The 53,578-nt window shown below is 65.4% G+C and carries 69 protein-coding genes and 1 tRNA gene (1 of these 70 cut by a window edge); 9 read left to right on the top strand and 61 right to left on the bottom strand.

Translation table 11 applies throughout. The features are described 5' to 3' along the window. The 4 genes in view from O9320_18900 to O9320_18885 are tightly spaced (each overlapping or abutting the next) and all read left to right on the top strand, a layout consistent with a single transcriptional unit that may run on beyond the window. A protein-coding gene (locus tag O9320_18900) for a pentapeptide repeat-containing protein (GenBank protein ID MCZ8312921.1) crosses the window boundary here: on the top strand, positions 1-1,129 show its 3' portion. Its footprint begins 131 nt before the window's first position; 1,129 of the gene's 1,260 nt are visible here — the last part of the coding sequence; the start codon falls outside the window, past its left edge; the stop codon is at positions 1,127-1,129. Further along, positions 1,129-2,799: an acyl-CoA synthetase gene (locus O9320_18895; protein ID MCZ8312920.1), complete on the top strand. Its 1,671-nt coding sequence runs from the start codon at positions 1,129-1,131 to the stop codon at positions 2,797-2,799. The genes O9320_18900 and O9320_18895 overlap by 1 nt, the downstream gene beginning before the upstream one ends. Then, a complete protein-coding gene (locus O9320_18890) occupies positions 2,796-3,395 on the top strand; it encodes a 2-hydroxychromene-2-carboxylate isomerase (protein ID MCZ8312919.1) in 600 nt (199 codons plus the stop codon). The genes O9320_18895 and O9320_18890 overlap by 4 nt, the downstream gene beginning before the upstream one ends. Beyond that, positions 3,392-5,728 (top strand): tetratricopeptide repeat protein, encoded by a 2,337-nt coding sequence (locus O9320_18885; GenBank protein MCZ8312918.1) that lies wholly within the window; start codon positions 3,392-3,394, stop codon positions 5,726-5,728. The genes O9320_18890 and O9320_18885 overlap by 4 nt, the downstream gene beginning before the upstream one ends. On the opposite strand, the gene O9320_18880 is transcribed toward O9320_18885, so the two are convergent. From O9320_18880 to O9320_18815, 14 genes are read right to left on the bottom strand one after another with little or no spacing between them, the layout of a single operon-like run. Then, positions 5,725-6,165, bottom strand: coding sequence for a DUF1489 domain-containing protein (locus O9320_18880; protein MCZ8312917.1), 441 nt, complete (start codon positions 6,163-6,165; stop codon positions 5,725-5,727). The genes O9320_18885 and O9320_18880 overlap by 4 nt on opposite strands. Then, positions 6,165-6,653, bottom strand: coding sequence for a hypothetical protein (locus O9320_18875; protein ID MCZ8312916.1), 489 nt, complete (start codon positions 6,651-6,653; stop codon positions 6,165-6,167). Before O9320_18875 ends, O9320_18880 begins: the two co-directional genes overlap by 1 nt. A gap of 30 nt (positions 6,654-6,683) precedes the next feature. Then, the gene (locus tag O9320_18870; GenBank protein MCZ8312915.1) at positions 6,684-7,172 is read right to left on the bottom strand and encodes a response regulator; all 489 of its coding nucleotides are present in this window, start codon (positions 7,170-7,172) and stop codon (positions 6,684-6,686) included. A gap of 44 nt (positions 7,173-7,216) precedes the next feature. Continuing rightward, positions 7,217-8,125, bottom strand: coding sequence for a hydroxymethylglutaryl-CoA lyase (locus tag O9320_18865; protein MCZ8312914.1), 909 nt, complete (start codon positions 8,123-8,125; stop codon positions 7,217-7,219). Between the two features lie 10 nt (positions 8,126-8,135). After that, on the bottom strand, positions 8,136-10,112 hold the full coding sequence (locus O9320_18860) for an acetyl/propionyl/methylcrotonyl-CoA carboxylase subunit alpha (protein ID MCZ8312913.1): 1,977 nt from the start codon (positions 10,110-10,112) through the stop codon (positions 8,136-8,138). Further along, positions 10,109-11,080 carry an ion channel gene (locus O9320_18855; protein MCZ8312912.1) on the bottom strand — a complete coding sequence of 324 codons (972 nt, stop codon included), beginning with the start codon at positions 11,078-11,080 and terminating at the stop codon, positions 10,109-10,111. The genes O9320_18860 and O9320_18855 overlap by 4 nt, the downstream gene beginning before the upstream one ends. Continuing rightward, complete coding sequence (locus O9320_18850; protein ID MCZ8312911.1) at positions 11,077-11,877, bottom strand: enoyl-CoA hydratase/isomerase family protein; 801 nt, start codon at positions 11,875-11,877, stop codon at positions 11,077-11,079. The genes O9320_18855 and O9320_18850 overlap by 4 nt, the downstream gene beginning before the upstream one ends. Positions 11,878-11,885: 8 nt before the next feature. Next, positions 11,886-13,493, bottom strand: coding sequence for a methylcrotonoyl-CoA carboxylase (locus tag O9320_18845; GenBank protein ID MCZ8312910.1), 1,608 nt, complete (start codon positions 13,491-13,493; stop codon positions 11,886-11,888). Between the two features lies 1 nt (position 13,494). Continuing rightward, a complete protein-coding gene (locus O9320_18840) occupies positions 13,495-14,097 on the bottom strand; it encodes a 2-hydroxychromene-2-carboxylate isomerase (protein ID MCZ8312909.1) in 603 nt (200 codons plus the stop codon). A gap of 2 nt (positions 14,098-14,099) precedes the next feature. Then, entirely contained in the window at positions 14,100-15,239 is a 1,140-nt protein-coding gene (locus tag O9320_18835; protein MCZ8312908.1) for an acyl-CoA dehydrogenase family protein, read from the bottom strand. Between the two features lie 11 nt (positions 15,240-15,250). After that, a complete protein-coding gene (locus O9320_18830; protein ID MCZ8312907.1) occupies positions 15,251-15,925 on the bottom strand; it encodes an SDR family oxidoreductase in 675 nt (224 codons plus the stop codon). A gap of 1 nt (position 15,926) precedes the next feature. Beyond that, positions 15,927-16,316 (bottom strand): RidA family protein, encoded by a 390-nt coding sequence (locus tag O9320_18825; GenBank protein ID MCZ8312906.1) that lies wholly within the window; start codon positions 16,314-16,316, stop codon positions 15,927-15,929. Between the two features lie 42 nt (positions 16,317-16,358). Then, complete coding sequence (locus tag O9320_18820; protein MCZ8312905.1) at positions 16,359-17,531, bottom strand: isovaleryl-CoA dehydrogenase; 1,173 nt, start codon at positions 17,529-17,531, stop codon at positions 16,359-16,361. Positions 17,532-17,545: 14 nt separating this feature from the next. Further along, the gene (locus O9320_18815) at positions 17,546-18,001 is read right to left on the bottom strand and encodes a PaaI family thioesterase (protein MCZ8312904.1); all 456 of its coding nucleotides are present in this window, start codon (positions 17,999-18,001) and stop codon (positions 17,546-17,548) included. Positions 18,002-18,046: 45 nt separating this feature from the next. Here O9320_18815 and O9320_18810 point away from each other — a divergent pair, with 45 nt between their 5' ends. After that, positions 18,047-18,628 carry a TetR/AcrR family transcriptional regulator gene (locus O9320_18810; protein ID MCZ8312903.1) on the top strand — a complete coding sequence of 194 codons (582 nt, stop codon included), beginning with the start codon at positions 18,047-18,049 and terminating at the stop codon, positions 18,626-18,628. Here the strand turns inward: O9320_18810 and O9320_18805 are convergent. Further along, on the bottom strand, positions 18,625-19,536 hold the full coding sequence (locus O9320_18805; protein ID MCZ8312902.1) for a DMT family transporter: 912 nt from the start codon (positions 19,534-19,536) through the stop codon (positions 18,625-18,627). The two genes, O9320_18810 and O9320_18805, sit on opposite strands and share 4 nt — an antisense overlap. On the opposite strand from O9320_18805, the gene O9320_18800 reads away from it, so the two are divergent. Then, complete coding sequence (locus O9320_18800; protein MCZ8312901.1) at positions 19,529-19,903, top strand: DUF3303 family protein; 375 nt, start codon at positions 19,529-19,531, stop codon at positions 19,901-19,903. The genes O9320_18805 and O9320_18800 overlap by 8 nt on opposite strands. Before the next feature lie 4 nt (positions 19,904-19,907). Here O9320_18800 and O9320_18795 read toward each other — a convergent pair whose 3' ends face one another. The 4 genes from O9320_18795 to O9320_18780 form a co-directional block, all read right to left on the bottom strand. Then, positions 19,908-20,330, bottom strand: a complete 423-nt coding sequence (locus O9320_18795; GenBank protein MCZ8312900.1) for a hypothetical protein — start codon at positions 20,328-20,330, stop codon at positions 19,908-19,910. After that, the gene (locus O9320_18790) at positions 20,327-20,851 is read right to left on the bottom strand and encodes a hypothetical protein (protein MCZ8312899.1); all 525 of its coding nucleotides are present in this window, start codon (positions 20,849-20,851) and stop codon (positions 20,327-20,329) included. Before O9320_18790 ends, O9320_18795 begins: the two co-directional genes overlap by 4 nt. A 123-nt stretch (positions 20,852-20,974) precedes the next feature. Then, a complete protein-coding gene (locus O9320_18785; GenBank protein ID MCZ8312898.1) occupies positions 20,975-23,254 on the bottom strand; it encodes an NADP-dependent malic enzyme in 2,280 nt (759 codons plus the stop codon). A 36-nt stretch (positions 23,255-23,290) separates the two neighbouring features. Next, positions 23,291-23,376, bottom strand: a tRNA-Leu gene (locus O9320_18780). Positions 23,377-23,484: 108 nt separating this feature from the next. On the opposite strand from O9320_18780, the gene lipB reads away from it, so the two are divergent. Beyond that, complete coding sequence (gene lipB / locus O9320_18775) at positions 23,485-24,159, top strand: lipoyl(octanoyl) transferase LipB (protein MCZ8312897.1); 675 nt, start codon at positions 23,485-23,487, stop codon at positions 24,157-24,159. Here lipB and O9320_18770 read toward each other — a convergent pair. From O9320_18770 to O9320_18715, 12 genes are all read right to left on the bottom strand, one after another. Continuing rightward, positions 24,156-24,452 (bottom strand): acylphosphatase, encoded by a 297-nt coding sequence (locus O9320_18770; GenBank protein MCZ8312896.1) that lies wholly within the window; start codon positions 24,450-24,452, stop codon positions 24,156-24,158. The two genes, lipB and O9320_18770, sit on opposite strands and share 4 nt — an antisense overlap. Before the next feature lie 9 nt (positions 24,453-24,461). Beyond that, complete coding sequence (locus O9320_18765) at positions 24,462-24,809, bottom strand: hypothetical protein (protein MCZ8312895.1); 348 nt, start codon at positions 24,807-24,809, stop codon at positions 24,462-24,464. 5 nt (positions 24,810-24,814) lie between these two features. Next, a complete protein-coding gene (locus O9320_18760; protein ID MCZ8312894.1) occupies positions 24,815-26,842 on the bottom strand; it encodes an acetyl/propionyl/methylcrotonyl-CoA carboxylase subunit alpha in 2,028 nt (675 codons plus the stop codon). Positions 26,843-26,844: 2 nt separating this feature from the next. Further along, positions 26,845-27,027, bottom strand: a complete 183-nt coding sequence (locus O9320_18755; protein MCZ8312893.1) for a 2TM domain-containing protein — start codon at positions 27,025-27,027, stop codon at positions 26,845-26,847. Continuing rightward, positions 27,027-27,227: a 2TM domain-containing protein gene (locus tag O9320_18750; protein ID MCZ8312892.1), complete on the bottom strand. Its 201-nt coding sequence runs from the start codon at positions 27,225-27,227 to the stop codon at positions 27,027-27,029. Before O9320_18750 ends, O9320_18755 begins: the two co-directional genes overlap by 1 nt. Next, positions 27,224-28,756, bottom strand: a complete 1,533-nt coding sequence (locus O9320_18745; GenBank protein MCZ8312891.1) for an acyl-CoA carboxylase subunit beta — start codon at positions 28,754-28,756, stop codon at positions 27,224-27,226. The genes O9320_18750 and O9320_18745 overlap by 4 nt, the downstream gene beginning before the upstream one ends. A gap of 61 nt (positions 28,757-28,817) precedes the next feature. Next, on the bottom strand, positions 28,818-29,543 hold the full coding sequence (locus O9320_18740; protein ID MCZ8312890.1) for a chaperone, ATP12: 726 nt from the start codon (positions 29,541-29,543) through the stop codon (positions 28,818-28,820). Then, positions 29,540-31,927: an AsmA family protein gene (locus O9320_18735; GenBank protein MCZ8312889.1), complete on the bottom strand. Its 2,388-nt coding sequence runs from the start codon at positions 31,925-31,927 to the stop codon at positions 29,540-29,542. Before O9320_18735 ends, O9320_18740 begins: the two co-directional genes overlap by 4 nt. Continuing rightward, the gene (locus tag O9320_18730; GenBank protein MCZ8312888.1) at positions 31,915-32,610 is read right to left on the bottom strand and encodes an HAD-IA family hydrolase; all 696 of its coding nucleotides are present in this window, start codon (positions 32,608-32,610) and stop codon (positions 31,915-31,917) included. The genes O9320_18735 and O9320_18730 overlap by 13 nt, the downstream gene beginning before the upstream one ends. A 54-nt stretch (positions 32,611-32,664) precedes the next feature. After that, positions 32,665-33,672: an RluA family pseudouridine synthase gene (locus tag O9320_18725; GenBank protein ID MCZ8312887.1), complete on the bottom strand. Its 1,008-nt coding sequence runs from the start codon at positions 33,670-33,672 to the stop codon at positions 32,665-32,667. Then, on the bottom strand, positions 33,669-34,985 hold the full coding sequence (locus O9320_18720; GenBank protein ID MCZ8312886.1) for a replication-associated recombination protein A: 1,317 nt from the start codon (positions 34,983-34,985) through the stop codon (positions 33,669-33,671). The genes O9320_18725 and O9320_18720 overlap by 4 nt, the downstream gene beginning before the upstream one ends. Continuing rightward, positions 34,982-36,367 (bottom strand): DegQ family serine endoprotease, encoded by a 1,386-nt coding sequence (locus tag O9320_18715; GenBank protein ID MCZ8312885.1) that lies wholly within the window; start codon positions 36,365-36,367, stop codon positions 34,982-34,984. Before O9320_18715 ends, O9320_18720 begins: the two co-directional genes overlap by 4 nt. 107 nt (positions 36,368-36,474) lie before the next feature. Here O9320_18715 and O9320_18710 point away from each other — a divergent pair, with 107 nt between their 5' ends. Together O9320_18710 and O9320_18705 are read left to right on the top strand one after the other, a co-directional pair. Further along, entirely contained in the window at positions 36,475-37,125 is a 651-nt protein-coding gene (locus tag O9320_18710; protein ID MCZ8312884.1) for a cytochrome P460 family protein, read from the top strand. Between the two features lie 86 nt (positions 37,126-37,211). Further along, entirely contained in the window at positions 37,212-37,529 is a 318-nt protein-coding gene (locus tag O9320_18705; protein MCZ8312883.1) for a hypothetical protein, read from the top strand. Positions 37,530-37,545: 16 nt separating this feature from the next. Here the strand turns inward: O9320_18705 and O9320_18700 are convergent, their stop codons facing one another. From O9320_18700 to tuf, 30 genes are all read right to left on the bottom strand, one after another. Continuing rightward, positions 37,546-38,040, bottom strand: a complete 495-nt coding sequence (locus O9320_18700) for a hypothetical protein (GenBank protein MCZ8312882.1) — start codon at positions 38,038-38,040, stop codon at positions 37,546-37,548. 279 nt (positions 38,041-38,319) lie between these two features. Further along, the gene (locus tag O9320_18695; protein MCZ8312881.1) at positions 38,320-38,835 is read right to left on the bottom strand and encodes a hypothetical protein; all 516 of its coding nucleotides are present in this window, start codon (positions 38,833-38,835) and stop codon (positions 38,320-38,322) included. 134 nt (positions 38,836-38,969) lie between these two features. Continuing rightward, positions 38,970-39,410: a 50S ribosomal protein L17 gene (gene rplQ / locus O9320_18690; protein ID MCZ8312880.1), complete on the bottom strand. Its 441-nt coding sequence runs from the start codon at positions 39,408-39,410 to the stop codon at positions 38,970-38,972. Positions 39,411-39,439: 29 nt separating this feature from the next. Beyond that, positions 39,440-40,456: a DNA-directed RNA polymerase subunit alpha gene (locus tag O9320_18685; protein ID MCZ8312879.1), complete on the bottom strand. Its 1,017-nt coding sequence runs from the start codon at positions 40,454-40,456 to the stop codon at positions 39,440-39,442. A 140-nt stretch (positions 40,457-40,596) separates the two neighbouring features. Next, positions 40,597-41,001 (bottom strand): 30S ribosomal protein S11, encoded by a 405-nt coding sequence (gene rpsK, locus O9320_18680; protein ID MCZ8312878.1) that lies wholly within the window; start codon positions 40,999-41,001, stop codon positions 40,597-40,599. A gap of 52 nt (positions 41,002-41,053) precedes the next feature. Next, complete coding sequence (gene rpsM / locus O9320_18675; protein ID MCZ8312877.1) at positions 41,054-41,434, bottom strand: 30S ribosomal protein S13; 381 nt, start codon at positions 41,432-41,434, stop codon at positions 41,054-41,056. 298 nt (positions 41,435-41,732) lie between these two features. After that, entirely contained in the window at positions 41,733-42,395 is a 663-nt protein-coding gene (locus O9320_18670) for an adenylate kinase (protein MCZ8312876.1), read from the bottom strand. 25 nt (positions 42,396-42,420) lie between these two features. Continuing rightward, on the bottom strand, positions 42,421-43,764 hold the full coding sequence (gene secY, locus O9320_18665; protein ID MCZ8312875.1) for a preprotein translocase subunit SecY: 1,344 nt from the start codon (positions 43,762-43,764) through the stop codon (positions 42,421-42,423). 80 nt (positions 43,765-43,844) lie between these two features. After that, complete coding sequence (rplO, locus tag O9320_18660; GenBank protein ID MCZ8312874.1) at positions 43,845-44,408, bottom strand: 50S ribosomal protein L15; 564 nt, start codon at positions 44,406-44,408, stop codon at positions 43,845-43,847. Between the two features lie 54 nt (positions 44,409-44,462). Further along, positions 44,463-44,648 (bottom strand): 50S ribosomal protein L30, encoded by a 186-nt coding sequence (rpmD, locus tag O9320_18655; protein MCZ8312873.1) that lies wholly within the window; start codon positions 44,646-44,648, stop codon positions 44,463-44,465. Between the two features lie 20 nt (positions 44,649-44,668). Beyond that, positions 44,669-45,262 (bottom strand): 30S ribosomal protein S5, encoded by a 594-nt coding sequence (gene rpsE, locus O9320_18650; GenBank protein ID MCZ8312872.1) that lies wholly within the window; start codon positions 45,260-45,262, stop codon positions 44,669-44,671. A 24-nt stretch (positions 45,263-45,286) separates the two neighbouring features. Beyond that, positions 45,287-45,649: a 50S ribosomal protein L18 gene (gene rplR / locus O9320_18645; GenBank protein ID MCZ8312871.1), complete on the bottom strand. Its 363-nt coding sequence runs from the start codon at positions 45,647-45,649 to the stop codon at positions 45,287-45,289. A gap of 12 nt (positions 45,650-45,661) precedes the next feature. Further along, complete coding sequence (gene rplF, locus O9320_18640) at positions 45,662-46,198, bottom strand: 50S ribosomal protein L6 (GenBank protein MCZ8312870.1); 537 nt, start codon at positions 46,196-46,198, stop codon at positions 45,662-45,664. Positions 46,199-46,217: 19 nt separating this feature from the next. Next, complete coding sequence (gene rpsH, locus O9320_18635) at positions 46,218-46,616, bottom strand: 30S ribosomal protein S8 (GenBank protein MCZ8312869.1); 399 nt, start codon at positions 46,614-46,616, stop codon at positions 46,218-46,220. A gap of 22 nt (positions 46,617-46,638) precedes the next feature. Next, positions 46,639-46,944 carry a 30S ribosomal protein S14 gene (gene rpsN / locus O9320_18630; GenBank protein MCZ8312868.1) on the bottom strand — a complete coding sequence of 102 codons (306 nt, stop codon included), beginning with the start codon at positions 46,942-46,944 and terminating at the stop codon, positions 46,639-46,641. A gap of 17 nt (positions 46,945-46,961) precedes the next feature. Next, positions 46,962-47,504 carry a 50S ribosomal protein L5 gene (gene rplE, locus O9320_18625; GenBank protein ID MCZ8312867.1) on the bottom strand — a complete coding sequence of 181 codons (543 nt, stop codon included), beginning with the start codon at positions 47,502-47,504 and terminating at the stop codon, positions 46,962-46,964. A gap of 5 nt (positions 47,505-47,509) precedes the next feature. Beyond that, positions 47,510-47,830, bottom strand: a complete 321-nt coding sequence (gene rplX / locus O9320_18620) for a 50S ribosomal protein L24 (protein ID MCZ8312866.1) — start codon at positions 47,828-47,830, stop codon at positions 47,510-47,512. Continuing rightward, positions 47,830-48,198 (bottom strand): 50S ribosomal protein L14, encoded by a 369-nt coding sequence (gene rplN, locus O9320_18615; GenBank protein MCZ8312865.1) that lies wholly within the window; start codon positions 48,196-48,198, stop codon positions 47,830-47,832. Before rplN ends, rplX begins: the two co-directional genes overlap by 1 nt. Positions 48,199-48,221: 23 nt before the next feature. Continuing rightward, entirely contained in the window at positions 48,222-48,464 is a 243-nt protein-coding gene (gene rpsQ, locus O9320_18610; GenBank protein ID MCZ8312864.1) for a 30S ribosomal protein S17, read from the bottom strand. Positions 48,465-48,484: 20 nt separating this feature from the next. Further along, positions 48,485-48,697 (bottom strand): 50S ribosomal protein L29, encoded by a 213-nt coding sequence (rpmC, locus tag O9320_18605; protein MCZ8312863.1) that lies wholly within the window; start codon positions 48,695-48,697, stop codon positions 48,485-48,487. Between the two features lie 5 nt (positions 48,698-48,702). Then, the gene (gene rplP, locus O9320_18600; protein MCZ8312862.1) at positions 48,703-49,122 is read right to left on the bottom strand and encodes a 50S ribosomal protein L16; all 420 of its coding nucleotides are present in this window, start codon (positions 49,120-49,122) and stop codon (positions 48,703-48,705) included. Between the two features lie 24 nt (positions 49,123-49,146). Next, the gene (gene rpsC, locus O9320_18595; protein ID MCZ8312861.1) at positions 49,147-49,824 is read right to left on the bottom strand and encodes a 30S ribosomal protein S3; all 678 of its coding nucleotides are present in this window, start codon (positions 49,822-49,824) and stop codon (positions 49,147-49,149) included. 10 nt (positions 49,825-49,834) lie between these two features. Then, complete coding sequence (gene rplV / locus O9320_18590; protein ID MCZ8312860.1) at positions 49,835-50,254, bottom strand: 50S ribosomal protein L22; 420 nt, start codon at positions 50,252-50,254, stop codon at positions 49,835-49,837. A 1-nt stretch (position 50,255) separates the two neighbouring features. Further along, entirely contained in the window at positions 50,256-50,546 is a 291-nt protein-coding gene (gene rpsS / locus O9320_18585; GenBank protein MCZ8312859.1) for a 30S ribosomal protein S19, read from the bottom strand. An 11-nt stretch (positions 50,547-50,557) separates the two neighbouring features. Then, positions 50,558-51,385, bottom strand: coding sequence for a 50S ribosomal protein L2 (gene rplB, locus O9320_18580; protein ID MCZ8312858.1), 828 nt, complete (start codon positions 51,383-51,385; stop codon positions 50,558-50,560). A gap of 13 nt (positions 51,386-51,398) precedes the next feature. Then, positions 51,399-51,716 carry a 50S ribosomal protein L23 gene (locus tag O9320_18575; protein ID MCZ8312857.1) on the bottom strand — a complete coding sequence of 106 codons (318 nt, stop codon included), beginning with the start codon at positions 51,714-51,716 and terminating at the stop codon, positions 51,399-51,401. Then, complete coding sequence (rplD, locus tag O9320_18570) at positions 51,713-52,333, bottom strand: 50S ribosomal protein L4 (protein MCZ8312856.1); 621 nt, start codon at positions 52,331-52,333, stop codon at positions 51,713-51,715. Before rplD ends, O9320_18575 begins: the two co-directional genes overlap by 4 nt. 18 nt (positions 52,334-52,351) lie before the next feature. Then, positions 52,352-53,044 (bottom strand): 50S ribosomal protein L3, encoded by a 693-nt coding sequence (gene rplC, locus O9320_18565; protein ID MCZ8312855.1) that lies wholly within the window; start codon positions 53,042-53,044, stop codon positions 52,352-52,354. A gap of 16 nt (positions 53,045-53,060) precedes the next feature. Then, positions 53,061-53,369 (bottom strand): 30S ribosomal protein S10, encoded by a 309-nt coding sequence (gene rpsJ, locus O9320_18560; GenBank protein MCZ8312854.1) that lies wholly within the window; start codon positions 53,367-53,369, stop codon positions 53,061-53,063. 70 nt (positions 53,370-53,439) lie between these two features. After that, positions 53,440-53,578 (bottom strand): elongation factor Tu (gene tuf, locus O9320_18555; GenBank protein MCZ8312853.1); only part of this gene is annotated, 139 nt, incomplete at its 5' end.

Here is a 53,578-nt window from a genome sequence, read left to right as displayed (position 1 = left end):
TTTCCGCGGCTCGAACATCGAAGGCGCCACTCTCGCGTCCGGCATCTTCACGGGCAGCATCTTCGCCGAGAGCCGGCTTGCCGACTGCGATTTCTCGATGTGCGATCTTTTCGGTGCGGATTTTTCCGGCTGCGACCTCACGCGCGCGAATTTCTCCAAGGCCGATCTGCGCGCGGCAAGCTTCATCCACGCCAAAATGCGCGGCTGCAATCTGTCCAACGCCGATCTGCGCCCGGGCCAGATCGTCGAATGGGCGACCCTCAATCCCGACGCCAAAGAGGTCGCCGCGAGCTTCGAATCGGCCGATCTCGAAAACGCGCGCCTGACCGACAGCAACCTCTCCTTCGCCTCCTTCGAAAACGCGTCGCTGAAGGGGGCTTCGCTGGGCGGGGCGACGATGTTCTCGGCCAATCTGCGCGGCGCCGATCTAGCGGGGGCCAAATTCGACAACGCCAAGCTCAAGGGTGCCCAGCTTGCGGGCGCGCGCCTGTTCGGCGCTTCGTTCAAGAACGCCGATCTGTCGGGCGTCGATCTGCGCGGCGTCGAGATGAACAACGTGCAGATGGCCGGCGCCAAACTCGACGGCACCATCTACGCCGATCCGCCGCCGGGCCAGAATCTGCCCGCCGAAATCAAAGGCGCTGTGGCCGCGCACAAAATCTGGGCCGAATCCGGCGGGCGCGAGGGCGTGCGCGCCGATTTCGGCGGCCGCGACCTGACCGGCGTGGATTTCGGCGGCTGCGAGCTTTCGGGCGCCCGCTTCGACGGCGCGATCTTGAGCCGCGCGCGTTTCGTGGCCGCGACCTTGCGGCTGGCAAGCCTTGTTTCGGTGCGCGGCGAGCGCTGCGACTTTTCGGACGCCGATTTGTCGGGGGCGCTGTTCACGGGCGCCCGCCTCGAGGGCGCCTTGCTCGTCGGCGTCGTCGCCCGGCCGATGGATATGCGCCGGGCCGACGGCACGCCCGCCGGCAAGCGCACGGCCACGAGCTTTGCCAAAGCCTCGCTCGTGGGCGCCGACCTGCGCGCGGCCGACCTGCGCGGGGCGAGCTTCGCCGGGGCCGATCTGCGCGGCTCCAACACCGCAGGTGCTTTCCTCGCGAACGCCGATCTCGCCGCCGCCCGCCGCTGATGCTGCCGCGCACTGCCAGCGACGGGGCAGCAAGCTACGACGATCTCGTGCGGCGGTTTGCGTGGCGAATTCCGCCGCGTTTCAATATCGGCGTCGACGTGTGCGACCGCCATGCGGCGGCAACGCCCAACGCCCCGGCCCTGATCTTCGAAGACGAAAACGGCCGGATCGAAACGCTCGATTTTGCCGCCTTGCGCGCGGCCAGCAACCGGCTTGCCAATGCGCTCATTGGCCTTGGGCTCGAACGCGGCGACCGCGTCGGCATCCTGATGGCGCAGTCGCCCGAAACGGCGACGGCGCACATCGCCTGCTACAAGGCGGGTTTCATCGCCGTACCCCTGTTCTCGCTGTTCGGCGAAGACGCGCTCGCCTATCGGCTCGGCGATTGCGGGGCGGCGTGCGTGATCGCGGATGGGGCCCAGATCGGAAAACTGCTGGCGATCCGCGACCGCCTGCCCGCCTTGCGCCACATCGTTGCGGCGGGCGATGCACCCGCCGGCACGCAAGCCTACGCAAACCTCGTGGCGCGCGCGGCGGACGCATTCACGCCGGTTGATACGCAAGCCGACGATCCGGCCGTGATCATCTACACCTCGGGCACCACCGGCAGCCCCAAGGGTGCCTTGCATGCGCATCGCGTGCTGCTCGGGCACCTACCGGGCGTGGAGATGCCGCAGGACATGTTCCCGCAAGAAGGCGACCTGTTCTGGACGCCCGCCGACTGGGCCTGGATCGGCGGCCTGTTCGACGTGCTGCTGCCGTCGCTGCATCATGGTGTGCCGGTGCTCGCCCACCGCATGCGCAAATTCGAGCCCGACAAGGCGCTCGATCTGATGGCGCGCCACAAGGTGCGCAACGTGTTTTTCCCGCCGACCGCGCTCAAGCTCATGCGCCAGAGCGGCATCAAGCGGCACGAGGGTGTCGCGCTGCGCTCGATCGGCTCGGGCGGTGAATCGCTCGGCGACGAATTGCTCGCCTGGGGCCGCGATGTATTCGGCGTCACGATCAACGAATTCTATGGCCAGACCGAGTGCAATCTCGTGGTGTCGAACTGCGCTTCGCTGTTTGCACCCAAGCAAGGCACCATGGGCCGGGCCGTGCCCGGCCATCGCGTAGCCATCATCGACGATGCGGGCCAGGAACTGCCGCCGGGCGAAGTCGGCGAAATCGCGGTGGCCCGACCCGACCCGGTCATGTTCCTGGGCTATTGGAACAACCCTGCGGCCACGGCCGAAAAATTCGTCGGCGACTGGCTCAAGACCGGCGACCGCGGCGCCCAAGATGCCGAGGGCTATTTCAGCTACGTGGGACGCGGCGACGACGTGATCACGTCGGCCGGCTACCGGATTGGGCCGGTCGGCATCGAGGAATGCCTCTTGCGCCATCCTTCCGTGGCGATGGCGGCCGCCATCGGCGTGCCGGACCCGATCCGCACCGAAAGCATCAAGGCGTTTGTGGTGCTGAAACCCGGCCATACGGGCGACGCGGCGTTGGCGAAGGCGCTGCAGAACCAAGTGCGCGACCGCTTGGCAGCGCACGAATATCCGCGCGCGATCGAGTTCGTCGCCGAACTGCCGCTGACCGCGACCGGCAAAATCATGCGCCGCGAATTGCGCCAGCGCGAAATCGAAAAACAACAAGCACCCAAACACCGGGAGACGCCGCCATGACAAAAACCATCGACTATTACTTTTCGCCAAACAGCCCGTGGGCCTATTTGGGCCACGAGCGCTTGGTCGCGATCGCCAAACGCGCGGGCGCGCATATCAACGTCAAACCCGCCGACTTCGCGCGCATCTTCGCGGCTTCCGGCGGCTTGCCGGTGGCGCAGCGGCCCAAGCAACGCCTCGCCTATCGCATGATGGAACTCAAGCGTTGGCGGGAATTTCTCGGCATCCCGCTGAACCTCACGCCCAAATTCTCGGGCGTGCCGACGCAAGCTGCCGCCCGCCTCATCATTGCGGCCGACCTCAAGGAGCTCAACGCCATGGCGCTCGCAGGCTTCATCGGCAAAGCCGTGTGGGAGGAAGAGCGCGACATTTCCGACGCCACCACCTTGCAGGCGATCGCCGCCGAGCATGGCCGCAATGCCAAGCTGCTGTGGGACACCGCACAGACCGACGCGACCAAGGCCGCGTACGATACCTACACCGACGAAGCGATCGCGGCGGGCGTGTTCGGGGCCCCCACCTATGTCTACAAGGACGAGCTGTTCTGGGGCCAAGACCGGCTCGACTTCCTCGAGCGCGCATTGGCGGCCCCGTGAGCGAATTGCGCGCAGCCCTCGCTGCCCGCGATTTTGCGACGGCCGAAAAACTTGCGCGCGAAGGCCTCGCGCGCGATCCGGCCGACAATGCCACGCGCCGCCTGCTGGCGGCATTGCTGCTTGAGCACGGGCGGGCGGGCGAAGCGCTCGCCGCCCTCGATACGAGCAGCGACGATGCCGAGCTTGCCTTCCTGCGCGGCCACGCGCACGCCGCCCTCGGCAATACGAATGAAGCCGCTGCAGCGTTTGCCGCAGCGGCGGCATCGCGGCCCGGCTGGGCGCAAGCTTGGGCGGCCGAAGGGCTGATGCGCCACCGCCTGGGCGATTTGGCGAACGCGCAAGCCAGCTACGCGAAAGCCTTGGCGCTGCAGCCCGCAGATGCCGACACGCGCGAGAAGCTCGCCGCTGTTCTCGACGATGCGGGCGATGCGGCCGCCGCCCAAGCATTGCTCGAGGACGGCCTCGCGCGCATGCCCGATGCAACGCGGCTGTGGCTGGGGCTCGGCCTGTCGCTGCTGCGCAAAGGCCGCAATCCAGCGCTGGCGGCCCAAAAATTCGCCGCCGCGCGCAAGCTTGCCCCCGAGAACGCCGAACTTGCCTACAACCACGCACTCGCCCTTGCCAAAAGCGGCGATTTTGCAGGGGCGGAAACCGCCTATCGCGACGCAATTGCGCGCGCCCCCGCCTTCGCGCCCGCCTTGCTCAATCTCGGCAATCTGCTGGCCGACGCGCGGCGCTTGGCCGAGGCGAGCGCGTTTCTTGCCCGTGCCGTTGCCGTGGCGGCCCCATCGCTCGGCGCTTGGCAAAGCCATGCGAGTGTGCGGCTGCGCCTCACGGATCCTGCAGGCGCTGCCGCCGCCGCTCGCAGCGGCCTCGCTCTTTATCCGAACGATCCCGATCTGCGCCTCACCCTCGGTGCAGCACTTTGGGAGATCGGCGAACTTGGCAGTGCTCAACGCCTGTTCGAAAGCCTCTTGGACGTCGAGCGCCTGCGCCCGTCCGCACGCCAGGGCCTGTCGAACATTCTCTACGAACGCGCAGAGTCGGAAGCCGCGATGCGCGAACTCGAAGCCGCGTTGGCCGAGCGGCCGGGCGATGCCAATCTCGCCCAGAGCCTCGCCTTCGTGTCGCAATACAGCGCCAAAGCCGATGCCAAAGAACGGCTGCGCTGTGCTTCCATCGCTGCCGCCGCGATCGAAAAACGCGCGCCCGTGCCGCATCCATTGCCGCCCCAGCGCGGCAAGACGCTGCGCTTGGGTGTGGTGTCCGGCGATCTGCACGGCCATCCGGTCGGGCATTATCTGCTGCCCGTGATCGAAGCGTTCGACCCGCAGCGCGTGGCGGCGTTCTGCTACGCAAACGGTTCGCGCGACGATGCGATCTCGGCCCGCTTGCGCGCCGCATCGACCGGCTGGCGGCGCGTGGAAACGCTCGACGATGCGGCCCTCGTGCGGCACATCCGCGACGACGGCATCGACATTCTGCTCGATCTTGCGGGCTACACGCCCAACAACCGGCTTGGCGTGTTCGCGGCACGCGCCGCCCCGTTGCAGGGAAGCTGGCTCGGCTATCCCGCCACGACGGCGTTGCGCGAGATCGATTTTGTGATCGCCGACGAACATCTGACGCCGCCCGAGATCGCACCCGGCTTCACCGAACGCGTCGTGCGCATGGCAGGCAGCTGCATGCCGTTCGCGCACCCGTTCGACGATCTGCCCGTGCCGAGGCGCCCGTCGCCCGCGGGCCGCGCGATCCGCTTCGGCAGCTACAGCAATGCCGCCAAACTCTCCCCCGTCACGCTCGAAGCGTGGGCGGCGATCCTGCACCAAACGCCGGGATCGACCTTGCGCCTGTGCGGACGCCAATACGGTTTCCCGGAGGTGGCCGCCGAACTCGAACGGCGCTTCGCCGCCCTCGGCATTGCGGCCGAACGACTGCTCCTCGCCCCCGCTTTGCCCCGCCGCGCCCTCGTCGAATCCTACGGCGAGATCGACATCGCCCTCGACCCGTTCCCGTGGTCGGGCGGTGTGACGAGTTTCGAAGCCTTGTGGATGGGCGTTCCGGTCGTGACCCTCGCGGCCGACCGCGCCATCGGCCGCGTGGGCGTGAGCATCCTCGCCGCGATCGACCGCATGGATCTCGTCGCGGCCACGCAAGACGCCTATGTGGCGACGGCCGTTGCCCTCGCGCGCGATCCGCAGCGCCTCGAAGATCTATGGCAAGGTTTGCGCCCCGCCCTTGCGGCTTCGAGCTGCTTCGACATGCAAGCCTACGTAGGATCGTTCCTCGCCGCACTCGACGCGGTGTGGGCGGCGAAATTCGGGTCGGCTTAAAGCAGGCCCAGGCTGCGCAATTCGTCGGCCATCGCCGACGGCAATTTGGCCTGTGCTTCGGCCGTCTTGGCGTCGAGATCGGCAGGCGCGCTCGACGCTTCGAAATAGCGCCAGCCCTGGAAGGCGCGCATGGGCTTGGGCGCCGTGCGCACGAGCTTGGAATCGAGCAGGATTTCGCAGGCCGGTTTGCCTTCGCGGTCCTTGCGGCTCGCGAATCCCACGATCTTCTGGCGGCAGCGGACCGTGCCCTTGATAACCCAATAGAGCGAGCCTTCGCCCGCGATCTCGGGCCCACGCTTGGGCGTGTTGCGCGTGACGTGTTTGAGCTGGGGCTTCAGGCCGCGCGCCTTCTGGTCCTTCAGGCGCTTCTTCTGCCACGCCGCCAAATCCTCGACGGATTCGACGCCGACGCACAGCTTCACGATATGCAGCGCCATTATTCGCCTTTGACCTGCGCCAGCACTTTGTCGAGCATGGCCACGAGCGCGCGGCCCGTGTCGCCGCCGTCGCCCGCGACTTTGGAATTGATCACGACCGCGATCGCGTCGGCGGTCGCCTTCACGATGACGAGGCTCTTGGCGTCGAGGCCCGCGGCCGCATCGAGATAGCGGCACAATTGGTCGCCGAAGCGCGTGACCAGCGGATAGCCGTAGGAGCCGCCCTGCCCGCGCAGCTCGTGCGCAATCTTGTAGACCTCGTCGCGCTTGGCAAGGTCGTTGGGCTGGGCCATCAAGGCCGCCGCCGCCGCCACGAGCTTGACGACTTCGACCTTGGCGATTTCCTCGAACTCGCCGCGCAAACCCTCGATGACCTTGGCCGCTTTGTCGACCGCGCCCAGCGCAAAACCGCCCGAGCCGACTTTCGATTTGAGCAGATTGGGCGGATTGATGACCTGGAATTTCCGGCCGGCGGCTGGGTCGCTCATACGCGTTTCCGTCTTCTTCTTTGTGGGGCGTCAGACCGGCTGGCGCCGTTCGGTGCCGATAAAGATGCCCCCGCGCTTGCGCCGTCGGCAAGGGCCGAAATAAGACGTGGTGCGAATATAGGGCCGCGGCCGATCGACCAATTCCTCGATGCGCTGGGAAAGCGACTGGGCGCTGATCGGTTTCGCCAAGAATTCGGTGATCCCGAGATCGCGCGCCTTCGTCACGCGCTCGCGCTCGGTATGGCCCGTGACCATAATGATGGGCAGAAACTGGTTCGGCGAATCGCGCTCGGTGCGGATTTTGCGAACGAATTCGAGGCCCGAGACCGGGTAGATCTCCCAATCGACAACCGCAAAATCGACCGGCGTTTGCTTGATCTTGATGTAGGCCTGGGCCGCGTCGGCCATGTCCAATACTTCGCCACAGCCGACGGCCAACAGCATGCTGCGCAGCAATTTGCGCATATGTCCGTTGTCCTCAAGCACCAGGACGCGCACTTTGGAGAGCTCGTACGGCATTGCGGGCGAGACAGTAAGCCCGCACCCCCGGCCCGGGCAAGCCCCTAGGGGGCCCTTTTGGCCGCCAGGGCCTGGGCGGTGCGGCCCGCCGGTGCCCGGCCCAGGGCTGCACAGGCAAAGCGCCCGGCCGCCGCGAGTTTTTCGAGATCCACGCCCGTTTCGATGCCGAGCCCGGCCAGCATGTAGCACACGTCTTCGGTGGCGACGTTGCCGGTGGCCCCCTTGGCATAGGGGCAGCCGCCGAGGCCGGCGACCGAGCTGTCCACGGTCGCAATGCCGCGCTCGAGGCTCGCATATATATTCGCCAAGGCCTGGCCATACGTGTCGTGGAAATGCACGGCCAAGGCTTGGCGCGGCACGTGATCGGAAACGATCTCGATCAGTGCTTGGGCCCGCCCCGGCGTGCCGGTGCCGATCGTGTCGCCAAGCGAAATTTCGTAGCAGCCGAGCTTGTGCAAACCCCGCGCGACCGCCGCCACCGAACCGGCTGCGACCGGCCCTTCGTAGGGGCAGTCGAGCACGCAGCTCACATAGCCGCGCACGCGAATGCCCGCCGCTTTGGCAGCTTCCGCGACCGGGGCAAAACGCACGAGGCTTTCGGCGATCGAGCAATTGATGTTGCGCTGGGAAAAGCTTTCGGACGCAGCCGCGAAGATCGCAATTTCGTCGACCTTGGCGGCGACGGCCGCTTCAAAGCCTTTCATGTTCGGCACAAGCACGGGGTACGAAACGCCGGGGGCACGCTTGATGGCTGCCATCACCTTGTCGGTGTCGGCCATTTGCGGCACCCATTTGGGCGACACGAAGCTGCCCGCCTCGACTGCGCGCAAACCCGCCTCGGCCAAGCGCTCGATGAGTTCGACCTTCGTCGCGACGGCGATAGTCGCGGCTTCGTTCTGCAGCCCGTCGCGCGGGCCGACTTCGACGATGCGCACGGCGGCGGGTAACTTCATGGCGTCGGGCTCATGATTTCGTCTCCGGCGGTTCTTCGAAGGCGACCAACTCGTCGCCTTCGGCCGCCTGTTCGCCGGCCGCAAAGCGCACGCGCGAAACGATCCCGTCGGCGGGGGCGAGGATCGTGTGTTCCATTTTCATGGCTTCGAGCACCACGAGCTTTTGGCCGCGCAGCACGGCTTGGCCCGCCGCCACATGCACGGCGACAATGCGGCCCGGCATGGGGGCGATCAAGCGGCCGAGCCCTTCGCCCGAGCGGTCGGCCGCCGCAAGCCGGTCCACGACGACGAGCGTGCGCGCAACCGCGCCTTGGAACACTGTGAGTTCAGCGCCATGGCGCACGATGTCGGCATGGCGGCGATAGCCGTCGATGGTGGCGGCTAAGGCGCCGTCGGGCCCGAGCGTGGCGCTGGCATCGACCGGGCCGCCCGGCAGGATCAGCCGGTAGCCGCCCGCCACGAAATGGGCGACGAGCGTCACTTGCCGGTCGCCGTCGGCGAACACGAGCGTGTCGTGCGCCGAGCCGTTGAGCTGCCAGCCTTCAAGCCGTGTCCACGGCGAAGTCGCATTCGGCTCGGCACGCGCGCGCAGCACGCCAAGTGCTGCAAGGGCGAGCGTCGTATCGTCGACGGGTGCTGCGGGCGGGACCAACGCATCGCGATGGCGCGCGATGAAGCCCGTATCGATCTCGCCGGCTGCAAACGCCTTGTGGCGCGCCACAGCCGCGAGGAACGAAACATTGTTGGCGACACCGGCGATGCGCACGCGCTCGAGCGCCGTCGCAAGTTTGGCGAGGGCCGCCGCGCGCGAAGCCCCATGCACGATCAGCTTGGCGATCATCGGATCGTAGTGGATCGTGACGCTGTCGCCCTGGCGCACGCCCGTGTCGATGCGCGCGTCTGTCGGAAACACAAGCGTATCCAGCCTGCCCGTCGCCGGCAGGAAATCGCGCGCGGGGTCTTCGGCATAAAGGCGCGCTTCGAATGCGTGCCCGTCGATGGCAAGCTCGTGCTGCAGCTTGGGGAGGCGCTCGCCCGACGCCACGCGCAATTGCCATTCGACGAGATCTTGGCCCGTGATCGCCTCAGTCACCGGGTGTTCGACCTGCAGGCGCGTGTTCATTTCCATGAAATAGAACGTGCCGTCGCGGTCGGCGATGAACTCGACCGTGCCCGCCCCCACATAGCCCACGGCCTTGGCTGCGCGCACGGCGGCAGCCCCCATCGCGGCGCGGCGGGCTTCGTCCATGCCGGGGGCAGGCGCTTCTTCGATCACTTTCTGGTGACGGCGCTGCAGCGAACAGTCGCGCTCGAACAGATAGACGCCGTTGCCGTGCGCATCGCAGAACACCTGCACTTCGATGTGGCGCGGTCGGTCGAGATATTTTTCGATCAGCACGAGCGGATTGCCGAAGGCTGCCTGCGCTTCGCGCTTGGCGCCCTGCACGGCTTCTTCGAGCGCCTCGGCGTTCGCAACGATGCGCATGCCCTTGCCGCCGCCGCCGGCCGAAGCCTTGATCAGCACGGGATAGCCGATCGTTTCAGCAGCCCCCGCCAGCGTGGCGATATCTTGTGCCTCGCCGTGATAGCCAGGCACCACGGGCACGCCCGCTTCGACCATCAAGGCCTTGGCCGCACTCTTGCCGCCCATCGCACGGATCGCCGAGGGCGGCGGGCCCACGAAGACGAGGCCCGCATCGGCGCAGGCTTGCGCGAAGTCCGCGTTTTCCGACAGGAACCCGTAGCCCGGATGCACGGCATCGGCCCCGCTGGCCTTGGCCGCCGCCAGGATCGCATCGATGCGCAGATAGCTGTCCTTGGGCGCATCGCCGCCGACCGGCAGCGCTTCGTCGCACGAGGCCACATGCAGCGCGTCGACATCAGCAGTCGAATACACCGCGACGGTGCGAATGCCCAGGGCCCGCGCCGTGCGCGCGACGCGCACCGCGATTTCGCCGCGATTGGCGATGAGCAGCTTCTCGATCATTTTCCGTCTTCCTTGTCGCGCCCATCGGTGCGCCCATCGGTGCGCCCGTCGGTTCGGCGCCGCGCCTGCACTTCGCGCGAATAGCTCATGATCTCCGAGAGGCCGACGAGCAGCAAGGTGACGCCAAACCCGACTTCGACGACCGCGATGAGCCGCACGGCCTGGCTCACCGGCAGAATATCGCCGTAGCCGACGGTGGAGAGGGTCACGACCGAAAAATAGAACGCGTCGGCGAAACTCACCGCGCGGTCTTCGCCGAGCATGCGGAAATGCGGCCCCGGCACGGCCGTATCGACAATTTTGTAGATCGCGGCGAAGGCGACCACGATCAACGAATAGAATGTAAGGAACGCATAGACCGGCAGCACCAGCCGCTCGATGCGCTGGAAAAACTCTTCGAACAATTGGCCTGCATCGAGCAGGAAGATCGCGACCTGCTGGGCGGTCGCGAGCACGAGGACGGCAACCGCCGCCATTGCGCCCACAAACGCGATGTCGATGGCGACGGCCGAGGGCGCGAAAGCGGGTACCCCGAACGTGACGGCCGCAACGCCGATCACAGGCAGCAGCCACATCGCGGCCGTACCCATGTCGCCGGGTGTGGCCGGGCGGCGTTCGGTCACGATTTCGCGGATCGCCTCGCGGCGCAGGTAAGCGCCGAGCATGAAGCCCGCAAGCGGCAGCAACAGCCCGGCATGCTGGGCGCCCGCCGACACGCCCGCGAAATTCGATTCCGTAAGGAACAGAAAGATCGACATGTAGACCGCGATCGAATTGGCGAGTGCGAGCGAGAAAAACAGCGAGCCCGGAAACATCAGATTGAAAAACGCGACCGCCGCGACGGCCGAGCCCAGCATCGTGGCGGCAAGCGACAGGCCGACGTCGCTTGCAGTCGCCGCCGCAATCAGCAGCAGGAGCCCGCCAGTCGCCCCGATGCCGACGGCGAAATTGCGGCGCGGTAGTTTCATGTGCCGCCCCCGCTCGCCGACCAATCGGGTTTGCGCTTGTCAAGGAACGCCGCAATGCCGGCCCGCCCCTCGGGCGACACGCGGATGCGCGCGATGCGCGCCGCCGTGTCGGCCACCATCGCATCGTCGATCGGCATGTCGGAAACGGCGGCGATCAGCGTCTTGCATTCGGCTTGGGCGGCAGGGCCGGCGGCGAGCAGCAGCAGCAACATGGCTTCGATGCCCGCATCGAGCGTGTCGGCCGCGACTACGCGGTGCACGAGGCCGAGGCCGAGCGCTTCGGCGGCCGTGAAAGTCTCGGCCGTCAGGAAATAGCGGCGGGCCGCACGCGCCGTCATCGCGCGCACCACATAAGGCGAGATCACCGCCGGGATCAGCCCGAGCCGCGCCTCGGAAAGACAGAACTGCGCACCGTGGGCGGCGATCGCGATGTCGCAGCACGCCACAAGCCCGACGCCGCCGCCGAAGGCAGCGCCATGCACGCGCGCGAGGGTGGGCTTGGGACAGCGGTCGAGCGTGCGCATGAGGTCGGCCAACGCGGTTGCGTCGGCGCGGTTCTGCGCCTCGCCGTATTCGGCCATACGCTTCATCCAGTTGAGATCGGCGCCGGCCGAAAAACTTTTGCCGCGCCCGCCGAGCACGATCGCGCGCACCGACGGCAACGCTCCGAGCCGCACGATCTCGGCCGTGAGTGCCGCGATCAGCGCATCGTCGAACGCGTTGTGCAATTCAGGGCGGGCGAGCCACAAAAAGGCCACGCCGCGCGCGTCGATCTCGGTTTCGAATCCGGCTGACATCTTGGCGCCTACATCCGGAACACGCCGAAGCGCGTTTCGGCAATCGGCGCGTTGGCGGCGGCGGCAAGACCCAAGCCCAGCACGTTGCGCGTCTGGGCGGGATCGATCACGCCGTCGTCCCACAGCCGCGCCGAGGCGTAGAACGGATGGCCTTGGGTCTCGTACTGGCTGCGGATCGGCGCCTTGAAGGCTTCTTCCTGTTCGGCCGTCCAGCTTTGGCCGGCCGCATCGAGATTGTCGCGCTTGACGGTCGCCAGCACCGAGGCCGCCTGCTCGCCGCCCATCACCGAGATGCGCGCATTGGGCCACATCCACAAAAAGCGCGGTCCAAAGGCGCGCCCGCACATACCGTAATTGCCGGCCCCGAACGAGCCGCCGACGACGACCGTGAATTTCGGCACGGCCGCGCACGCAACCGCCGTGACGAGCTTCGCACCGTCGCGCGCAATACCGCCCGCCTCGTATTTGCGCCCCACCATGAAGCCCGCGATGTTCTGCAAGAACACGAGCGGAATCCCGCGCTGGCAGCACAGCTCGACGAAGTGCGCGCCTTTCAGCGCGCTTTCGGAGAACAGAATGCCGTTGTTGGCGACAATGCCAACCGGATAGCCCCAGATATGCGCAAAGCCGCACACGAGCGTGGTGCCGTAGAGCGCCTTGAACTCGTCGAATTCGGAGCCGTCCACGATGCGCGCGATCGCCTCGCGTACGTCGTAGGGCTGGCGCAGATCGCTCGGCACGGCGCCGTAAAGTTCGGCTGGGTCGTAGAGCGGATCGACAGGCGGCACGAGCCCGCGCCATGTCGATTTCGCGGCCCCCAAATTGCCGACGATGCGGCGTGCCAAGCCCAGGGCATGCGCGTCGTTCTGCGCCGCATGGTCGACCACGCCCGAGATGCGCGCATGCACCTCTGCCCCGCCGAGATCTTCGGCCGACACGATCTCGCCGGTCGCGGCCTTCACGAGCGGCGGACCGCCCAGAAAGATGGTGCCCTGGTTGCGCACGATGATCGACTCGTCGGACATTGCGGGCACGTAAGCGCCACCGGCTGTGCAACTGCCCATCACCACGGCGATCTGCGCAATGCCCATCGCCGACATGGTCGCCTGGTTGTAGAAGATGCGCCCGAAATGCTCGCGGTCGGGAAACACCTCGTCTTGGTTGGGCAGATTGGCGCCGCCTGAGTCGACCAAATAGATGCAGGGCAAGCGGTTCTCGCGCGCGATTTCCTGCGCACGCAGATGCTTTTTCACCGTGATCGGAAAATAGGTGCCGCCTTTGACCGTGGCGTCGTTGCACACGACCACGCATTCGCGGCCCGACACGCGGCCGATGCCGGTGACAATTCCGCCGGCCGCAACGTCGCCGCCATACATGCCGTGGGCGGCGAGCTGCGAGAGTTCGAGGAACGGCGAACCGGGATCGAGCAGCGTGCGGATGCGCTCGCGCGGCAGCAATTTGCCGCGCGCCGTGTGTTTGGCGCGTGCGGCAGGGCCGCCACCGTCGCGCACCGCGTCGCATGCCGCGCGCAGCTCGTCCACGTTTGCGCGCATTGCCGCTTCGTTGGCTTTGTAGCCGTCGGAACGGCGGTCGATGTTGGTCGAAAGGATCGCCATGCTACCAGCCGCCCGTCACAAGCCATTCTTCGATCTGCGCCAGACGGTCGGCTCCCCAGAAGGGTTCGCCGTCCACGACGATGTAGGGTGCGCCGAACACCCCCTTGACGACGGCCGCATCGACCTCGGCGCGCAACTTGTCCTTGAGCTCGGCCGAGCCGAGGGCGGCCTTGAGCTCGTCGCGCGCAACACCCATGCCGCTGGCGAGATCGCACACAAAGTCGACGTCGCTCACGTCCGCGCCAGCGCCGTAGATCTGGCGGAAGATCGCCTTGGCGAAGCGCTTGGCGAGCGCGCTGTCCTGCGCATCGAGCCAATAGAAGGCGCGCGAGGCGGCGACGGCCGCGAACGGAAACTTCTCGGGCAGGCGGAAGCGCAGATCGAGCAGACGCGCAAAGCGCGCGATGTCGCGGCGCGCATATTCGCTCTTGAGCGGGATTTCGAGCAGCGGCTGCATGCCGGAAACCTTGAAGGCAACCCCCAAGAGGATCGGCTTCCAGCGCACGACGCGGCCGTAATGGCCGGCGAGATCGTCGAGCCTTACGGACGCGAAATAGCTGTAGGGGCTCGAGAAGTCGAAATAGAACTCGATCGGCTGGGCCATCGTCAGTTCCCCGCCTTCAAAGCGCGCGCGATCACGAGGCGCTGGATGTCGCTCGTGCCTTCGTAGATCTGGCACACGCGCACGTCGCGCCAGATGCGCTCGACCGGAAAATCGGCGAGATAGCCGTAGCCGCCGAAGGTCTGGAGTGCTGCCGAGCACACACGCTCGGCCATTTCGGACGCAAAGAGTTTGGCCATCGCCGCCTCTTTGAGGCACGGCTGGCCGCGGTCGCGCAATTCGGCGGCCGAAAGCGTGAGCAGGCGGGCCGCTTCGATCTCGGTCGCCATGTCGGCCAGGCGAAACTGCACGGCCTGATGCTCGAAAATCTTCTGCCCGAAGCTTTCGCGCTCCATCGCATAGGCCAAAGCCGCCGCATAGGCCGAGCGCGCCATGCCGACGGACTGTGCCGCGATGCCGATGCGCCCGCCTTCGAGGTTGGCGAGTGCAATGCGATAGCCCGCCCCCTCTTCGCCCAGCATCAGATCGGGCGTCAGGCGCGCGTTTTCGAGCACGATCTGGGCCGTGTCCGAACATTTCTGGCCGAGCTTTTCCTCGAGCCGTGCAACCTTCCAGCCCGGATTGTCGGTCGGCACCAGAAAGGCACTGAGGCCCTTTTTTCCTGCCGCTGGATCGGTGACCGCGAACACGATCGCGACGTCGGCGGTCGCACCCGACGTGATGAATTGCTTGGCGCCGTCGAGCACCCAATGATTGCCGTCGCGTCGCGCGCGCGTTTTGATGGCCGATGCGTCCGAGCCCGCCTGCGGCTCCGTCAGCGCGAAGGCCGCAAGCATCTTGCCCGCCGCCAAAGGCTTCAGGAACGTTTCTTTCTGCCACGCCGTGCCGAATTTGAGGATCGGCATGCAGCCGACCGAATTGTGCACGCTCATCACGGTCGACACGGCCCCGTCGCCCGCCGCGATTTCTTCAAGCGCCAGCGCATAGGCGACATGGTCGGCCTCGGCCCCGCCGTATTCGTCGGGCACCAGCATGCCCATGAAGCCGAGATCGCCCATCTCGCGCACGAGATCTTTAGGAAAGAGTTTTTCCTTCTCGCGCGCGGCTGCGGTCGGCCACAGCCGCTCTTGCGCGAAGCTGCGTGCGGCGTCCCGCACCATGGTTTGGGTTTCGCTGAGCTGCATGGGCCGCCTCCCTACCAGGCGATCTCGCTGCCGTCGTAATTGAAGAATTTGCCCGTATCGCCGGGGCCGATACCCGTCAGCACCTTCTTGAGGCCCGCAGCCGACTCCTCGACCGAGATCGCCGCCGAGGGCCCACCCATGTCGGTGCGCACCCAGCCCGGATGCAGCGACACGACGTTGATGCCGCGCGGGGCCAGCATGATCGCAAGATTCTTGCCGAGCGCGTTCAAGGCCGCTTTCGACGTGCGGTAGATCACGTTGTTGCCGCCCGCATCGGCGATCGAGCCCATGCGCGAAGACATCAACGCGATCGTGCGCATGTTCGAGCGCGCCACCGGCTCGACCAGCGCTTCGATGGCGCGCAAGGGGGCGAACAAATTCGTCTGCATCACTTCGGCCCACGCCGCATAGTCGGTATTGCCGAGATTCCAGTCGCGCGGCCCGTAGATGCCGGCATTGCAAACGAGAATGTCGAGCGATTCCTTGGCGAGCCCCTTGCCCAAGCGGGCCACCGACGCCGCATCCGTGACGTCGCACAGATAGACTTCGCCGCCGGCCGCCGAAATCGCCGAGCCTTTGGCCATCTCGCGCGACGTGCCGATGGCGCGCCAACCGCCGGCCGCAAACTGCCGGATCAATTCAAGCCCGATCCCGCGCGAGGCCCCCGCGATTGCGATCGTCGGCATGCTACTTCCCCTGTTTTTTCGCGGTGACTTCGATTTCGATCTTCATGCGCGGATCCACGAAGCCCGTCACGAGCGTCGTGTTGGCAGGCCGCACCTTCGCAAAATGCCGGCCGACGATGGGGGCCACCGCTTTGAAGTCGGCGGCCGAGGCCAGATAGATACGCACGCGCACGACCGAGGCGAGCGTGGTGCCCGCTTGCGCCAGGGCGGCTTTGATGTTCGCGAAACATTGTTCGGTCTGCGCCACGATGCCGGGGGCGATCGCCATTTTGGCGTAGTCGAAACCCGTGGTGCCCGAGACGAACACCCATTTTCCGTCCACGACGGCGCGCGAATAACCTGCGAGCTTTTCGAAGCTCGAGCCCGACGAAATCAGTTTGCGTTTGGCCATCGTTTTTCAGCGCCTCCTGGTTCAGCCGACTTTACCCCAATTTCAGGCGTTTTCGGCAAACAGCTCGCGGCCGATCAGCCAGCGCCTTATTTCCGACGTACCCGCACCGATTTCGTAGAGCTTGGCATCGCGCAGCAGGCGGCCCGTGGGATAGTCATTGATGTAGCCGTTGCCGCCCAAAAGCTGGATTGCGTCGAGGGCCACTTGCGTGGCCTTCTCGGCCGCATAGAGGATCGCCCCTGCCGCATCCTTGCGCGTTGTGCGGCCGCGGTCGCAAGCTTTGGCCACCATGTAGACATAGCTCTTGCACGCATTCGTCGTCGTGTACATGTCGGCAAGCTTGCCCTGCACGAGCTGGAACTCGCCGATCGCCTGGCCGAACTGCTTGCGCGCATGCACATAGGGCAGCACCACGTCGAGGGCGGCCTGCATGATGCCGCAGGGGCCGGCGGCCAGCACGGCGCGCTCGTAATCGAGCCCGCTCATCAAAACATTCACGCCTTTGCCGACCGCACCCAGCAGGTTTTCTTCCGGCACTTCGCAATCCTGGAACACAAGCTCGCACGTGTTCGAGCCGCGCATGCCGAGCTTGTCGAGCTTCTGAGCGGTCGAAAAACCCTTCATGCCCTTTTCGATCAAGAAGGCCGAAATGCCGCGCGGGCCTGCCGCCATATCGGTCTTTGCGTAGACCACAAGCGTGTCGGCATCCGGCCCGTTTGTGATCCACATTTTGTTGCCGTTCAGCACAAACCGGTCGCCCTTTTTGTCGGCGCGCAGTTTCATGCCGACCACGTCCGAGCCCGCCCCCGGCTCCGACATCGCCAAAGCACCCACATGCTCGCCCGAAATGAGCTTGGGCAGATACTTGGCCTTCTGGGCCGCATTGCCGTTGCGCGCGATCTGGTTCACGCAAAGATTGGAATGCGCCCCGTAGGACAGGCCGACCGACGCCGAAGCGCGGCTCAATTCCTCGACCGCCACGCAATGGGCGAGATAGCCCATGCCGGCCCCGCCATATTCTTCGCCGACCGTAATACCGAGCAGGCCCAGATCGCCGAATTTGCGCCACAGATCCATCGGGAATTCGTTGGTCGCGTCGATCGCGGCCGCGCGGGGCGCGATCTCGTCGGCGGCAAAACGCGCCACTTGCTCGCGCAGCGCGTCGATATCGGGACCCAGATCGAAATCGAACGGAGCGGGCGCGTTTCCAGCCATCGTTTCTCTCCCCTTCAAACCTGTAAATCGTCGCTCTTGCCGGCGACCGTGAGCAGCGTTTGCGTCATCAGGGCGCAATGGCGCTCGCGCCCTTCTTTGATCGAAAAGACGTCGACCTGGCAGACCACGAGCGTGCGCCCGGGCTTGACCACGCGCCCGCGCGCCACGATACGCGCGCCGTCGGCCGGATTCATCAGATTCATTTTGTATTCGACCGTGAGCACGGTGGCCCCGGCCGGCATCATCGAAAACCCGGCATAGCCGCCGGCCGAATCCGCGATCATGCCGACCACGCCGCCATGCACATAGCCGTGCTGCTGCTGCACGGCGGGCGTGCGGTCGATCTCGATGTCCACTTCGCCGGGGGCAACGTGCGAAAGGCGTGCGCCGATCGTCGCCATGGCCCCCTGGCGCGCGAAACTGTTTCTGACCTTTGCTTCCCAATTCGGGTCGGCAGGTGCGTGTTCCATCGAAGGCCTCTTGCTGGCGAGGATCACCATACGCTAGCGTATGGTATGGCATCTCCCCTGTCAACGCGCGCCCCGGCCGGCGCCAAGCGTCTCGATTCCGCCGCTTGGGTCGCCGCCGCCTTCGAAGCGCTGGCGGCCGAAGGTATTGGGGGCGTGCGCGTCGAACGGTTGGCCGCCACGCTCGGCGTGACCAAGGGCAGTTTCTACTGGCATTTCAAAGATCGCGAAGCTTTGGTCGTAGCCTTGCTGGAGCGCTGGGCAGCGGGCCGCATCGCTGCCATCGCGGAACAGACGCGCGACTACGGCAGCGAAGGTGCTGCACGCAAAGCCTTGCTGGCCCTGCTCGACATCTATGCGCGCACGCCCAATCGCAAGGGGCTTGCCGTCGAGCTTGCAATCCGTGGCCTTGCACCGGGCCACGCTGCCGCAAAGCGCGCGGTCGCCCGCGTGGATGCCGCAAGGCTTGCGAAGGTCGGCGCGTTGTTCGCAAAGCTCGGCAAAACGCCAGCCGAGGCCGATGCGCGCGCGCTGCTGTTCTACGCGTTCCTGTTCGGCCAAAGCCTGATGGGCGGGGGCAAACGCCTGGCCGCCGCAAAGCGGGCCGCCGCCAAAATCGTCGCCGACTAGCGCTGCTGCGGGCGGGCCGTGCCGAGCCACAGGCCCGGCAGCATCAGCCCGAGCCCGACGAGGTGAAAGTCGGCCAGCTGTTCGCCGAGCAGCGCCCAGGCGAGGCCCGCCCCGTAGAGCGGGATCAAATACATGACGAGGCTCGCGCGCGACGGGCCGAGCCTTGCGATGATGACCGAATAGCACAGATACGAGCCAATACCAGGCACGAGAGCCACGAACATAAACGTCGCCAAGGTTTTTGCATCGAACGTCGGGGCGGCCACGTAAAACGTTTCGGCCACATAGAAAGGCAGGTTGACGGCAACACCGCCCGCGACGATCGCGGCCAAGCGCGCGGTTGCGTCGAACCCGGTCGGCGTGTGTTTAAGCGCCACCGAATAGACCGACCAGGCCAGCATCGCGAGCACGATCAGAAGATCGCCCGCGACGAATTGCAGGCGCACGAAATTGCCGAGATCGCCGCGCGCAACGATCCACAATGTGCCGCACAGGCATACGGCAATGCCCGCCGCCTGGCGCCACGACACGGCATCGCCATGCCGGCCCCAGGCGAGCAGCACGATCACGACCGGCGAGGCTGCGTAGATGAGGCCGATATTGGTGGCCGTGGTCGTGACACCTGCGAGATACACAGGTGCGCCGCACACGCCCATGCCGAGGAAACCCAGCCACAGATAGCTCGGCCATTGGCGTTTGATTTCGTCGCGGCCGCGCCACAGGGCGGTCGCCGCGAACGGCAGCAGCAGCGCAAACGTGAAACTCCAGCGCCAGAAAGCAAGCGCCACCGGCGGAATGGCGCCCGCATTCCAGCGCGCAACCAGCATGTTCGAGGCAAAAAAGGCGGGGACCAGAAAGAACAGCGCCCACGCAAAACGCCGACTTGCGAAAATTCCGGAAATGGCCATGCTGGCGGCGTCGATACAGGCCCTGCCCGCTTTTGTCACGCGCCAGATAAGGAGCCCTGCCATGCTGTTCATGGTCGTCGAACGCTTCAAAGACCAGGATCCGCTCCCGGTCTATGCCCGGGTCGAAGCGGCAGGCCGGCGCCTGCCGCCGGGGCTCACCTACCATTCAAGCTGGGTCGAGCCGAATTTCGACCGCTGCTTCCAGCTGATGGAATGCGACGACGCCACGCTGCTTCAGCAATGGGTGCTGTCGTGGCGCGGCTCGGGCGTATCGTTCGAGATCGTGCCCGTGGTGCCGAGCATCGCCACGCGCCAAACGGTCGCCCCGTTCCTCGCCGACGCAAAGAAGAAGCGCAAAAAGCGCTGACGCTTCAGGTGCCATGCTGGAGCGACGCCGCGACGGCATCGAGGGCCGCGCGCAGATCGGCGCGTGCGGGCCCGCGCGCCAGCCACAGCAAATGCGCTTCGCAGCGTGGTGCGTCGCCGCCCTCGACAGCGCGCAACGCCGCCAGCAGCGAGGCTTCGTGCGCGGTGGGTGCCGCCGCATCGTCGCCGCCCAATTGCAGGCGACGACGTGCCGCAATCCGCAGCACCGACAGAAGACGCGCAAGCGCCGAGACGATCTCGAACGAGCCCGCCTCGCCGTGCATGTGCTGCCAGAAGGCCTGCACGTCCCAGTCGCCGCCGGGGTCGCCGTCGAGGCGGCGCAGCGACCACAGGAGCCACGCCGCACAAGCGGCACCCGGCACCGACGGGCGGTGCAGGTCGGCGAAGACCGGCTCGACGGCGCTCAATTGAGACCGCCTGCGAGCGAAAGGCGCGTCCAGCCATAGGCGGCTTGCGTGGGATTGCGCCAGCCGAGATTCGCCGCAGCAAGGGCGCTTCCTGCCGCCGCCGCGAAATGTGCGGCGATGCGCGACGCTGCCGGCGGCAGGAACTCGGCGGTATGGCGTCGTGCGGCCGCAGCACCGAAATGCATCCCGTCGGCGCAGGCTTCGAGCAGAACGGCTTCGTCGGCCGACAGATTCGGGCAGGCAGGGCAGCGCACGTCGAGCGGGCGCAAGGCGGCAGCACCCAGAACCACAACCAGCGCATCGAGTGCGCGCGCCGCCGTCAACACGCGGTTGGCGGCGAACGCGTCGAAGAAACGGTTGTCGGCGGGTACTTGCGCTTGCAGCAACGCTGCACAATAGCGCAGGCCCCACAGCGCCAGCCAAGCGCCCGGCGCCAATTCGGCCGTGTCGATGCCCGGATCGGTTTGCGCCGACAACGCTGCCAGATCCTCGAACGCTCCCAAATGCGCGGCTTTCGCCATTGCACTGCCCCCTTGCTTGAATGCGACGAAGGCACTTTAGCGCGGTTAGCTTATAAATGCGAATCATTCTCATTCGCAGGACATAGAAAGAGCTAAGGCTCTGGCGGACCTATAAATTTTCATTCAGCGCTGGTGTCTTGCCTGGGCGTCGACGACGCAGAAGGCGGCCAAATTGACGATGCCGCGCACCGTGGCCGAGTTGTCGAGCACGTGGGCGGCGTGTGCGATGCCGAGCAGGATCGGCCCCACCTTCTGCGCCCCGCCCAATTCCTTCATCAGCGAAAAGGCGATGTTGGCGGCATCGAGCGTGGGCATGACCAGGAGATTGGCCGCCCCCTCGAGGCGCGTTTCCATCACGCTCTGGCTCCGGATCTGCGGACTCAAGGCCGCCTCGGCGGTCATTTCGCCATCGACCTCGAGATAGGGCGCCGACGCCTGGATGCGCTCGAGGGCGAGGCGCATTTTGCGCGCACTCTTGGAGCCGCTCGAGCCGAAATTGGAATGCGAGAGCAACGCCGCCTTGGGCTTGATGCCGAACAGCTTGACGACATCGGCCGCGCGCACGGTCATGTCGGCAATCTGGTTGGGCGTGGGATCGTTCGTCACGTGCGTGTCGCACATGAAGACCGTGCCGCGCGGATGCACAAGGGCCGACAGCGCGGCCGGCACTTCCGTGCCCGCTTCGAGACCGAGGATATCGACGATGTCCTGGAGTGCGCGCGTGTAGCGGCCAATCAGACCGCAGATCATGCCGTCGGCGTCGCCCTGGCGCACGGCCAAGGCCGCAAGCACCGTGTTGCGCGTGCGCACCATGGTGCGCGCGGCGTCGGGGGTGATGCCTTGGCGGCCCATGATCTGGTGGTAAAGCTGCCAGTCGCGCGCGTAGTTCGGCACGTCTTCGGGATTGAGCAGTTTGAAATCGCGGTCGATCTCAATGCGAAGCCCGAGCTTTTCGAGCCGCTTGCGGATCGTCTCGCGCCGCCCGACCAGGATGGGCTGGCACAATTCTTCGTCGATCAGCGTCTGGGCTGCGCGCAGCACGCGCTCGTCCTCGCCGTCGGCGAACACGATGCGCTGCTTGGCCGCGCGCGCGCGCTCGAAGATCGGCTTCATCACGAAGCCCGAGCGATAGACGAACTGCGACAGCTGGTCGTGGTAGGCGTCGAAATCCTTGATGGGGCGCGTCGCCACGCCCGATTCCATGGCGGCACGCGCCACCGCCGGTGCGATCTCGGTGATGAGGCGCGGATCGAAGGGCTTGGGGATCAGATTGTCGCGCCCGAAAGCCGGCGGCTCGCCGCCATAGGCCGCCACGACGATGTCGGACGGTTCCTGCATGGCAAGATCGGCGATGGCGCGCACGGCGGCGACCTTCATCGCCTCGTTGATCGTGCGCGCACCCACGTCGAGCGCCCCCCGGAAGATGAAGGGGAAACACAGGACATTGTTGACCTGGTTGGGATAGTCCGAACGGCCCGTCGCCACGATCGCGTCGGGCCGTACGGCCTTCACTTCTTCGGGCAGGATTTCGGGTGTGGGGTTCGCAAGCGCCAAGATGAGCGGTGCCTTGCCCATCTTCGCGACCATCGCGGGCTTCAGCACGCGCGGTGCGGACAGCCCCAAAAACACGTCGGCATCGCCGATCACGTCGTCGAGCGTGCGCGCATTGGTGTCGCGCGCGTAACGCGCCTTGCGCGGATCCATCTGCTCGACGCGGCCTTTGTAGACCACGCCCGCAATGTCGGTGACCCAGATGTTTTCGGTCGGCACGCCCAAATCGACGAGCAGATCGAGGCACGCGATGGCGGCAGCGCCCGCCCCCGACGTGACGAGTTTGATCTTGTCGATGGGTTTGCCGACCACGCGCAGGCCATTGAGGATTGCGGCCCCGACGATGATGGCGGTCCCGTGCTGGTCGTCGTGGAAGACCGGGATGTTGAGGCGCTGGCGCAGCTTGGCTTCGATCTCGAAGCACTCCGGCGCTTTGATGTCTTCGAGATTGATGCCGCCGAAAGTGGGCTCGAGCGCGGCGACGATCTCGACGAATTTGTCGGGATCGCGCTCGTCGATCTCGAGATCGAACACGTCGATGCCCGCAAACTTCTTGAACAGCACCGCCTTGCCTTCCATGACGGGCTTGGAAGCCAGCGGGCCGATCGCACCCAAACCCAGCACGGCGGTCCCGTTCGTGATCACGGCCACAAGATTGGCGCGGCTGGTGACGGTCGCGGCCTCGGCGGGGTCGGCCACGATCGCTTCGCACGCGGCGGCAACACCCGGCGAATAGGCAAGGGCGAGATCGTGCTGGTTGGCGAGCGGCTTGGTCGCGACGATCGCGAGTTTGCCGGGCGTGGGCAGCCGGTGATATTCGAGCGCTGCTTCGCGCAGCTTATCGTCGGCCATCGCGCAGGGCTCGCCTTCATGTTCAAAGAGGAGAAATGGTGCGGCCGAGAAGACTCGAACTTCCACGACCTTTCGGCCACCAGCACCTCAAGCTGGCGCGTCTACCGTTCCGCCACGGCCGCACTTTTATTCTCCCCCGCAAGGCCCTGGACAAGGGCTTGCAAAGGAACGGGACGCAGGCGATACCAAATCGGCGGGGCTTATGCAAGTTTCCCCGCCGGAGCCCCTTAATGAGCTGGAAAAACAGACCTTTGGACGGTCTCGAATGGCGGGTGGCCGAGGGCCTGACCGACTATGCGCAAGCCCTTGCGACCATGGAAGCGCGCGCAGCCGCCATCCGCGACGAAGGGGCACCCGAACTCGTCTGGCTGGTCGAGCACCCGCCGCTTTATACGGCCGGCACGTCCGCCAAGCCCGCCGACCTCGTCGCACCCGACCGTTTCCCGGTTTTCGAGGCCGGGCGCGGCGGCCAATACACGTATCACGGGCCCGGCCAGCGCGTGGCCTATGTGATGCTCGATTTGAAGCCGCGCGGCAGCGACGTGCGCGCCTATGTCGAACATCTCGAACAATGGATCATCGCAACGCTCGCGCGCTTCAACGTGAAGGGCGAGCGTCGCGAGGGCCGGATCGGCATCTGGGTCGATCGCGGCCCCGACGGGCGCGGCTTCAGGCGCGAGGACAAAATCGGGGCACTCGGCGTGCGCGTAAAACGCTGGGTGAGTTTCCACGGCATTTCGCTGAACGTCGATTGCGACCTGTCGCATTTCGCGGGCATCGTGCCGTGCGGCATCGCGGCCCCGAGCTACGGGGTCACGTCGTTGGCCGACCTCGGCCAGCTCGTGTCGATGCCGGAAGTCGACATGGCGCTCGAAGCCGCTTTCTTCGAAACCTTCGGCGCCTAATCTTCGCCAGTGAGGCGTTGCGCGAAATCGCGCCAGCCTTCGTCGCGCGTATCGCTCTGGGCGACGGCCGCGACGCGCGCGGAAGCAGGGCCCGTATGGCAGGCCACGATCATGTCGTCGACGCGGTCGGCGGGACCTGCGAACACGGCTTCGACCGTGCCGTCGGGACGGTTGCGCACCCACCCGACGAGGCCGCGCGCTTGTGCATTTTCGATCGTCCAGCCGCGAAACCACACGCCTTGGACGCGGCCCGAAACCAGCACATGTTTGGCGATGCGGCTGCTTTGCGTCATTGCGCTATTTTAGCGCCAGGCCGCCCCATAGGCTAGGCGCAGAGCGGTGCGCACGGCCGCTTGCGCCCAATCCTCGAGCGTTGCCGCATCGGGATAGTCCTTGCCGTCGAGATGGGCGACACGGTTGCGCCGCTCGCGCAACAGATCGAATTCGGGGCTCTCGCTTTCGCCGCCATGGCGCTGGGCTGCTTCGGCCAGCGCAAACGCCAGCACCACGCTTGCGGCCGCAGCCCCCGCGACATAGGCGCGCTCGAGCTCGTCGCGCGCCTGCGCCCAATGCAGCGGCAGTTTGGCGGCCTGCGGCGGCGCATTGGCGGCCAAAGCACGCGCGAACCAGTCGGCGCGCTTGGCGTCCATCGCCGTCAGCCGAACTCGATGATTTTCTGGTCGACCGCAAGCGAATCCCCGGCAGCGGCGAAGATCTTGGCGACCGTGCCGTCGCGCTCGGCGCGCAGCACGTTTTCCATCTTCATCGCCTCGACCGTGCACAAGGCCTCGCCCGCCTTGATCTCCTGGCCCTGGCGCACGGAAATGCTCTTGAGCAGCCCCGGCATCGGCGACAGGAGGAAGCGCGAGGTGTCGGCAATGCGTTTGGCCGGCATCAGGCGGTTGAGCTCGGCCGCGCGCGGGCTCAGCACCAGCGCATCGGCCATGCAGCCCGCATGGAAGAGCCGCCAGCCCGCCCCCGCGCGATCGACCTGCACGCAGACGGGAGCGCCGTCCACGAGCCCTTCGAACAAGGTCGCACCCGGCTGCCAAGCGGTTGCGATTTCGGTCGTCCCGGCCGCACTCGAAACGCGGCACACGCCGGCTTCGAAGCGGATCGACACGGCAATCTCCTGCCCGTCGAGCCGCACGACCGCTTCTTCGCCGATCTTCGCTTCATGGCCCTGCAATTGGCCCGAAATGCCGATCTCGCGCAGGCGCTGGCGATGGTGGATCGTGGCCGCGACGCCCACGAGAATGCCACGCGTTTCGGCATCGAGTGCCCGGCCTTTGAAGCCGCCTTTGAATTCCTCGGCGATGAAACCCGTCGTCAGGCGCGCGTCCTGGAAGCGCTTGTGGTGCATGATCGCGGCCAGAAACGGGATGTTGTGGTTGACCCCGCGCACCACATACGCATCCAACGCGGCCGCGATGCGCGCGGTGGCCTCATTGCGCGTTTTGCCGTGCGCCACGAGCTTGGCGATCATCGGGTCGTAGTACATCGAGATTTCCGCACCCTCGTACACGCCCGTGTCGACGCGAATGCCGGGCCGCCCTTCCGGAGCGGCAAGGCGCGTCAAGCGGCCGATCGACGGCATGAAATTGCGCAGCGGGTCTTCGGCATAGATGCGCGCTTCGATGGCCCAGCCTTTGATCGGCACGTCCTTCTGCGCAAGCGCAAGTTTCTCGCCGGCGGCCACGCGGATCATCATCTCGACGATGTCGAGCCCGGTGATCATCTCGGTCACCGGATGCTCGACCTGGAGCCGCGTGTTCATCTCGAGGAAATAGAATTTTTTGTGCTTGTCGACGATGAACTCGACCGTGCCCGCCGACCTGTAGCCGACGGCTTTGGCCAACGCCACCGCCTGCTGGCCCATGGCCGCACGCGTCTTGGGATCGAGGAACGGCGAAGGGGCCTCCTCGATCACTTTCTGGTGGCGGCGCTGGATCGAGCATTCGCGCTCGTTGAGATAGAGAATATTGCCGTGAGCGTCGCCGATCAGCTGGATCTCGATATGGCGCGGCTCTTCGACGAATTTTTCGGCGAACACGCGGTCGTCGCCGAACGAGCTTTTGGCCTCGCTCGTGGCCGACAGGAAACCCTCGCGCGCTTCGGCATCGTTCCAGGCGATGCGCATACCCTTGCCGCCGCCGCCGGCCGAGGCCTTGATCATCACCGGATAGCCGATCTTGCGCGACACGACGACGCATTCTTCGGCGTCTTTGATCGGCTTCAGATAGCCCGGCACGGTCGATACACCGGCCTTCTGCGCGAGTATCTTCGATTCGATCTTGTCGCCCATCGCGGCGACGGCCTTCATCGTCGGGCCGATGAACACGATGCCGGCCTTCTCGAGGGCCGTCGCAAACGCGGCGTTTTCCGAGAGGAACCCGTAGCCCGGATGCACGGCCTCGGCCCCCGTCGCTTTGCACGCGGCGAGGATCGCGTCGATCTTGAGATAGCTCTCGGACGTGGGTGCCGGCCCGATCCGCACGGCTTCGTCGGCCTCGCGCACATGCAAGGCCTCGGCGTCGGCATCCGAATAGACCGCGACGGTCTTGATGCCGAGACGCTTGGCCGTGCGCATCACGCGCACCGCAATCTCGCCGCGATTGGCGACGAGGATTTTGCCGAACAATTTGCCGGCTTGCGATGCAGCTTCTTTTTTCTTCGCGGCCATGATCAACCGTCCTTCGATCCGAACAAACCCATCGCGTAGGCGGTGTGCAACGCGAGCGGCACGCCCCACCCGACCGCCACGAGCGCCCACCAATGGAAACCGGGCACAAACAAGAGATTGACCAAGGCGAGCAAGGTCACGACCGCAAACGCCACGCCGAAATGGATCTGCAACGCCCGCCGCATCAGCGCCGCCCGCCGATGATTTCGTGCGCATAGGCCCAATGCAGGGCCAGCGGCAACGCCCACACGAAGCCCAGCCACATCCACCACGGATAACCCGGCGACGCGATCGCATTCACGCCGATCGCCACGAACAGGATGCTCGTGAACACGAGAGCGTGCAGCCGAAACCGCTTCAACCGTTCGGCGCGCGGGTCTTTCACAGCGGAATGTTCCCGTGTTTCTTCCACGGATTTTCGAGCTTCTTCGTGCGCAGCATCGCCAAGGCGCGCGCCAGGCGCGGGCGCGTGGAAGCGGGCGAGATCACGTCGTCGATGAAGCCGCGCGAGGCGGCGACGAACGGGTTCGCGAAGCGACGGCGATATTCGTTCGTGCGCGCTTCGATCTTGGCGGGGTCGCCCATGTCGGCGCGGAAGATGATCTCGACGGCCCCCTTCGGGCCCATCACGGCGATTTCCGCGGCCGGCCACGCATAGTTCAAATCGCCGCGCAAATGCTTGGACGCCATCACGTCGTAGGCACCGCCGTAGGCTTTGCGCGTGATGAGGGTCACCTTCGGCACGGTCGCTTCGGCATAGGCGTAGAGCAGCTTGGCGCCGTGTTTGATGATGCCGCCGTATTCCTGCGCCGTTCCCGGCATGAAGCCCGGCACGTCCACGAGGGTGACCAGCGGAATGCCGAAACAATCGCAGAAGCGCACGAAGCGCGCGGCCTTGATCGAGGCCGCAATGTCGAGGCAGCCCGCCAGCACCATCGGCTGGTTGGCAACGAACCCGACCGTGGCCCCTTCGATGCGCCCGAAGCCGACGATGATGTTCTTGGCGTTGTCGGGCTGGATCTCGAAGAAATCGCCGTCGTCGACGATCTTCAAGATCGCCTCGTGCATGTCGTAGGGCTTGTTGGGATTATCGGGGATCAGCGTGTCGAGCGAGGGCTCGAGCCGGTCGGCCGCGTCGTGCGTGGGGCGCTGCGGCGCACCCGTCTTGTTGCTCGCAGGCAGGAAATCGAAAAAGCGGCGCGTCTGGAGCAGTGCTTCGACGTCGTTGTCGAAAGCAAGGTCTGCCACGCCGGATTTCTGCGTGTGCGTGGCGGCCCCGCCGAGATCCTCGGCCGACACGATCTCGTGCGTGACGGTTTTGACGACGTCGGGCCCGGTCACGAACATGTAGGAGCTGTCTTTGACCATGAAGATGAAATCGGTCATGGCGGGCGAATAGACAGCCCCGCCCGCACAAGGCCCCATCACGAGCGAGATCTGCGGCACCACGCCGGAAGCCAACACGTTGCGCTGGAACACTTCGGCGTAGCCCGCAAGGCTCGCGACCCCTTCTTGGATGCGCGCACCGCCCGAATCGTTGAGGCCGATCACGGGGGCACCCACTTTCATCGCCTGGTCCATGATCTTGCAGATCTTCTCGGCATGCGCTTCCGAAAGCGAACCGCCGAACACGGTGAAATCCTGCGAATACACGAACACGAGGCGCCCGTTGATGGTGCCCCATCCCGTGACCACGCCGTCGCCGGGGACTTTCTGCTCGTCCATGCCGAACTCGACCGAGCGATGTTCGACGAACATGTCCCACTCTTCGAACGAGCCTTCGTCGAGCAGCAATTCGAGCCGCTCGCGCGCCGTGAGCTTGCCCTTGGCATGCTGGGCCGCCACCCGCTTGGCCCCACCGCCGGACCGCGCACTTTGGCGGCGGGCTTCGAGTTCGTTCAGGATTTCCTGCATGGGCCGGACATGTCCCTTCGATGACGGATTTATGCTGCGGCCCTAGGGAGTAGCAAACCGATCAGCCGCGCGCCAGCGCGAAAAACCTTTCGCAAACAGCAAGATCGTCGCGAATTGCAGCATGTTTTGCGGTCAAGACCGGGTCTTCGCCCCAGCGCTCGGCCTGGTAGGCGGCATCGAGCTCGGCGGCGGCAAAAGCCTGGGCGGCATCGATGCGGGCTTGCGCAAGCGCCAACCCGATCGCGAGCGAGCCCGCCGCGTCGACCGCAACGCCGAGACCCGCGAGTTCGAGATCGCTTGCGGCTGCGAGCGCTTTGCGCAACGCCTTGAGGCTCGCCTCCGGTTGCGGCGGCCCGACGACGGCGAGATGCGTTTCAAGCCGCGCGTCGTAGCGGTGCGCCAGCCAATCGAGCAGCGGTTGCCAATGCGCGATCTGGCGGGCGGCCAAATCGCGCGGCTGCTCGACGCGGTAGCAGACAAGATCGGTTTCGGCGAAGCCGAGAAGCGCTTCGATGATCGCATCGCGCTGCGGGCCGATGCGATCGATCGCCGTACCCACGATGCGCGTGAGGGGAACGCGCGCAAAATCGATCTTCGTGAATTTGCCCTTCGGCACCACGCCTTGCCATTCGTCGGCGAGCGCTTGGGCGAACGCTTGCGTGTGCACGGCGATCGCAGCCCCCGCAGGCGTGCGCACAGGCGTGCCGTCGAGTGCCACGCCATACGCATCGCCCAGCGCCACGACGCTGGGGATGGCGTAGGCGTCTTTCGTCGGCGACGTGCTCAACGGCCGAACGGCAGGCGGCCGATGCCGGGCACCTGGATGCCGCCCGAGGGAGCGGGTGCCGGGGCCGCTTGCGCCGGGGCCGGTTGGGCGGCGGGTGCGGACGCCGGTTGTGCCGGTGCCGGGCGGCCCGTTGCGGCCGCAAGCGCCTGGGCGCAGGCATTCGAGGCGCCCGGGGCCGCTTGCGCCGGTGCCGCCTGGCGCTGGCCGCCGCCAAGCAGACCGCCGACGATAGCACCTGCCCCGCCGACGATGTTGCCGGCACCGCCGACAATGCCCGTGACCGCCCCTGCCCCGCCCGACAGCAGCGCTTGTGCCGTACCGGCCGGATCGGGGACGACGCTCGAGTTGGCGAAGGTGCCGCGAATGAACACGGCGACCGGGCCTGCAACCTGATTGAGATTGAGCTGCTCGCTGCGCAGATCGAACGAGCCCGAGGTGCGCGCCGACATGATGCCCGTATCGATGAGGCCGGCTTTGTAGGTGCCCACCCCGTTCTGGAAGTCGATCTTGTGGATGCCGCAACGCACCGACGTGCCGATATTGAGGGCCGCCAACGGCGGGGCGACCTTGCCGAGCCAATCGCCGATCACGCGCGTGGCGGCCTGGCCAAGCTCGCCCGGCCCCATGTTCAGGAACACATCGCCCTGCAGCGTTGCAGCAAGCCCGCGCGCGGTCTCGCCCTGGCCGCGCAGATTGAGATCGAACGCGGTAAGCCCACCCTTGAACCAATCGTTGAGCTTGCGCTCGGTGAGCACGCGGCCGACATCGAGATTGCGCATCTCGACCTTCTGCGTGAAGCCCTTCTGCGCGGCGTTGGCCGTGGTCTCGATCGCAAATTTCCCGCCGTCCATCTCGAAGGTCAAAGGCCGCAGAGTAAGCTGGCCGTTATTGACGACGAGCTGCAGATTGAGGCTGCGCAGCGTCGCCCCTTGCGTGACGATGCTGTCGGCCGCGTAGCGCAGATCGGCGTTCGCACTGTTCAGCAATTCGAACGGCACCTTCTCGTTCGGGATCACGCGCCCGTCGCTGGGCGTGGCGGCCGAAGGTGCCGCCGCAGGCCTTGCGGGCTGTGCGGTTGCGGGCTTGGGCGGGAACAGCTTCACGAGATCGACCGAGGTCGAGCGCAGATTGGCCTGCACCGAGGGCTTGCCGCCGGGCGGATTGGCAAGTGTGGCCTCGCCCGAAAGATCGACCGCGTTCTGCGGGCCTGCCGCGAGCTTGAGGTTGGAAAGCTGGTAGCGGGCGGCGGCCGTGTCGCGCAGTTGCAACTGCAGATCGAGCGGGCCTGCCACGGCCGGTTCCATGCGCGCGGCCCGGAACGGGGCGGCCATGTCGGTCGAGACGGCGCGCACGGCGACGTTGAGGCCGCGCTGTTCGAGCGGATCGAGGAACGCACCCGCCACGTCGAGCTTGATCGTGTCGGCCTTGCCGAATTCGACCTTGATTTCGGGCAGGCTCAAACGGTTGCTGGGGCCGCTGTCGGCGATCTTGAGCGTGAGCTTCAAAGGCCCGAGTGCCGGGATTTCCTGCTTGGCGAGGGCGGCGAGTTTCTGCACCTCGGGGATTTCGGCGATGAGGTCGAACGTATAACCCTGGCCCTTGGTGGGGACCATGATGCCGCCCGCAATCTTGCCGGTCAGCACATTGTCGCCGACCGCAAAAGCGAGATCGACGGGATAGGGGCGCCCGACGGTTTGCAATGCGCGCTCGACCGAACCGACCTGGCCTTTCAGCGTGAATTTCTGTTCGCCCGCGAGCGCCGGAACGTTGACCGCACCGGCAATGTCGAGGCGCAGCGGATCGGCCGCGCCGTCGGCATTCACGAGAATGCGCTCGAGCTTGATCTCTTGGGTTTCGCGCGTCTTGCCGTCGCGGTAGGCGAAGCGCGCATTGCGCAGTTCGACCGCGCGCACCACCGGGAGCGGGGCACCCGCCCCGCCGCTCTGGGCTGCTTGCGACTGATTGGGCTGGGCCGGTGCGGGTGCCGCCGTCTCGAATTCCCAATTGCCGCGCCCGGCGGCGTCGGTCTCGAGCAGAATGTCGGTGTCGGCCAAAACAAGGCGCGTGATTTCAATCTGCTTCGAAAGCAGCGGCAGCAAGGCCACCTGCACTTCGAAGCGGCCGACCTTGACCATCTCGGGCCGCGAGCCCCAGGGCGCATTGGAAAAGGTCACGTCGGCGATGCCGAAGCTCGGGCTGAAGCCGATCGCAAGCTTGATGTCGCCTTTGAGGGCCAAATCGCGGCCGGTCGCCTTCTTGGCGGCCTCAACGATCTGCGGCTTGTACTGGTTGGGATCGATCGACGACGCGACGATGAACACGCCCGCGACGACGACGACCACGAGGCCAACGAGGCCGATGGCAACCCATTTCAAGATACGCATTGTGCATTCCCCCAGAGTTCCCGAATCAAGTCGGGCACTTCGCCGTAGTGTGCGGCAAGCCTGTCGGCACCGGCCGCCGTCAGCTCGTCCGCCGCATGATAGCCCCAGACGACGCCGATCGCCGGAATGCCGGCCGCCTTCGCCATCGCCATGTCGAAACTCGTATCGCCGATCATGACGGCGTTTTTGCGATCAACGCCGGTTTCTTCGAGCGCCCAATGCAGCATCGTGGGATCGGGCTTGCCGGGCGCGCGGTCGGCCGTCTGGAGCGTGGAAAAGCGGTTGCCGAGCCCGTGGGCGGCGAGTACGGCATCGAGGCCGCGGCGCGCCTTGCCGGTCGCAATGCCGAGCTGCCAGCCTTCGGCCTCCAGCGCGTCGAGCGCATCGAGGGCGCCCGGAAACATCGGCTCGACCATGCCGCCCTCGGTGCGCAGCTCGAAGAAGGCGCGCTTGTAGGCCTCCGTGAGGTCGAGATGCACGGCGGCGCGTTGGTCGGGGGCGAGCAGCGCCATGCAGCGCTCGAGCGGCAAGCCGATCACGCGATGCGTCTGCGCAAGCGTGGGGGCCGCAAGGCCGAGAGCGTCGAACGCACTTTGCATGCAGGCCTGGATCGCGTGCTGGCTGTCGACGAGCGTGCCGTCGAAATCAAAAATCGCGAGGCGGGGGGAAAGCGTTTCGGTCATGGGGCAGGAGTTTGCCGGTTTCCGACCGGCGCGCCAAGCCCCCTGCCCGGCCTGTCAGTCACGGGGGAACGGATCGATCCGCGCATCGGCATCGAAGCCGAAAAACTCCCAGGTCTTGGCCATGTGCGTCGGTAGCGGCGCTTTGACCTTCAAAAGCCCGCTGCCCGACGGGTGCGGAATCTCGATCGAGCGCGCATGCAGATGCAGCTTGCCCGACACGCCGTCGCCGGGCAGGCGCGCAGCGGGGCCGCCATATTTGCCGTCGCCGACGATCGGCGTTTTGAGCGCATCGGCGCAATGCACGCGCAATTGATGCGTGCGGCCCGTGCGCGGCCACAGCACGAGCCACGCCGCCTTGTCGCCTGCCGCTTCGGCGGTCGCAAACAGCGTGACCGCACGCTTGCCGTCCTCTTCGTCGGCCGCCACGCGCTCGTAGCCGCCAGGACCTGCTTCTTTGGCCAAGGCCAGATCGATCTTGCCTTGCGACGGTTTGGGTGCGCCCACGACGAGCGCCCAATAGATCTTGCGCGCATTGCGATGGCGGAACGCGTCGCCGAGCAGCTGCGCGTTGCGCGCCCCGCGTGCGAGCACGAGCACGCCAGACGTATCGCGGTCGAGCCGGTGCACGAGCTTGGGCCGGCCTTCTTGTTCGAACTGCAACGCATCGAGCATGCCGTCGATATGGCGCTCGGTGCCGGTCCCGCCCTGCACGGCAAGACCCGGCGGCTTGTTCAGCACGATCACGTCGTCGTCTTTGTAGATCACGCACGATTGGATGAGCTCGGCATCCGCTTTCGAGACGCTGCGGGGTGCGCGCACGGCCGTGACTTCGTCGGGCTCGTCGGGCGGCGGCATCGCGATGTTCGGCGGCAGGCGCACGTCTTGGTCCGGCAGCAGGCGCTGGTTCGACTTTGCGCGCTTGCCGTCGACGCGGATCTGGCCCGTGCGCAGCAGCTTTTCGATGCGCCCCTGGGCAAGCCCCGGGAAACGCCGCTTGAGCCAGCGGTCGAGCCGCTGGTCGGCGTCGTCGGCTTTGATCGCAATGGTGATGACGCCGCTCATTCGTCCCTCGTGCGCCGGGCGCGCAGTTTGGCCCAATAGTCCAGCCGTTTGCGGATCTCGCGTTCGAACCCGCGATCCGGCGGATCGTAGAAAATCTCGCGCGCCATCTTGTCGGGAAAGTAATTCTGGCCCGAAAAGCCGTCTGGCGCATCGTGGTCGTAGGCGTAATCCTTGCCGTAGCCAAGCTCTTTCATCAAAGCGGTCGGCGCATTGAGAATATGCATGGGCGGCATCAGCGAGCCGGTGCGCTTGGCCGCCGCATTGGCCCCGCTCGAGGCCACATAGACGGCGTTGGATTTGGGCGCACAAGCCAGATACGCGACCGCCTGCATGATCGCCAATTCGCCCTCGGGCGAGCCCAGGAAGTCGTAGGCGTCTTTGGCCGCCAAAGCCTGCACCAGCGCTTGCGGGTCGGCCAAGCCGATATCCTCGACCGCAAAACGCACGAGGCGGCGCACGATATAAAGCGGGCCTTCGCCGCCCGCGAGCATGCGCGCGAGCCAATAGAGGGCCGCGTCGACGTCCGAGCCGCGCATCGATTTGTGCAAGGCCGAGATGAGATTGTAATGGCCTTCCTGCGCCTTGTCGTAAAGGGGCGCGCGGCGCTGCACGGCGTTGGCAAGTGCCGCCGTATCGAAGGGGCTGCCGCGATGCTGGAACACCTGTTCGACAAGATTGTAGAGATAGCGCCCGTCGCCGTCGGCCATCGCGATGAGCGCACCGCGCGCATCGTCGGTCAGCGGCAGCTTTCGCCCTTCGGCAGCTTCGGCTTTGCCCAGCAACGTTTCGAGCGTGGCATCGTCGAGCCGCTTCAGCACCAGCACTTGGCAGCGCGACAGCAAGGCGGCGTTGACTTCGAAAGACGGGTTTTCAGTCGTGGCCCCCACAAGGGTGACTGTGCCGTCTTCGACATAGGGCAAAAAACCGTCTTGCTGACCGCGATTGAAGCGGTGGATCTCGTCGACGAACAGCAGCGTCGATTTGCCCATCTGGCGGCGCTCGACCGCCTCGGCAAACGCCTTGCGCAGATCGGCCACACCGGAAAACACCGCCGAGAGGGCGACGAATTCGAGCCCGACCGCACTTGCGAGCAGCCGCGCGATCGTGGTCTTGCCGCAGCCCGGCGGGCCCCACAATACGATCGAGGCAAGCTTGCGGTTGGCGAGCATGCGCGCCAATGGCCCCTCGCCCGCCAGCAGATGGTCCTGGCCCACCACGTCGGCCAATGTCGCGGGGCGCAAACGCTCGGCCAAGGGGCGGTCGGAATTCGCACTTGCGAAGAGGCCGCCCGCTGTTGATTTCGGCGGCGTCATCCGCCGACGGTCGTGTTCAGCACACGCCCGCCGCGGCTCACCTGCAGGCGCCACGGCAGCGGCAATTGCACCGCACGGCGCGCGTCTTCGACCGTGGCGATGGCGCGGTCGTTGATGCGCAGCACGAGATCGCCCGGCTGCAGGCGCAGCTGTGCCGCCGGGCTGCCGCGCCGCACCTCGGTCACGATCACGCCGCGCGCCGGCAGATCGAGGCCGAGCTCGTCGACGAACGCGGGCGACAGATTGGCAAGCGTGGCACCCGAAAACGGATGCTGGCCGCGCATGGGTGTCACGTCGCGCGGCGGATTTTCGACCGGGGCTGTGAGTGACGCCGTCACGATGTTTTCGCGCCCGCCCCGCCACACGGCGAGGCGCACACTCTGGCCGATGGGCTGTGTCGCGATGCGGAAGCGCAGGGCATCGTTGTCGTTGACCTCGCGCCCTTCCACGCGCAGCACCACGTCGCCGCGCCGCAAGCCCGCGCGATCAGCAGGTCCGCCCGGAAACACATCGGTGATGGCGACCCCGACCGGGCGGCTCAATCCCAAGCCGGGGGCAAGCTCGCTCGTGACGGTCTGGCCCGAAGCACCCAGCCACGCGCGCACGAGCCGCCCGCCCGAGGCGACCGAAGCCACGACCGTCTGCACCATGTTGGCGGGTACGGCGAAACCAACGCCGTTCGACCCGCCGTCGCGCGAGAAGATTGCGGTGTTGATGCCGATGAGCTTGCCGTCGAGCGTGACCAAAGCGCCGCCCGAATTGCCGGGATTGATCGCGGCGTCGGTCTGGATGAAAAAGCGGAAATCGGCAATGCCCGCCATCGTGCGCGCGACGGCCGAGACGATCCCTTGCGTGACTGTCTGGCCCACGCCGAACGGGTTGCCGATCGCGAGCACGATGTCGCCCACTTCAAGGTCGTCCGAATCCTTGAGCTCGAGCGTGGGCAAGGGCTCGGCCCCGGCATCGATGCGCAGGATGGCAAGATCCGTGCGCTCGTCGCCGCGCACGAGGCTTGCTTCGAATTCGCGGCGATCGGCCAGGCTCACGACGATTTCTTCGGCGCCGCGGATCACGTGGAAATTCGTGACGATGAGGCCCGATGCGTCGACGATGACGCCCGAGCCCAGCGAGTTCTGCACGCGCTCGCCGATACCCGGAAACTGGTTGCCGAAAAAGCGCTGGAAGGTGGGGTCGTTGGCAAGCGGCGACGGGATCGCGCGCTGCACGCGCCTTGTGGTGACGTTGACGACGGCAGGAGCCGCGCGCTTGACCACGGGGGCGAAAGACAGCTGCACCTGCGCGCGCGACTCCGGCACCACGCGGGTTTGGGCGGCGACGGGGGCTGCCAGCAGAAGAACCAGAAGGAAAGACAAAAATCGCATAGCGTCAGTATAGTTCCTTCGCAAGGTTGGCGCCAAGCCAAGCCATGCCGATGTTTAACCAGGGGCGATACCGTAACCTTCCTTCAACAGAGAGCGAATCCTGCAGCGTGCCCTTTCTCCTTGCAACGCTGCTGCTCTCGATGATCGCGTCGCCGGCGCTCGCGCAGAACTATGTGGACGCATGCCGCGTCGCACGTTTGGCTGCGCAGCCTGCGGCGCGCGAGGCTGTCGGAGGCCTCGGCGCACCGCCCTCGAGTTTGACCCTGGCGGAGATCGAACATACGGCCGCGTGCATGGCTGCGGCCCTCGATCGGTCGTTCGCTGCCGTGGGCGATGCAGCGATACGCCGCGTGCGCGCATGGGCGCCAATGTCGACCAGCTATAAAGCCTCCGAACACGGCACGTTCCTGCGGGTATACGCCAATCCGCAAGCGGCCGCGTCTTACGCGCGCTACGAGGAAGGCCCGCGCATGCCGCAAGGCGCCATGGTGATCAAACGTTCCTTCCGCGTCGAGACCGACGGGCGCGTGCGCCCCCACCGAACCTACATCATGGAAAAAATGGGCGTGGGCTACGAGCCCGGAATCAACGATTGGCGGTTCGCCGCCTACGAGCCCAATGGCGCATTGGTGGGCGAAACCGGCGGCCGCGACAATGCCCGCGTACGCTTTTGCGCCGAGTGCCATGCAGCAGCGCGCGAACAAGACTTCTTGATCTTCGTGTTGCCGAAATTCCGAATCACGTCGGTCGGGCAATAAACGCAAGCGACGTTTCCGTCCACAATGCGCATGGCTCCAATAAAGTTTCTTCGCAAGGCTGGCGCCACGCGCGGCGGGAGGCGGGAATGGACAAAACGACCGATTGGCGGGATGGCGTGCGGATCGTGCGCGGTGCTGCGGTTGCGCGCGAAATGCGCGACCCCGGCGGCATTGGCCGGGCGACTGCGGCACAGTTCAGCGGCGGCGGTGCCGGCAATGTGTGGATCGGCGCGGTGTCGCTCGCCCCCGGCGACTTCGCCTATTTCGTGCCGCATGTGCCGCACCAGGAGCGCAACCCGAGTGCGGCCGAGTCCGTCGATTTCCTCGTTGTGCGCACGGATGCGGCGCGCCTCGCGCTCAAGCTCGACGCCGACCCGGTCGCAACGCCCGAAACCGTCGCCTGATCGGCTGCGATCCGCATCAGCGGTGCACGGGCGCGCTGCGCGTATGGCCGTCAACCTTGGTGCCGTCGCCGCGCGTGTACGGATCGACGGTGACGGGGCCATGCGACGTGCGCAGCTGGTTGCGGCGGCGCGCTTCGGACGATTCGAACCAGCTTTTCACCTTCTCGAACGCTTCGGCCTGGCGCGGATTGCCGCTCTGCCAATAGCGCCGCGACGCCTGCACCGCACGCACATCGTCTTCGGTCCAATCCTCGACCGGCAAGGTCAGCAGACGCTCGACGCGCAAAGCCGCGTCGTCTTTCCAGGCGGGCGGCCAATTGTCGCGCGGACCATGGCCTTCAATATCGCCCCACCGTTCCTTTGGAAGATAGCGTGCGGTCCCGTTTGCGCCGCTTCCGCCATGTTCGAAGGAAGCCGCAATCTCCGCCTTTGCCAACCGCACGACATCCTCGCGACTTTTCGCCGCACGCGCAATGCGCAGCGCGATCTCGTTGTTGTTCGAACGACCCATCGTTGCTTCGTCCGGTTTTTGGCGATCTTTCTCGTCGACTGCCCGATAATTCCCCTTAATCTCGTTGGCCTCGCCCATTGCCCAGGCGGGCAGCGAACCCCGCGTGCGGGCTTCTTCCGCAATCCAAATAATGTGGCGAAACGCATCGCCGGGACCGTTGTGCGTTCCCGGAAGTCGCGACGACTTGGTTTCTTGTTCGGCCCAAGTCGAGGCTTCGGTTGAATATGACGATGTTTTCATCTTTTGTTCTCTTTTCTTAGTTTGAGGTTTTGCAACGGCTTAGCCCGTTTGAGGCGCGTATGGCACGCAGCCGTCTAGATTTGCGATTCCTGACTTCCAGCGCAGGATAACGACGCATCGTCGGCCGAAAGAGGCGTGGCCGGCGAAAAGCTGGATGCGCTGGGCGTCGAGGCCAAGCTGCGGCCGCGGCACGACGTAATACTCGACCGACCATTTCCAAGATTTGACCGGTTCCAATACAATTGCAGCGGGGAACTTCTCGCCCGACAAGGGGGCGCGCACCCGAACCGCTGCCGCACGACCGTCGATGAAGCGCGACTCAGCATACGGCCCGAAACTTGGCGCCGAGCCGTCGTCGATTTCGACGATCTCGTAGGTGAAGCGCAGATTCGACCAGAGCCAGAAAAACGCGATCATCCAGACCGCGATTTTCCACCAGTTGCGTGGGCGCCGTTCGCGCGGCGGCAAGCCCAGCCGCCGCATGATCGGCACACCATCGGTTCGTTTGATCTCGTCCATAGATTGAAACATATCAAGAACAAAATGGCCGCACAAGCAGTTTTGCGCGAGTTATTTACGCAAATACAACTGGGTTTTCGGAGATCCCACGGAAGCAGCGCCAAAACAAAAACGGCGCCGATTTCTCGGCGCCGTCTGTGCTGGTCCCTAAAGCGTTGGCGCTAGAACGCTTACGCGTTCGCGGCTTCGGCCTTTTCGTTGGCTTCGCGCTCGGCGGCCACGCGAGCCTTGTCGGCCTTGCCCTTGGCTTCCGGATCGCGATCCACGAGTTCGATCACTGCAAGCGACGCCGCATCGCCGTGGCGCATGCCCGCGCGCAGAACGCGCGTATAGCCGCCGGCGCGCGTCTTGTAGCGCTCGGCCAGAGGCCCGAACAGCTTCTGCGCCACGATCGTATCCTGCAGCATCGACAAGGCACGGCGCCGATTGGCAAGGCCGCCCTTCTTGCCCAGCGTGATCAGCTGGTCGACGTAAGGGCGCAGTTCCTTGGCCTTGGAAACCGTGGTCTTGATCTGCTCGTGCACGATCAGCGACACCGCCATGTTGGCGAGCGTTGCTTGGCGGTGCGGCGAGGTGCGGCCCATCTTACGGCCGGCTACTCCGTGACGCATGACTCTCTACTCCTTCGGCGAACAGCCGCTCAATACGGCTCTTCGAGTTTCTTGGCGAGCTCTTCGATGTTCTCGGGCGGCCAGCCGACGATCTGCATGCCCAGATGCAGACCCATTTGCGACAGCACTTCCTTGATCTCGTTGAGCGACTTGCGGCCGAAATTCGGCGTGCGCAGCATCTCGGCTTCCGACTTCTGGACGAGGTCGCCGATATAGATGATGTTGTCGTTCTTGAGGCAGTTGGCCGAGCGAACCGACAGTTCGAGCTCGTCCACCTTCAAGAGCAGGTTCTTGTTGAACGGCAGATCGCCGACCTTCTCTTCGACGCGCTCCGCGTTCGGCTCTTCAAAATTGATGAAGAGCTGCAGCTGGTCCTGGAGGATGCGCGCGGCCAAGGCCACGGCGTCTTCCGGCGTGATGGCGCCGTTGGTTTCGATGCGCATCGACAGCTTGTCGTAGTCGGTGACCTGGCCGACGCGCGTGTTCTCGATCTTGTACGAGACCTTGCGCACGGGGCTGAAGAGCGCATCGACCGGAATGATGCCGATGGGCGCGTCGGCCGGGCGCGACGTGGCACCCGGAACGTAGCCCTTGCCGCTCTCGACGGTCATTTCCATCATGAGCTTGGCGCCGTCGTCGAGCGTGCAGATCACGTGGTCGGGGTTCATGACCTCGATGTCGTGGCCGGTTTCGATCTGGCCTGCGCGCACTTCGCCGGGGCCGGTCGCCTTCAGCACGATGCGCTTGGGGCCGTCGCCGTGCATGCGCAAGGCGATCGCCTTGATGTTCAGCACCACGTCGGTCACGTCTTCGCGCACGCCCGGAATCGACGAGAACTCGTGCAGCACGCCTTCGATCTTGATCGTCGTGATCGCGGCACCCTGCAGCGACGAGAGCAGCACGCGGCGCAGCGCGTTGCCGAGCGTGAGGCCGAAACCGCGCTCCAGCGGTTCCGCCACCACGGTCGCTTCGCGCTTGGCGTCGTCGCCGGGCTCGATGTCGAGCTTCTGGGGCTTGATCAGTTCTTTCCAGTTCTTCTGCAGCACGTGGATCACCTTTCGGGCGGTCTTGCGGGGCCGGGGGGCAAGGGCGCCGAAGAGCGCCGGCCCCGATCCCGCATAATTTCGTCTTTTGCCGTTGCAACCGGAGGCGGGAAGGCCCGCAACCGGTCTGGATCACCGCAGGCTTAGACGCGCCGACGCTTGGGCGGACGGCAGCCGTTGTGCGGGATCGGCGTCACGTCGCGGATCGACGTGATCTGGAAGCCGACGGCCTGCAGCGCGCGCAAAGCCGACTCGCGGCCCGCACCCGGACCCTTCACTTCCACTTCGATCGTGCGCATGCCGTGTTCCATGGCCTTCTTGCCCGCGTCTTCGGCAGCCATCTGGGCGGCGTAGGGCGTCGACTTGCGGCTGCCCTTGAAGCCTTGCGTGCCCGACGAGGACCACGAGATCGTATTGCCCTGCGCGTCGGTGATCGTGATCATCGTGTTGTTGAACGAGGCGTTCACGTGCGCCACGCCCGAAATGATGTTCTTGCGCTCGCGGCGGCGCGGACGCCCTGCTGCGGCTGCTGCTTTTTTGTCGGCCATCGTTGGTGTCCTCGAATGTCTCGGAGTGCTTCAGGCTACTTGGCGCAAGCGGTTACTTGCGCGCGGCGACCTTCTTGCCAGCGATCGGACGCGCCTTGCCCTTGCGGGTACGCGCGTTCGTGTGCGTACGCTGGCCGCGCACCGGCAGGCCCTTGCGATGGCGCAGGCCGCGATACGCACCCATATCCATCATGCGCTTGATGTTCATCGCGATTTCGCGGCGGAGGTCGCCCTCGACGCGGAATTCGCGGTCGATGCATTCGCGGATCTTCAGCACTTCCTCGTCGGAGAGCTGATTGACCCGTTTCGCATCGGGGATTCCCACTTTTTTGCAGATGTCGACGGCCAAAGCCGGACCGACACCGAAAATGTAGCGCAGCGCGATGACTACGCGCTTGCCCGTGGGAATGTTGACGCCAGCAATACGCGCCACGTCGGCTCTCCTTCGTCTCTGTTTTGGCTGCGGCGGACGCCGCATACTCGTTTTCGTCGGTTCGAGGCCGCCCACACCCCCACCCGTCCGGGGTTCGGGGCTGGCGGCCCGAATGCTTGAATTCCTTTTTCGTCCCAGTCACTTAACCCAGTTTTTTGCGAGCTCCAGAAGGCGACGCTTGGCAATACCAATGCGTCCCGACCTGGCCCACCGACCACCGAGAGGCGCGCATTATATGCACCCGCGCCCTCGAGTCAACCGCGCTCGTAAAAGAATCTTGACGTCGCCTGATACCCCCTCAAACCGCCGCAATCTGCTTGCCCAACAGCTTCGAAAGTTCGCCCGTTACCGCATCCATGTCCGCCATGCCGTCGACCGAGCGCAAAGCGCCGTGTTCGCGGTAGTAGGGGATGATGGGTGCGGTCTGCTCGTGATACGCCTTGAGGCGTGCGGCCACCGTTTCGGCCTTGTCGTCAGGGCGGCGCACGAGATCCTTCGAGCCGCACGAGTCGCAAGTGCCCGCGACGCGCGTCGGGCGCGTTTCGTCGTGGTAGACGGCCCCGCAATTCTTGCAGCTGTAGCGGCCCGAGATGCGCGCCACGAGAGCGGCATCGTCAACCCGCATTTCGATGCAATGATCGAGCTTGTAGCCGCGCGCCTTCAGCATCGTGTCGAGCGCTTCGGCTTGTGCGACCGTGCGCGGAAAACCGTCGAGAATGAAACCGTTTTTGCAGTCGGGTTCGCCGATGCGTTCGGCGATCATGCCGATCAGGATGTCGTCGGACACGAGCTTGCCCGCTTCCATGACGGCCTTGGCCTTGCGGCCCACTTCCGTGCCTGCGGCCACGGCCGCGCGCAGCATGTCGCCCGTGGAGAGCTGCACGATGCCGAGCGCCTTTTCGATGCGCTTGGCTTGCGTTCCCTTGCCGGCACCCGGCGGGCCCAACAGCACGATGTTCATAGGCGTCGACTCCCGATTTCCGTTTTTAGCGCCGCGTCCCGCGCAGCTTGGATTTTTTGATCAGGCCTTCGTACTGATGGGCGAGAAGATGCGAATGCACCTGCGCCACCGTGTCCATCGTGACCGAAACGACGATCAGCAGCGACGTGCCGCCGAAATAGAACGGCACCGAATACTGGCTGATGAGGATCTCAGGCAGCACGCAGATCACCGCCAGATATGCAGCCCCGATGACGGTCAAGCGCGTGAGCACGAAATCGAGATAGTCGGCCGTATTCTTGCCGGGCCGGATGCCGGGCACGAAGCCGCCGTGTTTCTTGAGATTGTCCGCCGTCTCGACCGGATTGAAGACCACGGCCGTGTAGAAGAAGGCGAAGAACACGATCAGCGCCACGTAGAGGGCGATGTAGAGCGGCTGGCCGTGCGCGAGGTTGGTCGTGAGCCAGGTCAGCCACGGAATGTCGTTGGTCTGGTTGAAATTGGCGAAGGTCAGCGGCAGCAGCAGCAGCGACGAGGCGAAGATCGGCGGGATCACGCCCGAGGTGTTGAGCTTCAGCGGCAGGTGCGAGGATTCGCCGCCGAACATCTTGTTGCCGACCTGGCGCTTCGGGTACTGCACGACGATGCGGCGCTGGGCGCGCTCGACGAACACGATCGCCATGACGACCAGCACCGCCATGATCAGCAGCACGAGGATGATGAAGGTCGAAATGGCGCCCGTGCGGCCCATTTCGAGCGTCGCGCCCAAAGCGCTCGGCAGGTTCGCGATGATGCCCGCGAAGATGATCAGCGAAATGCCGTTGCCCACGCCGCGCTGCGTGATCTGTTCGCCGAGCCACATCAGAAACATGGTGCCGCCCGTAAGCGTGACCACGCAGGTGAAGCGGAAGCCCCAGCCCGGATCGATGACCGCACCCGCAACCGACCCGCGCATGCCCTCGAGCCCGACCGCGATGCCGAAGGACTGGAACAAGGCGAGGAACAGCGTGAGATAGCGGGTGTACTGGTTCAGCGTCTTGCGGCCCGCCTCGCCCTCTTTCTTGAGGGCTTCGAGTTGCGGGGACACGGCCGTCATCAGCTGCACGATGATCGACGCCGTGATGTAGGGCATGATGTTGAGCGCGAACAGCGTCATGCGGCCGAGCGCGCCGCCCGAGAACATGTCGAACATGCCCAGGATGCCGCCGCGTTGGCTCTCGAAGATTTCGCGCAAGATGCCCGGATCGATGCCGGGCAGCGGGATGTAGGTCCCGATCCGGTAGACGATGAGCGCGCCCAGCGTGAACCACAGACGGTTCTTGAGTTCCGTCGCCTTCGAAAACGCGCCCCAGTTCAGGGACTGCGCGAGCTGTTCCGCCGCCGATGCCATCCGCCCAACGCCTCTTTCCGATCCGTTTGCCGCAAGCCCTGCCCGGACCCTGCCGATTTAGGGACGCAACGACGGGCGAATCAAGCCGCCTTGCCGCCGCCTTTTTTGGCTTCCTTGGCCTTGCGCTTGGCCTGGCGTTCGCGCTTCTTGGCCTTGTCCGCCTCGACCTTTTCGCGCTTGGTCTCGACGATTTCGATCTTGCCGCCGGCCTTTTCGACCGCGGCGATCGCACTCTTCGTGGCGCCGTGCGCAATCAGCTGTACCTTGGCCTTGAAATCGTCGCCGCCGTCGCCGAGGACCCGCAGACCGTCGAACTCGCGGCGCAGGATGCCGGCCGCGACCAGCGTCTTGGCGTCGATCGGCTTCGAGGCATCAATGCGCTTCTCGTCGATCGCCCACTGCAGCTTGCCCAGGTTGATTTCCTGGTAGTCGAGCCGGAAAATGTTGTTGAAGCCGCGCTTGGGCAGACGGCGATAGATCGGCGTCTGGCCGCCTTCGAAGCCGTTCAGCGCCACGCCCGAGCGTGCGGTCTGGCCCTTGCCGCCGCGACCCGACGTCTTGCCGAGACCCGAGCCGATGCCGCGGCCGAGAATCTTGCGGCCCTTGCGGGCACCCTTGTTGTCGCGAATTTCGTTGAGCTTCATGGGACGTTCCAATCGATCGAAAGGGGCGTGGCCGTCAGCCGAGAGATTCTACTCTCAGCCCTGGACCTGCACCAAATGCTGCACTTTGCGGATCATGCCGCGCACCGAGGGCGTGTCCTCGAGCGTGCGCACCGCACCGATCCGCTTGAGGCCGAGACCGACCAGCGTTTCCTTCTGGCCGGGACCGCGGCCGAGGACGCTGGCGATCTGCTTTACCGTGACGGTCTTCTTGGCGGACATGGTTTCTCTCCTGGACCGGATCAGGCCGCGGCCGCGTCGGTTTCGCGACGGCCGACGATGTCCGCAATCTTCTTGCCGCGCTTGGCCGCGACGTTGCGCGGGCTCGCCATGCGCGTGAAGGCGTCGAACGTGGCCTTGATCATGTTGTGCGGGTTGGACGTGCCCGTCGACTTGGCGACGATGTCCTGGATCCCGAGGCTTTCGAAAATGGCGCGCATCGGGCCGCCGGCGATGATGCCGGTACCCGGCTCGGCCGAGCGCAGCACGACATGGCCGGCACCGAAATGGCCGCGCACATCGTGGTGCAGCGTGCGCCCTTCGCGCAGCGGCACGCGCTGCATGGCGCGCTTGGCGTATTCGGTCGCCTTGCGGATCGCTTCCGGCACTTCGCGGGCCTTGCCCGTGCCGTAGCCGACTTTGCCCTTGCCGTCGCCGACGACGACGATCGCGGCAAAGCCGAAGCGCTTGCCGCCCTTCACCACCTTCGCGACGCGATTGATGGCGACGAGCTTTTCGACGAGTTCGGCTTCGTCGCGATCGCGCGGGCGATCGCCCTGACCGTCGCGACGGCCGCGGCCGGGACCGCGTTCGCCTTCACCACCCTTGCGTGCCATGGAAACCCTTCCTCGAATTCGAAATCAGAACGACAGACCGCCTTCGCGCGCGGCGTCAGCCAGCGCACGAATGCGACCGTGATAGCGATAGCCGCCGCGATCGAAGGCGACTTCCTTGATGCCCTTGGCGATGGCGCGCTTGGCCACCAACACGCCCACGGCCTTGGCCGCGTCGATGTCGGCGCCGCCTTTGAGGGCACCCTTCAGTTCCTTGTCCACGCTCGAAGCGGCCGCCATCGTGATGCCCGTCGCATCGTCGATGACTTGCGCATAGATGTGCTTCGACGAGCGGAACACCGAGAGACGCACGCGACCCGCCGCCTTGGCGCGGAGCGAATGCCGCACCCGCGCCGTGCGGCGGTCGTGCAAGAGCTTTGCCTTGTCCATGGGTGCGGTTCCTTACTTCTTCTTGCCTTCTTTGCGACGGATCGTCTCGTCGGCGTACTTGATGCCCTTGCCCTTGTAGGGCTCGGGGCGACGCAGTTGGCGGATTTCGGCGGCGACTTGGCCGACCTGCTGGCGGTCGGCGCCCGTGACGCTGAGCGCCACGTTCTTTTCGCCGACCTTGATCGCAATACCTTCCGGGATCGGGAAGGCGATTTCGTGGCTGAACCCGATCTTGAGCATAAGGTTCTTGCCCTGGACGTCGGCGCGGAAACCGACGCCGTTGATCTCGAGATTGCGCTCGAAACCGACCTGGGCACCCTTGACCATGTTGGCCACGAGGGCGCGCGAGGTGCCCCACGCCGAACGCGCCAGCTTCGACTGGCTGCGCGGCACGAACACGACCTTGCCGTCCTTGACCGCGGCCGAGATCTCGCGATGGAGCACGAGCGAACGACGCCCGGTCTTGCCCGCAACCACGACCTCTTGGCCTTTGACTTCGACGGTGACGCCCTGAGGCACAGTCACCGGATTTTTGCCGATACGCGACATGATGTTTCCTGCCTTCCGATCAGAATACGGTGCAGAGGACTTCGCCGCCGACATTGTTGGCGCGAGCCTCGCTGTCCGACATGACGCCGCGCGGCGTCGACAGGATCGAAATGCCGAGACCGCCGTAGAATTTCGGCAGATCGCGGATCTTCGCGTAGACGCGACGGCCTGGCTTGGAGACGCGCGCGATCTCTTTGATGACCGGTTCGCCTTCGTGGTACTTCAGCTCGACCGAAAGTTCGGGCGTCGCCAGCTTGCGGTCGACGACCGCGTAGCCGCGAATGTAGCCTTCGCGCTCCAGCACATCCAGCACGCTCTTGCGCAGCTTCGAAGCCGGGACGTCGACTGCCGTCCGGCGCTGCGTCTGTGCGTTGCGGATGCGCGAAAGCATATCGCCGAGGGGATCGCTCATCGCCATGTCCGTAATCCTTCCTTATGCCTTACCAGCTCGCCTTGACCATGCCGGGGATCTGGCCGATCGAGGCCAATTCGCGCAGCTTGATGCGGCAGAGCTTGAATTTGCGGTAGTTCCCGCGCGAGCGGCCCGTGAGTTCGCAGCGCAGACGCACGCGGGTGGGGGCCGAATTGCGCGGCAATTCGGCGAGTTTGAGGCGCGCTTCGAAGCGCTCCTCCGGCGACAGCGACTCGTCGATCGCGGTCGCCTTCAGGCGCGCGCGCTTGCCGGCGAACTGCTTCGCCATGCGCTCGCGGCGCTTGTTCTTCTCGACGGAACTCTTCTTGGCCATGTGGCTCTCAGCCCTCGTCAGTTGTAGAACGGCATGTCGAACGACTTCAGAAGCGCCTTGGCTTCGTCGTTCGTCTTCGCCGTCGTTACGATGATGATGTCCATGCCGCGCACCTGGTCGATGCGGTCGTAGTTGATCTCGGGGAACACGATCTGCTCTTTGATGCCGAGCGAGTAGTTGCCGCGCCCGTCGAACGACTTGGGCGACAGGCCGCGGAAGTCGCGCACGCGCGGCAAGGCGATCGTCACCAGACGGTCGAGGAATTCGTACATGCGGGCGCCCCGCAGCGTCACCTTGGCGCCGATCGGCAGGCCGCGGCGCAGCTTGAAGTTCGCGATCGCCTTGCGCGCCTTGATCACGATGGGCTTCTGGCCCGTGATCGCGGCGAGCTCGGCCACGGCCGCCTCGAGCTTCTTGGCGTCGTGGGCCGCTTCGCCCACGCCCATGTTGACGACGATCTTTTCGAGCTTGGGCACCTGCATCGGGCTCTTGTACCCGAATTGCTGCATTAGGGCCGGCTTGATCGTCTTGTCGTAGTTGTCTTGCAGACGCGTTGCCATATCGCTCACCGATCGATGGTTTCGCCGGACTTGCGCGCAAAGCGGAGCTTGGCGCCGTCGACGGTTTTGTAGCCGACCTTGGTCGGCTTGCGGTCCTTGGGGTCCATGTGGGCGACGTTCGACACGTGGATCGGAGCTTCCTTTTCCACGATGCCGCCGGCCTTGCCCTGCGTGGGACGCGTATGGCGCTTGACCATGTTCACGCCCTGCACGACCACACGCATTTCGTCCGGGATCACGCGGATGATCTTGCCCGACTTGCCCTTGTCGCGGCCCGTGATGACGACGACTTCGTCGTCTTTCCGGACCTTCAGCTTCACGGCCATTACAGCACCTCCGGTGCCAGCGAGATGATCTTCATGTAGCCCTTGCCGCGCAGTTCGCGCGTGACGGGTCCGAAGATGCGGGTCCCGATGGGCTCGCCTTCTTTGTTGATCAGCACGGCCGCGTTGCGGTCGAAGCGGACGGACGAGCCGTCGGCGCGGCGGATCTCTTTCGAGGTCCGCACGATCACCGCCTTGTGCACGTCGCCCTTCTTCACGCGGCCGCGCGGGATGGCTTCCTTGATCGACACGACGATGACATCGCCGATCGTCGCGGTCTTGCGCATGGAACCGCCGAGGACCTTGATGCACTGGACGCGACGTGCGCCAGAGTTGTCCGCGACTTCCAGATTTGTGCGCATCTGGATCATTGTTCAAATCCTCCGGGCGCTGTTCAGGATGCCGCGTCTTCGGTCACGATTTCCCAGCGCTTGCGCTTGGAAATCGGCCGGCATTCGCGGATCTTGACGTTGTCGCCCTCTTTGGCGCGGTTCGTTTCGTCGTGCGCAAGGTACTTCTTCGAGCGCACGATGAACTTCTTGTAGACAGGGTGCATCATGCGGCGCTCGACCTTGACCGTGATGGTCTTGTCCATGGCGTCGCTGGTGACGGTACCTTGCAGGATGCGGCGGGGCATTTTCGGTTATCCTCCGGGGCTCAGGCTTTGGCGGATGCCGGCTTGCGCCGACGTTCGCCCACAACCGTCTCGATGCGCGCGATGTCGCGGCGCACGGCGCGCACACGCGCGACGTTCTCGAGCTGGCCGGAGGCCTTCTGGAAACGCAGATTGAACTGTTCCTTGCGCAGGTCGACGAGCTGATCCTTCAGCTGGTCGTCGGTCTTCCCGCGGATGTCGGCAACCTTGGTCATGGTCGTTAGCCCTCTTCGCCCAGACGCACCACCATGCGCGTCTTGATCGGCAGCTTGGCGGCAGCCAGTTCGAACGCTTCGGAAGCGATCGCCTTCGGCACGCCGTCGATCTCGAACAGGATGCGGCCCGGATTGACGCGCACCACCCAGAATTCCGGGCTGCCCTTGCCAGAGCCCATGCGCACTTCGGCGGGCTTCTTCGACACCGGCACGTCCGGGAAAACACGGATCCACACGCGGCCGGCGCGCTTCAGATGGCGCGTGATCGTGCGGCGGGCCGCTTCGATCTGGCGGGCCGTGACGCGCTGGGGTTCCAGCGCCTTGAGGCCGTAGGCGCCGAAGTTCAGCGTGAAGCCGCCCTTGGCGTTGCCGTGGATGCGGCCTTTGTGCGCCTTGCGGTACTTGGTGCGCTTTGGGGAAAGCATGTTGTTTGATCCGTCTTTGTAAGCTTAGCGGGCCGGCTGCTGTTCCATGGCGCGCTTGTCTTGCGCCATCGGGTCGTGCGCCAGGATCTCGCCCTTGAACACCCACACTTTGACGCCGCAGGTGCCGTAGTTGGTCTTGGCCGTGGCCGTGCCGAAATCGATGTCGGCGCGCAGCGTGTGCAGCGGCACGCGACCTTCGCGATACCACTCGATGCGCGCGATTTCCGCCCCGCCCAGACGGCCCGAGCAGTTGATCCGGATGCCGAGAGCGCCCAGACGCATCGCCGACTGCACCGAGCGCTTCATCGCACGGCGGAACGCCACGCGGCGCTCAAGCTGCTGGGCGATGTTCTCGGCGATCAGCTTGGCGTCGATCTCGGGCTTGCGGATTTCGACGATGTTGAGGCTGACTTCGGCCTTCGTGAGCTTCGCCACTTCCGAGCGCAGCTTTTCGATGTCCGCACCCTTCTTGCCGATGACCACGCCCGGACGCGCCGTATGCAGCGTGATGCGCGCCTTCTTGGCCGGACGCTCGATGACGACGCGGCTCAGGCCGGCCTGCAGGAGCTTTTCCTGCAGCCAAACGCGCAGACGCAGATCTTCGTGCAGCAGGCGGGCATAGGCCGCGTCCGCGAACCAGCGCGAATCCCACGTGCGGTTGATGCCCACACGCAAGCCGATCGGATTGATTTTCTGACCCATCGTTTGCTCCTCAGGCCGCTTTGGCCGCGCCGTTTTTGCCTGCATCGGCCTTCTTCTTGTCGTCGCGCTCGCGCACGACGACCGTCAGATGGCTGAACGGCTTCACGACGGACGCCGACTTGCCGCGGCCGCGCGCGTGGAACCGGCGCAGCTGGAACGACTTGCCGACATGGGCTTCGGCGACGATCAGGCGATCGACGTCGAGCTGGTGGTTGTTTTCGGCGTTCGCGATCGCCGACTGCAGCACCTTCTTGACCTGCACCGCGATGCGGCGCTTGGAGAAGGTGAGCTCGGCCAACGCTGCCGACGCCGTCTTGCCGCGGATCGTCTCGGCGACAAGATTGAGCTTCTGCGGCGAAATGCGCACCGAGCGCAGGATCGCGCGCGCTTCGTTGTCCTTCAAGGGGCGCGGATGGGCGGGCTTGCTCATGTCACTTCCTCTCGGCCGACTTGTCGCCGCCGCCCGTGGCCGTATGGCCCGAGAAGGTGCGCGTGGGCGAGAATTCGCCGAATTTGTGGCCGACCATGTTTTCGGTGACCAGAACGGGCAGGAACTTGTGCCCGTTATAGACGCCGAACGTCAGACCGACGAATTGCGGAAGAACGGTCGAACGGCGCGCCCAGATCTTGATGATCTCGTTGCGCCCCGACGCGCGGGACTTTTCCGCCTTCTTAAGCAGGTACCCGTCGACGAAGGGACCCTTCCAAACAGCGCGAGCCACGAAGGCCTCCGTTACTTGGCGTTGCGACGACGGACGATCATCTTGTCCGTCGACTTGTTGTGGCGGGTCTTGTAACCCTTGGTCGGCTGACCCCACGGGGTAACCGGGTGACGCCCGCCTTTGGTGCGGCCTTCGCCGCCGCCGTGCGGGTGGTCGATCGGGTTCATGGCGGTGCCGCGCACGGTCGGGCGGATGCCCATCCAGCGCGAGCGACCGGCCTTGCCGATCTTGACGTTCTGCTGGTCCGGGTTCGAAACCGCACCGATCGAGGCCCAGCACTCGGCCGAGACCTTGCGCAGTTCACCCGACGACAGACGCAGAATGGCGTAGCCTGCGTCCTTGCCCACGAGCTGCACATACGTGCCGGCCGAACGTGCCATCTGGCCGCCGCGACCACTCTTGAGCTCGACATTGTGCACGACCGTGCCGACCGGAATGGCGCGCAGCGGCAGCGCATTGCCCGGCTTGATGTCGGCCTTCTCGCCCGAGACGACCTTGTCGCCAGCGGCAAGACGCTGTGGCGCCAGGATGTAGGCCTTCTCGCCGTCGGTGTAGGTCACGAGCGCGATGTAGGCGGTGCGGTTCGGATCGTATTCGATCCGGTCCACGGTCGCTTCCATGTCGTGCTTTTTGCGCTTGAAGTCGACGATGCGATACTTCTTGCGCGCACCGCCGCCGTGATGGCGCGTGGTGATGCGGCCGAGATTGTTGCGCCCGCCCGTCTTGGCCGAACCTTCGACCAGCGGCTTGTGCGGTTCGCCCTTCCACAGACCGGTACGGTCGACCAGCACGAGCTGGCGCAGGCCGGGGGTCTTGGGTTTGAAATGTTTGAGAGCCATGTCCCGATCTCCGTCAGAGGCTCGCGGTGACGTCGATCGTCTGGCCGGCGGCCAGCGTCACGACGGCTTTCTTCCAGTCCGAGCGCTTCCCGGGAATGCCCTTGAAGCGCTTGGTCTTGCCCTTGACGACGAGCGTGTTGACGGCCTTGACCTTGACCGAAAACAGCGTCTCGACCGCGGCCTTGATCAGCGGCTTGGACGCGTCGTCGCGAACCTTGAAAGTCACCTGGTTGAATTCGGACCCGCGCGTCGCCTTTTCGGTGATCACGGGGGCGAGGATCACGCCGTACAGCGTTTCCTTCGGATAGACTGTTGCCTTGGCCTTGCTCACTTCAGGCGCTCCTGCAAAGCGGCGACGGCGTCGCGCGTGAGCACGAGCGTGTCGCGGCGAAGAATGTCGTACACGTTCGCACCCTGCTGCGGCAGCACGTCGATGTGCGGAATGTTGCGCGCGGCCTTGGCGAAGTTTTCGTCGAGTGCCGCACCATCGACGAACAGCGCCGAAGCGATGCCCATCTTCTTGAAGCGCGCGGCGAGCTCCTTGGTCTTCGGCGCAGACAGCTTCACCGTGTCGAGCACGATGAGCTTGCCTTCGGCCTGCTTGGCCGACAGCGCCGACTTCAGCGCCAATGCACGGACCTTCTTGGGCAGGTCGTGCGCATGGCTGCGCGGCGTCGGCCCGAAGATGATGGCGCCGTGGCGCCATTGCGGCGAGCGCTTGGAGCCCTGGCGCGCGCGCCCCGAGCCCTTCTGCGCCCACGGGCGCTTGCCGCTGCCCGAGACTTCGCCGATTTCCTTGGTGTCGTGCGTGCCGGCGCGGCGCTTGGCGAGCTGGTAGCGCACCATGCGGGCCAGAATGTCGGGCCGCGACGGCAGGCCGAACACGTCGTCGGCGAGGTCGATTTCGCCGGCTTGGCCGTTGTCGAGGGTTTTGACTGCGATCTTCATCGGAAACGTTCCTTACCTTCAGGCCGCAGCCGCTTTACGAAGGCCCGCCGGTTGCGGCGCTTCCTTCGGCAGCTTGCGCTTGACTGCGTCGCTGACAAACACGAACGAACCGGCCTGGCCGGGAACCGAGCCGCGCACCATGATCAGACCCTTGTCGGCGTCGGTGGCGACGACCTTGAGGTTCTGCGTGGTGATGCGCGCGGTCCCCATGTGGCCGGCCATCTTCTTGCCCTTGAACGTGCGGCCGGGATCCTGGCGCTGACCGGTCGAACCGTGGCTACGGTGGCTGACCGACACGCCGTGCGAGGCTTCGAGACCGGCGAAGTTCCAGCGCTTCATGACGCCCTGGAAGCCCTTGCCGGTCGTGGAACCGGCCACGTCGACGAACTGGCCCGCGACGAAATGGTCGGCGCCGATTTCAGCACCCACTTCGAGCAGCTTGTCGGCCGGCACGCGGAATTCGGCGAGCTTGCGCTTGGGCTCGATCTTCGCCTTGGCGAAGTGGCCGCGCAGCGGCTTGCCGACATTCTTGACCTTGGCCTTGCCGACGCCGAGCTGCAGGGCGGTGTAGCCGTCCTTCTCAGCCGTGCGCACGGCCACGACCTGGCACTGATCGACCTTCAGCACCGTCACGGGGACGTGGCTGCCCTCTTCGGTGAAGAGGCGGGTCATTCCGACCTTGCGAGCGATAACGCCTGTGCGCGTCGTCATGTTCGTGTTCCCGGGCTTAAAGCTTGATCTCGACGTCCACGCCGGCGGCGAGGTCGAGCTTCATCAGCGCGTCCACCGTTTGCGGCGTGGGGTCGACGATGTCGAGGAGGCGACGATGCGTCCGGATTTCGAACTGCTCGCGGCTTTCCTTGTCGATATGCGGGCTGCGGTTGACCGTGAAGCGCTCGATGCGCGTCGGCAGCGGGATCGGCCCGCGAACCTGGGCGCCCGTGCGCTTGGCGGTGCTGACAATCTCGCCCGTCGATTGATCGAGGACGCGATGGTCGAACGCCTTCAGCCGGATGCGAATGCTTTGACTGACCATTTTGTTTTCCTGTCGCGAAGAACCGCGCGGATCCGAAGATCGGAACCGCGCGGACCTAAGCGTCTTTGTCTTACTTGATGATCGAAGCGACGACGCCGGCACCGACGGTGCGGCCGCCTTCGCGGATCGCGAAGCGCAGGCCTTCGTCCATGGCGATGGGCGCAATCAGCGTCACTTCCATCGACACGTTGTCGCCCGGCATCACCATT

The sequence above is a fragment of the Magnetospirillum sp. genome, from assembly GCA_027532905.1.
In the GTDB taxonomy this organism is placed as follows: Bacteria; Pseudomonadota; Alphaproteobacteria; order CACIAM-22H2; family CACIAM-22H2; genus Tagaea.
This window is presented reverse-complemented; position numbering and strand designations above follow the sequence as displayed.

Coding starts and splice junctions, on each gene's coding strand:
- O9320_18895 (MCZ8312920.1), top strand. CDS start 1,129: ATGCTGCCGCGCACTGCCAGCGACGGGGCAGCAAGCTACGACGATCTC.
- O9320_18890 (MCZ8312919.1), top strand. CDS start 2,796: ATGACAAAAACCATCGACTATTACTTTTCGCCAAACAGCCCGTGGGCC.
- O9320_18880 (MCZ8312917.1), bottom strand. CDS start 6,165: ATGGCGCTGCATATCGTGAAGCTGTGCGTCGGCGTCGAATCCGTCGAG.
- O9320_18875 (MCZ8312916.1), bottom strand. CDS start 6,653: ATGAGCGACCCAGCCGCCGGCCGGAAATTCCAGGTCATCAATCCGCCC.
- O9320_18870 (MCZ8312915.1), bottom strand. CDS start 7,172: ATGCCGTACGAGCTCTCCAAAGTGCGCGTCCTGGTGCTTGAGGACAAC.
- O9320_18865 (MCZ8312914.1), bottom strand. CDS start 8,125: ATGAAGTTACCCGCCGCCGTGCGCATCGTCGAAGTCGGCCCGCGCGAC.
- O9320_18860 (MCZ8312913.1), bottom strand. CDS start 10,112: ATGATCGAGAAGCTGCTCATCGCCAATCGCGGCGAAATCGCGGTGCGC.
- O9320_18855 (MCZ8312912.1), bottom strand. CDS start 11,080: ATGAAACTACCGCGCCGCAATTTCGCCGTCGGCATCGGGGCGACTGGC.
- O9320_18850 (MCZ8312911.1), bottom strand. CDS start 11,877: ATGTCAGCCGGATTCGAAACCGAGATCGACGCGCGCGGCGTGGCCTTT.
- O9320_18845 (MCZ8312910.1), bottom strand. CDS start 13,493: ATGGCGATCCTTTCGACCAACATCGACCGCCGTTCCGACGGCTACAAA.
- O9320_18840 (MCZ8312909.1), bottom strand. CDS start 14,097: ATGGCCCAGCCGATCGAGTTCTATTTCGACTTCTCGAGCCCCTACAGC.
- O9320_18835 (MCZ8312908.1), bottom strand. CDS start 15,239: ATGCAGCTCAGCGAAACCCAAACCATGGTGCGGGACGCCGCACGCAGC.
- O9320_18830 (MCZ8312907.1), bottom strand. CDS start 15,925: ATGCCGACGATCGCAATCGCGGGGGCCTCGCGCGGGATCGGGCTTGAA.
- O9320_18825 (MCZ8312906.1), bottom strand. CDS start 16,316: ATGGCCAAACGCAAACTGATTTCGTCGGGCTCGAGCTTCGAAAAGCTC.
- O9320_18820 (MCZ8312905.1), bottom strand. CDS start 17,531: ATGGCTGGAAACGCGCCCGCTCCGTTCGATTTCGATCTGGGTCCCGAT.
- O9320_18815 (MCZ8312904.1), bottom strand. CDS start 18,001: ATGGAACACGCACCTGCCGACCCGAATTGGGAAGCAAAGGTCAGAAAC.
- O9320_18810 (MCZ8312903.1), top strand. CDS start 18,047: ATGGCATCTCCCCTGTCAACGCGCGCCCCGGCCGGCGCCAAGCGTCTC.
- O9320_18800 (MCZ8312901.1), top strand. CDS start 19,529: ATGGCCATGCTGGCGGCGTCGATACAGGCCCTGCCCGCTTTTGTCACG.
- O9320_18805 (MCZ8312902.1), bottom strand. CDS start 19,536: ATGGCCATTTCCGGAATTTTCGCAAGTCGGCGTTTTGCGTGGGCGCTG.
- O9320_18790 (MCZ8312899.1), bottom strand. CDS start 20,851: ATGGCGAAAGCCGCGCATTTGGGAGCGTTCGAGGATCTGGCAGCGTTG.
- O9320_18785 (MCZ8312898.1), bottom strand. CDS start 23,254: ATGGCCGACGATAAGCTGCGCGAAGCAGCGCTCGAATATCACCGGCTG.
- lipB (MCZ8312897.1), top strand. CDS start 23,485: ATGAGCTGGAAAAACAGACCTTTGGACGGTCTCGAATGGCGGGTGGCC.
- O9320_18770 (MCZ8312896.1), bottom strand. CDS start 24,452: ATGACGCAAAGCAGCCGCATCGCCAAACATGTGCTGGTTTCGGGCCGC.
- O9320_18765 (MCZ8312895.1), bottom strand. CDS start 24,809: ATGGACGCCAAGCGCGCCGACTGGTTCGCGCGTGCTTTGGCCGCCAAT.
- O9320_18760 (MCZ8312894.1), bottom strand. CDS start 26,842: ATGGCCGCGAAGAAAAAAGAAGCTGCATCGCAAGCCGGCAAATTGTTC.
- O9320_18755 (MCZ8312893.1), bottom strand. CDS start 27,027: ATGCGGCGGGCGTTGCAGATCCATTTCGGCGTGGCGTTTGCGGTCGTG.
- O9320_18745 (MCZ8312891.1), bottom strand. CDS start 28,756: ATGCAGGAAATCCTGAACGAACTCGAAGCCCGCCGCCAAAGTGCGCGG.
- O9320_18735 (MCZ8312889.1), bottom strand. CDS start 31,927: ATGCGTATCTTGAAATGGGTTGCCATCGGCCTCGTTGGCCTCGTGGTC.
- O9320_18730 (MCZ8312888.1), bottom strand. CDS start 32,610: ATGACCGAAACGCTTTCCCCCCGCCTCGCGATTTTTGATTTCGACGGC.
- O9320_18725 (MCZ8312887.1), bottom strand. CDS start 33,672: ATGAGCGGCGTCATCACCATTGCGATCAAAGCCGACGACGCCGACCAG.
- O9320_18720 (MCZ8312886.1), bottom strand. CDS start 34,985: ATGACGCCGCCGAAATCAACAGCGGGCGGCCTCTTCGCAAGTGCGAAT.
- O9320_18715 (MCZ8312885.1), bottom strand. CDS start 36,367: ATGCGATTTTTGTCTTTCCTTCTGGTTCTTCTGCTGGCAGCCCCCGTC.
- O9320_18705 (MCZ8312883.1), top strand. CDS start 37,212: ATGGACAAAACGACCGATTGGCGGGATGGCGTGCGGATCGTGCGCGGT.
- O9320_18700 (MCZ8312882.1), bottom strand. CDS start 38,040: ATGGGTCGTTCGAACAACAACGAGATCGCGCTGCGCATTGCGCGTGCG.
- rplQ (MCZ8312880.1), bottom strand. CDS start 39,410: ATGCGTCACGGAGTAGCCGGCCGTAAGATGGGCCGCACCTCGCCGCAC.
- rpsK (MCZ8312878.1), bottom strand. CDS start 41,001: ATGGCCGACAAAAAAGCAGCAGCCGCAGCAGGGCGTCCGCGCCGCCGC.
- O9320_18670 (MCZ8312876.1), bottom strand. CDS start 42,395: ATGAACATCGTGCTGTTGGGCCCGCCGGGTGCCGGCAAGGGAACGCAA.
- secY (MCZ8312875.1), bottom strand. CDS start 43,764: ATGGCATCGGCGGCGGAACAGCTCGCGCAGTCCCTGAACTGGGGCGCG.
- rplO (MCZ8312874.1), bottom strand. CDS start 44,408: ATGAAGCTCAACGAAATTCGCGACAACAAGGGTGCCCGCAAGGGCCGC.
- rpmD (MCZ8312873.1), bottom strand. CDS start 44,648: ATGTCCGCCAAGAAGACCGTCACGGTAAAGCAGATCGCCAGCGTCCTC.
- rpsE (MCZ8312872.1), bottom strand. CDS start 45,262: ATGGCACGCAAGGGTGGTGAAGGCGAACGCGGTCCCGGCCGCGGCCGT.
- rplR (MCZ8312871.1), bottom strand. CDS start 45,649: ATGGACAAGGCAAAGCTCTTGCACGACCGCCGCACGGCGCGGGTGCGG.
- rplF (MCZ8312870.1), bottom strand. CDS start 46,198: ATGTCGCGTATCGGCAAAAATCCGGTGACTGTGCCTCAGGGCGTCACC.
- rpsH (MCZ8312869.1), bottom strand. CDS start 46,616: ATGGCGATGAGCGATCCCCTCGGCGATATGCTTTCGCGCATCCGCAAC.
- rpsN (MCZ8312868.1), bottom strand. CDS start 46,944: ATGGCCAAGAAGAGTTCCGTCGAGAAGAACAAGCGCCGCGAGCGCATG.
- rplE (MCZ8312867.1), bottom strand. CDS start 47,504: ATGGCAACGCGTCTGCAAGACAACTACGACAAGACGATCAAGCCGGCC.
- rplX (MCZ8312866.1), bottom strand. CDS start 47,830: ATGGCCGTGAAGCTGAAGGTCCGGAAAGACGACGAAGTCGTCGTCATC.
- rplN (MCZ8312865.1), bottom strand. CDS start 48,198: ATGATCCAGATGCGCACAAATCTGGAAGTCGCGGACAACTCTGGCGCA.
- rpsQ (MCZ8312864.1), bottom strand. CDS start 48,464: ATGCCCCGCCGCATCCTGCAAGGTACCGTCACCAGCGACGCCATGGAC.
- rpmC (MCZ8312863.1), bottom strand. CDS start 48,697: ATGACCAAGGTTGCCGACATCCGCGGGAAGACCGACGACCAGCTGAAG.
- rplP (MCZ8312862.1), bottom strand. CDS start 49,122: ATGCTTTCCCCAAAGCGCACCAAGTACCGCAAGGCGCACAAAGGCCGC.
- rpsC (MCZ8312861.1), bottom strand. CDS start 49,824: ATGGGTCAGAAAATCAATCCGATCGGCTTGCGTGTGGGCATCAACCGC.
- rplV (MCZ8312860.1), bottom strand. CDS start 50,254: ATGAGCAAGCCCGCCCATCCGCGCCCCTTGAAGGACAACGAAGCGCGC.
- rplB (MCZ8312858.1), bottom strand. CDS start 51,385: ATGGCTCTCAAACATTTCAAACCCAAGACCCCCGGCCTGCGCCAGCTC.
- rplD (MCZ8312856.1), bottom strand. CDS start 52,333: ATGAAGATCGCAGTCAAAACCCTCGACAACGGCCAAGCCGGCGAAATC.
- rplC (MCZ8312855.1), bottom strand. CDS start 53,044: ATGACGACGCGCACAGGCGTTATCGCTCGCAAGGTCGGAATGACCCGC.
- rpsJ (MCZ8312854.1), bottom strand. CDS start 53,369: ATGGTCAGTCAAAGCATTCGCATCCGGCTGAAGGCGTTCGACCATCGC.